We start from the raw sequence: 57671 nt of genomic DNA, 5'->3' as shown, positions 1-57671 counted from the left end.
CCCTGGCTGACGCCCGTCGCGTGGTGCGATGCCTCCTGCGTGCCCTGCGCCGCCGCCGCCGCCGCGCGGCCGATCTCCTGCGTCGCCTCCGCCTGCTGCGATGCCGCTTCCGCCACCTGCGCCGTGTTGCGGTTCAGGGCCTCGATCGTGCCGGCGATGGCGCGCACCACCTCCACCGTCCGCCCCGTCTCCGTCTGCATCGCCGCGATCTGCGCGCCGATCTCCTCCGTCGCCTTCGCCGTCTGCGCCGCCAGCGCCTTCACCTCCTGCGCCACCACCGCGAAGCCCTTGCCCGCATCGCCCGCCCGCGCTGCCTCGATCGTGGCATTGAGCGCCAGCAGGTTCGTCTGCCCCGCGATGTCGCCGATCAGCTTCACCACGTCGCCGATCCGCGATGCCGCTTCCGACAGCCCGCGCACCGTTACATCCGTCCGCTCCGCCGCCGCCGTCGCTTCCTGCGCGGTCGCGGCGCTGACCTGCACCTGGCGCATCACCTCGCTGATCGAGGCCGAGAGCTCCTCCGTCGCCGCCGCCACGCTGCCGACGCTGCCGGATGCCTCCGCCGAGGATCGCGCCACCGCGCTCGCGCGCTGCGTCCCATCCGCCGCCGTCGCCGCCATGCTCGTTGCCGTCGCGTCCAGCTCCGTCGCCGCGGAGGCCACGCTCCGCAGCACATCCGCCGTCTCGGCCTCGAACTCCTCCAGCAGCGTGTCGATGCGCTGGGCGCGTTCCAGCTGTGCCGCCTGCTCGGCTTTCTGCGCGGCTTCCAGCGCCTCCCGCTCCAGCGACGCCAGCCGCAGCTGGTCCACCGCCCGCGCCATCTCCCCCAGTTCGTCCGGCCGGTCCCGCGCCGGCACCGCCAGGGTCAGCTCACCCTCGCCAATCCGCCGCACCGTGCCCGTCAACTGGCCAAGCGGCGCCACCATGCCCCGCAGCAGCAGCAGCAGCGCCGCCGCCATCACCGCGCCCGTCACGACCATCCCGGCGATCGAGATCGCCAGCTGCATCCGGGCAGACGCATCATCCGCCGTCGCGCGTTCCACCGCTTCGTCCAGCGCCGCGTCCCGCATGCCAAGCAGCTGCGCCAGGGTCTGGATGGTGTAGCGGGAATAGGTCGCGGCATCCTGCGGCCAGGGCGTTTCCGCCGTGGCCGGCTGCAGGCGCAGGCGCGCCACCCGCATGAAGCTGCGCCAATAGGGATCGGCTTCCTGCCCGAACAGGCGCTTCAGCTCCGCCTGCGCGCGCACCAGGCGCGGCGCCCCGGAGGCTTCCACCAGCCGCTCGATATTCGCCATCGCGTCCGTCAGCCGGCCGCTCAGCTCCACCAAGCCTTCCAGGGCTTCCGCCTGGATCGGCGCGCCGCCAACCCAGGGGGAGACGCCGAGGGCCCGCCGCCCCGCCACTTCCCGCAGCGTCATGGCATGCAGCGCCACCTCGATGAAGGGCGCCACCGCCGGCGCGGTGGTGGTGATGACCCGTGCCGCATCGCCGCCGACCGCGTTCAGCCGGGTGCTGAGGTCGGTCCGCTTGGCCAGCACATCCGCCAGCAGGGCGGGATCGCGCGCCGGCACCGGCTGCGCGGCCGCCGCCGTCACCCGGCGCATCAGATCCTCCAGCGTGGCGGTGGCCTCCCGCACCACCGCGGCGTCGGTGCCCGCGGCCGCCATGCTGCGCGAAGCGGCCGCCAGCCCCTGCATCGCGGCTTCGTGCGTCTGGCGAATCCCGGCCAGGTCCGGCGTCGGCGCGCGCAGCGCCACGGTCAGGTTGCCGGTCTGCACCGCGAAGCTGGATTGCGCCCGGCCGATATCGCTGAACACCTGCGTCGCCCGGATGGCGCGTTCGGCCCGGGCGGAGTCCTGCCAGGCGTCGCTGGCGAACCAGGCCGACAGCGCCAGCCCGGGTGCGGCGATGGCGATGAACCCGAGCAGGAAACGGGATTGGATGCGCATCTTGGACCTTGCACCGAGGAATTCCGGCGCAGGATAGAACGGGCAACCTTGCGGCTCGCTTAACCAGCCGCCGGATACCGGGCCGGGCCGGAGCCCGGCATCACGCCGCGCGGATGGCGCCCAGGAACTGGTCCACGCGCCCGCGCAGCCCTTCCGCCTGGCGCGCCAGATCGGCCGATGCGGCGCGCCCATGCGCCGCCCCGGCAACGCCCCGAAACCCCCGGTGATTTGGCCGACGCGGCACCGCGGGGCTATGGGTGCCCGGCAGACCGGATGACGGATGACCATGACCACCCTCCCCCCCATCGCCCTGTTCGACATGAAGGCCCAGCAGGCCCTGATCCGGGCGGAGATCGACCGCCGCCTGGCCTCGGTCCTCGACAGCGGCCGCTTCATCAACGGGCCGGAGGTGCAGGAGCTGGAGCAGAGGCTGGCCGAATTCGCGGGCTGCGCCCATGCCGTTGGCGTCTCCTCCGGCACCGATGCGCTGCAGATCGCCATGATGGGGGCGGGCATCGGCCGCGGCGACGCCGTCTTCCTGCCCGCCTTCACTTACACGGCGACGGCGGAGGTTCCCCTCGTGCTCGGTGCCACGCCCATCTTCGTGGACGTCCATCCCGGCACCTACAACATCGACATCGATGACCTGAAGCGCCGCATCGCGCTGGTGGAAAGCCAGGGCCGCCTGCGCCCCGCCGCCATCGTTGGCGTGGACCTCTTCGGCCTGCCGGCGGATTGGCCGGCGATCGAGGCGCTGTGCGCGGAGAAGGGGATGTTCGCCCTCGATGACGCCGCCCAGGCCTTCGGCGCGGGGCTGCATGGCAAGCGGCTCGGCCGCTGGGGGCATGCCGCGGCGCTCAGCTTCTATCCCACCAAGACGCTGGGCTGCTACGGCGATGGCGGCGCGCTGCTGACCGATGACGCGGACCGCGCGGAGCTGTGGCGCAGCCTGCGTACGCACGGAGAGGGCAAGACCCGCTACGAGGTGGAGCGCACCGGCATGAACGGCCGGCTCGATACCATGCAGGCCGCGATCCTGCTGCCGAAGCTGGGGCTGCTGGAGGCCGAACTGGCGTCCCGCACCCGCACCGCCACCGCCTACAACCAGGGCCTGGCCGGCAAGGTGCAGACCCCCGTCACCACGGAAGGGGCGGACCACGCCTGGGGCCTCTATTCCATCCTGCTGGAGGATGAGGCCGCCCGCGCGCGGGTCCAGGATGCCTGCAAGGCCGCCGGCGTGCCGACCGCCATCTACTATCCGAAGTCGCTGCACCGGCAGCCCGCCTACGCGCAGGCCCATGCCGAGGGCATCAGCAACGCGCCGGAACTGCCGGTGGCCGAAATGCTCTGCCGGCGCATCATGTCGCTGCCGATGCATCCCTACCTGACGGAGGCGGAGGTCGCGCGCGTGGTCGCCGCCGTTAGCGGCGCGGTCTGATATCCGCCGTTGGCGGCGCGGTCTGATATCCGCCGTTGGCGGCGCGGTCTGATATCCGCCGTTGGCGGCGCGGTCTGAACCTTCCCAGCGCCAAAATCTTTATTGAGGCTTGAACCGGCACGCCGCGTTGCTGTTGCATGACGGGACCAACTGACGCGGAGGCCACCGATGCGCCGCAGGTCCCTGATTGCCGCCGCAGGCGCGGCCACGCTCAGTCGCATCGGCCCCGCTTGGGCGGATGAACCAGTCGATGTCGCCCTCGTCCTCGCCGTCGATGTCAGCCGCTCGGTCGATGAGGATGAGGCCCGGCTGCAACGCGAAGGCTACCGCGCCGCCATCACCGACCCCAAGGTGGTGGAAGCCATCCGCGGCGGCATGCTGGGCTCCGTCGCCCTCTGCTACATCGAATGGGCCGGCATCGAATACCAGCGCACCGTCATCCCCTGGACCCGCATCGGCAGCCAGGCCGATGCCGATGGCTGGGCCGGCACGCTGGAACGGGCCCCGCGCGCCTCCCTCTCCTGGACCTCCGTCTCCGGCGCCATCGAGGCATCGCGCCGCGCCATCGGCGAATGCCCGCACGAGGCGACGCGCAAGGTCATCGACGTCTCCGGCGACGGGGTGAACAATTCCGGCCCGCCGGCGGAGGTGGCCCGCGACCGCGCCGTGGCGGACGGCATCACCATCAACGGCCTGCCCATCCTGAACGACCGCCCGACCTTCGGCCGCGCACCGCCCGTGCCACTCGACATCTACTACAGGGACAGCGTCATCGGCGGGCAGGGCGCCTTCATGATCGCGGCCGAGGATTTCGAGGCCTTCGGGAACGCGGTGCGACGCAAGCTGATCCGGGAGATCGCGGGACTGCCGGGACCGCCAATGAACTATGCCTGACCGTGGGGAAGGCGTTGCCTTCCCCACACCCCATCCACCAGGGCCGAACCGGCCCTGGACCGTCTCGAGTCAGCGTTCGATTTCTTCCAGGCTCAGGCCGAAGGCCGCGACGCCCTCGCTCAACAAATCGCCCAGATTGTCGATGCCCAGCAAGTAGTCGGCGGCATCGCGGCCATCATTGCGTTCCGCGGCCAGGCCCACCGCCTCATCCCACTCGGCCGCCTCGTAATCGCCGCGGCCGACCCAGCACAGCCCGATCAGCGCCGCCTGCTCGTCATCGTTCAGCTCGGTGATGTAGGCGCGGAGCGTATCCTCCGTGACATCATCCGGGCCGGCCACGTCGGTGTCGTCGCCACCATCATCGGCCGCCGCACCCAACTCCGCCTCCTCATCCCCCTGCACGGCCCGGGCCTGGTCCACGATGGTCGCGACCTTTTCCAGGCTGATGCCCAGATCGATCTCGTCGTCGGATGCTGCCGCCATGGAATTCCCCTCCTGCCTGGGCGCCCATTACAAAGCAGCGCGACGTCACAGTTCCAGACGGGGGGCAAAAAAATACGTCCGCAACGCCTCGGCGCATCCCCGCGTTGCGCCCCGACAAGCCCCGGAAACCCCACGGGCAAGCGGAGGTCCCGCCATGCGCGCCTGGCCGATCCTTGTCCTGACCCTGGCATCAGCCTTGCCCGCCGCGGCGGAGACCCTGCCGATGGAGCCCCTGCCGGAGATCGCGCAGATGCGCGGCCCCGGCTTCGGCTGCGCCGCCCCCTTCCTGTTGCACGCCGCGGAGGAGGCACCCCGCCAGGTGGCGGTGGGGGAACCCCCGCCGCTGCGCCGCGCGATGCTCACCTGCCTGGCCACCCCGGGAAACCCGAAGCGGCCCCTGCACCGGACGTGACCGGCTACCCGTTCACCCAATCCGGCGCCATGCCGGGATTCACGTAGCGCCGGTCCTTCGGCAGCGCGGCGATCGCCGCCAGGTCATCGGCATCCAGCCTGACATCCAACGCCGCCATGTTCTCCGCCTGCCGCGCCGGGCTGGCCGCCTTCGGCACGGCGGAGACGCCCGGCATGGTCATCAGCCAGGCCAGCGCCACCTGCGCCGCCGTCACGCCATGCTTGCGCCCGATGGCCTGCAGCACGGGGTCGGACGGCGCATTGCCCTTGCCCAGCGGGGAATAGCTGGTCAGCACCATGCCATTCGCCGCGCAGATCGCGCGAAGCCGGGACTGGTCCAGCAGCGCATGGTGTTCCACCTGCAGGCAGGCGAGGCCCACACCCTCATCGATCGCCCGCTGCAACAGCCTGGGCGGGAAGTTGGACACGCCGATCGCCTTGGCCCGCCCCTCCGCCCGGATCGCCGCGAGCGCGCGCATCGCATCCGGCAGGTCGAGCTCCGGCGAGGGCCAGTGGATCAGGAACAGATCGACATAGGGCGTGGCCAGGCGCTGGAGGCTGGCATCGAAGGCGCGGCGGATCGCATCGCCCTTCGGCTTGTCGTTCCAGACCTTGGTGGTCAGGAAGATGTCGCCCCGCGCCACACCGGATTGCGCGATGCCGGCGCCGACCGCTTCCTCATTCCCGTACATCTCGGCCGTGTCGATGTGGCGGTAGCCCATGCCGATGGCGGAGATCACGGCCGCCGTGCAGTCATCCCCCTTCATCGGCCAGGTGCCGAGGCCGAGGCGCGGCATGCGCAGATGCGCCGTCTCCAGGATTTCCATGGGCTCGCTTCCCTCTACCGCTTCGACAGATCGACCACGCCGCAGAGCCCGGCTTCCGTCCCGAAGGCGAGGTGCGTCCCCGCGGCATTCCAGGCCAGGGTGGAAACGGCGCTGCCCTTCGGCGGCGCCACCGGCACCACCTTGCCGCTGGCCACTTCCGCCATCAGCACCAGCCCATCCCCGAAGCCGGCCGCCACCACCTCATGCTGCGGATGGCAGGCGACGGCGCTGCAAAGCACCTCGTCGCCGCCGGCGAGTTCGGTCGGCGCCTTGCCCATCGGCCCGCCACCGAAGAAGGGCCAGAGCACCACGCTTTCCGCCCCGCTCGTCGCCAGCCAGCGGCCGCGGGAGGAGAAGTGGATGCTCCGCGTCTTTCCGGGATAGCCGGACATGCGCATGTGCTGCCCATCCGCCAGGCGCCAGCCATGCAGCGCCGGTTCCTGCATCGCGGTCACGACATGGGTGCCATCCGGGCTGAACAGGATGCCGTGATGGCTGCCCTTCCATTCCAGGACCTTGGGCTTGTCCTCCTTGGACGCCACGAACCACAGCGACGCGCCGCCGTAATGGCTGGCGGCGATCCGCTTGCCCTTGGCGTCGATCGCGATGCCGCCGACCGTCGTCGGATGCGCCAGCGCCTTCAGCTTCTGCCCCGCGCCATCCAGCACATGCACGGTCTTGCCGACGGAGGCCGCGCGCACGCCACCCTCATGCGCCGCGACGTGATCGACCCATTTGGACCCGAAGCTCGCGACCTCGTTCACCGTGCCATCAGGCAGCACCTGCACCAGCCTGCCGTCATCGCCGCCGGAGAGCACGCCGGCGCGGCAATCCGCGACGGCGGAGAGCACGGCGCCGTCATGCGCCTCCACCCGCTGCCATTCGCCGTCCTGGGCGCCGACCGGCATGACATGCACGGTGCCATCGGCCAGCGCGAAGGACAGGCTCCGCCCTTCCCGCCCGAACACAGCCGCCACGGCCCAGGCGCCGAGTTCGCGCGCCAGGCCACGGCTGGCCAGCAGGAAATCGGCTTCGGTCACTTCGGCCATCGGTCAGTCCCGCAGATGATGCCGCCCGCCTTCGTCGCGCGGGCGGCGCCTGTCAACCCAAGGTCAAGGCAGCTCAGGCCGGCACCTGGCACGCCTCGAAGCCGCGCCGCAGCTGCGGGCGGTTCAGGTTGCGGCCGATGAAGACGATCTTCGACTTCCGTTCATCGCCATCCTTCACCGGGCCGATATAGTCGCCATCCGCGATCATGTGCACGGCCTGGAAGGCGAAGCGCCGGTCGTCATTGGCGTAGTAGAGGATGCCCTTGGTCCGCAGCAGGTCCTGGCCCTTGGACTGCAGCAATTCCCCGATCCATACGTTGAACTTCTCGGCGTCGATCGGGCGCGAGACCTGGAAGGACATCGAGTTCACCTCGCTGTCATGCTCATGGGTGTCCTCGCCGGAGAGGAATTCCGGCTCCCGCTCCAGGATCCGCGCCAGGTTGAAGGCGTCCCGCCCCACCACGCTGTCGATCGGCACGTCGGACTTCGTGCTGCGGCGGATCTCGGCATAGGGGTTGATGCCGCGGATCAGGCGCTCGACCTCCGTCGCCTCGTCCTCGCTCACCAGATCCATCTTGTTCAGCACGATGATGTCGGCGAAGGCGATCTGTTCCTGCGCCTCCGTGCTGTCCTTCAGCCGCGCGGGCAGGTGCTTGGCGTCCACCACGGTGACGATGGCGTCGAGCTTGGTGGCGCGCTTCACATCCTCATCCGCGAAGAAGGTCTGCGCGACGGGGGCGGGGTCGGCGAGCCCGGTCGTCTCCACGATGATGCCGTCGAACTTCCCTCGGCGCTTCATCAGCCCGCCGATGATGCGGATCAGGTCGCCGCGCACGGTGCAGCAGATGCAGCCATTGTTCATCTCGAACACTTCCTCGTCCGCATCGACGACGAGGTCGTTGTCCACGCCGAGTTCCCCGAACTCGTTGATCACCACCGCGTATTTCTTGCCGTGGTTCTCGCTCAGGATGCGGTTCAGCAGCGTGGTCTTGCCGGCGCCGAGGTAGCCGGTCAGCACGGTGACGGGCACAGGGGGGGGAACGGGGGCGGTGGTATCGGTGGCGCTCATGGATCGGGGGCCTCTCGGGGCAGTCAGTCGGGGTTGCGCCGTTATATGGGGATGCGGGACTGATTCCAGGCCCCAGGGCCCGCCAGGGCCCGGGGCCAAATGTCCAAGGGCCCTACAGCGGCGTCCCGCCGGCCCGCCTGGCCCGGTTGGCCAAGGCGCGGGTGATGACGGCAGTCAGGTCGGCGGCCGAGACGGGCTTCACCAGGAAGGCATCCATCCCCGCGGCCTCCGCCAGGGTGCGCACATCCTCCCCCCCCTGTGCCGTCACGGCGATCACGGGCAGGCGGCCTGCGGGGCCGGACAGGGCGCGCAGCCGCCGCGTCGCCTCCAGCCCATCCACATCGGGCATCTGCAGATCCATCAGCACGGCGGCATAGGGGCGGGACTGCACCAGGGTCAGCGCGGTCGCCGCATCGCCCGCTTCCTCATGCCCCCAGCCCGCGCGGTCCAGCACATGGCCGAGCAGCCGGCGGTTCACCGGCACGTCATCCACCACCAGCACCGGCGGTCCCGGCCGACGGGACGGGCTGGGGGGTGCGGGGGCGGGGGCGGCTTGTTCGGGCGGCACCACCTCCTCATCCGCCACCCGCGGCAGCGGCAGGGTCACGGTGAAGAGGCTGCCGCGCCCCGGCGCGCTGGTGACGGCGATGCCACCCCCCATCCGCGCCGCCAGATCCCGGCAGATGGAAAGCCCCAGCCCCGTTCCCTGTTCGCTGCGCTGGAAACGGTCGAACAGCGTCGCCATCCGGTCGGTGGCGATGCCCGCCCCGGTATCGCTGACCGAGAGTTGCAGCAGCCCCGCCGCCGTCTCCCGCGCCTCGATCCGCACCTCCCCACCCTCGGTGAAGCGGATGGCGTTGGCGGCCAAATTGGTCAGGATCTGGCGGATGCGCGCTGCATCGCCCCGCCAGGCCGGGTGCGTGCCCGTGGCGATGGCGACGGCCAGGCGGTTGCCATGCGCCGCCGCCCGGGCGCGGAGCAGCGCCACCACCTGGTCCATCGTCTCATCGATCCGGAAGGGATCGCTGGCCAGCGGCGCCTTCACCTCGCCCGGCACCTCGATCAGGTCCCGCAGCAGCAGCATCAGGTCTGATGCCGCCTGCCGCGCCGCCTGCGTATCCGCCCGCGCGGCGCGGGACAGGCCCGTGCCCCCCAGCACCAGGTCGAGCAGGCCGAGCACCCCGCCCAGCGGCGTCCGGATCTCATGCGCCGCGGTCGCCAGCATGTCGGCGTGCAGCTTGGCGGCGTGCTGTTCCGTCTCCGCCTTCGCCGCCGCGGCCCGGGAAGCGGCCTCCGTCTCCGCCCGCGCCACCTCGCCCCGCCACAGCACCGCCGCGACCAGCGCGACGCCCGCCAGGATGATGACGAGCGTCAGCAGAGGCCACTGCGCGCGCTCCGCCGGCAGATGGGACAGCACCGCCGCCCCCAGCACCCCGGCCAGCGCCAGGATGACGAGCAGCAGCGGCGCCAGGCGGCGGGGGCGTGTCAGGCTGGCACGGCCCGGATGGCGTCGGCCAGCGTGCCGAACAGCCGGTCGATATGCGGCTTTTCCACGATCAGCGGCGGCGAGAGTGCGACGATGTCGCCCGTCACGCGCGTCAGCACGCCCTTGTCGAAGCAGGTCTTGAAGACGTCCATGGCGCGCGCCGTCGGCTTGCCCGCCCGCGGCGCCAGTTCGATCCCCGCCACCAGGCCCATGTTGCGCACATCGATCACGCCGGGGACATCGCGCATGGAATGCGCCGCATCCTCGAAATAGGGCTCCATGGCGCGGGCCCGGCCGGGCAAATCCTCCGCCCGGTGCAGTTCCAGCGTCGCGATGGCGGCGGCGGCGGCCAGCGGATGGCCGGAATAGGTGTAGCCGTGGAACAGCTCGATCCCCGCCGGCACGCCGTTGACGATGGTGTCATAGACCTGGTTGCTGGTGGCGACCGCGCCCATCGGCACCGCGGCGTTGGTCAGCCCCTTCGCCATGGTCATGATGTCGGGCGTGACGCCCAGGCGTTCCGCGCCGAAATTCGCGCCGATGCGGCCGAAGCCGGTGATGACCTCATCGAAGATCAGCAGGATGCCGTGCTTCGTGCAAAGTTCCCGCAGCTTCTGCAGGTAGCCCTTCGGCGGTACCAGCACACCGGTGGACCCCGCCAGCGGTTCCACCATCACGGCCGCGATGGTGTCGCCATGCAGCGCCACCAGGTTTTCGAGCACCTCGGCCAGGTTCGCCCCGTTCTCCGGCTGGCCCTTGGCGAAAAGATTGCCCGGCACGCCATGGGTGTGCGGCAGGTGGTCCACATAGGGAAGCTGCGCGCCGAACTGCTTGCGGTTGCCGCCGATGCCGCCCACCGACATGCCGCCGAAGCCGACGCCGTGATAGCCGCGTTCCCGCCCGACCAGGCGCACCCGCTGGCTGTCGCCGCGCGCCTTGTGCCAGGCGAGCGCGATCTTCAGCGCGGTATCCGCGGCCTCCGACCCCGAATTCACGAAGAAGACGCGGTCCATCCCCTCCGGTGTCATCTCCGCCACGCGGGCGGCGGCTTCGAAGGCGATGGGGTGGCCCATCTGGAAGGTCGGCGCGAAATCCATGATCGCGGCCTGCTTCTGGATCGCTTCCACGATCTCCCGCCGCCCATGGCCGGCGTTGCAGCACCAGAGGCCGGCGGTGCCGTCCAGGATCTCCCGCCCCTCCGGCGTGAAGTAGGACATGCCTTCCGCCCGCGCCAACATGCGCGGCTTGTCCTTGAAGGACTTGTTGTCGGTATATGGCATCCAGAACGCGTCGAGGTTGTTCGGACGCGGGACGCTGATCTCGTTCATGGGGCGACGATCCTTCTGCGCGGCCACCAAAGCAAGCCGCCGATTGCGCTGCAAGGTCAACCGATGGACGGAACAAGATGCGCGCCTTACAGCAATGGCATGCGCCTGCTCGTCCTTGATGGTTCGCTGGCCCGCTGTTCCGCCGCCCTGCTGGTGGATGGCGCGCTGGCCGCCCATGCCTTCCACGCCGGCGCCCGCGGCCAGCCCACCGCCCTGCCGCCCCTGGCCGAGCAGGTGCTGGCGGGCGCCCGCCCCGATGCCGTCGCGGTGGTCGTCGGCCCCGGCGGCTTCACGGGGCTGCGCACCGCCATCGCGCTCGCCGAGGGCATCGCGCTGGCAACCGGGGCGCGCCTGGTCGGCGTCACGACCGGGGAGGCCCTGGCCGCTGCCCTGCCCGAGACGATCCGCGACACGCGCGCCGTCTGGGCCGCCATCGACACGAAGCGCGGCCGCTTCCTGCTGGAACGGCTGGAGGCCGGCGCCTGGCACGCCGCGACGCCGCCCGAGCCGATGGCGGAGCGCGACATCCCCGCGCCGAAGGGGCCGGTCGCGCTGGTCGGAGACGCCGCGCCCCTGGCCGCCGCCCGGCTGCTGGCGCGCGGCTTCGACGCGACGCTGACCGACAGCCGCCTGCCCGACGCCGCCGCCGCCGGCCTGGTCGCACTGCGCCGCCTGGCGGGCGATATCCCCTGGCGGGACGCGTTTCCCCTGTATGTCGAGCCCCCCGCCGTCCGCCCGCCGACCCTGAGATGACCCCCGCCGAAGCGCCGGAAGCCGCCCGCCTGCACGCCCTGGCCTTCCCCACTGCCGAGGCATGGGGCCCCGACGCCATCCGCCTGATGCTGGAGATGCCCGGCGCCTTCGGCGTGCTGCGCCCCGGCGCCGGCTTCATCCTGGCCCGCGTCGCGGCGGATGAGGCGGAAATCCTGACCCTCGCCGTGGTGCCGGAGGCCCGCCGGCAGGGCCTGGGCGGCGCCCTGCTGGCGGAGGCGATGGCCGGCGCGGTGGCGCGCGGGGCGGGGGCGATGTTTCTGGAAGTCAGCGACCGCAACGCGGCGGCGCGGGCGCTGTATGCGGCGGCGGGCTTCGCGGAGGTGGGGCGGCGGAAGCGCTACTATGGGGATGGGGCGGATGCGCTGGTATTGAGGCGGGGGCTGGAGCCGGGCTCGCGCGCCTGAGCCCCCTCACTTCCGCCTGACGAACACCTCCAGCACCCCCTCCCCCGCCTCCCGCATCCCCAGCACCCCATGCCCCTGCTCCGCCGCCGTGCGCGGCACGTTGCGGCGGGGCTCGTCCCCCTTCATCCGCACCAGCAGCACCTGGCCCGGCTGCATCCGGTCCAGCGCCAGGCGCGTGCGCACGAAGGTCATCGGGCAAGTCTCGGCAGTGATATCCAGGGCCACATCGTGACTCTGTTCTTGCAGTCCGGGGTGATTCATCACGAAACGGCCTTCCTGAACACCAAACGTCATTGCGAAACGGCGATTCACGGCAATATGGTGGTCCTGGCGCGTCGCGGCACCGGGCATGGCGCCCGTCCGCCGGGGAAATGATCGGGCATCAGCCGCCCGACGACGCGGGCAGGACACGATTCATGGCCGATACATTGGCGTATCCTGGGGCGAACCCCGATCTGCTCGGCCTGACGGCGGAAATCGTCTCGGCCCATGTCTCCAACAACTCCGTCGCCGTGGCGGATCTGCCAAGCCTGATCCAGGACGTCTACCGCACCCTCGCCGCCATCGGGCAGCCGGCGGCGGAGGCGCCTGAACGTCCCCAGCCCGCCGTGCCGGTCAAGAAGTCGATCACCCCGGAATACCTGATCTGCCTGGAGGACGGGAAGAAGCTCAAGATGCTGAAGCGGCATCTCAAGACCTCGTTCAACCTGACGCCAGACCAGTATCGCGAGAGGTGGAACCTGCCCTCGGACTATCCGATGGTGGCGCCCAACTACACCAAGCACCGATCCTCCCTCGCCAAGCGCATCGGCCTCGGCACCAAGCCGCGCGGCCGCATCCCCGGGCGCGGCCGCGCCACGCCGGCGCGGGAAGGCTGACCAGCCCCCGGGTGGTGGCCCCGCGCGGCAGGCGCTATTGATGCGCCCGCCCCGGCCGGGCTGACCCCCGGCCGCCCGCAGGACACCACGCCCCCCGCATGCAGAGCCACGATCGCCACGCCGAGACATCCCGCCCCGATCCCTCCCGGATCGAGCGTCTCTGCGTGGAACGCGGCCTGAAGATGACCGGGCAGCGCCGCCTCATCGCCCGCGTGCTGAGCGAGGCGGAGGACCATCCGGATGTCGAGGAACTCTACCGCCGCGCCGCCGCGCTCGATGACCGCATCTCCGTCGCCACGGTCTATCGCACCGTCCGGCTGCTGGAGGAGAAGGGCATCCTGGAACGCCGCGATTTCGGCGGCGGCCGCGCCCGCTACGACCCGACCGACCGCGGCCACCACCACCACCTGATCGACGTGGATACCGGCCGCGTCATCGAATTCGAGGATGCGGAGTTCGAGAAGGTGGCCCGCGCCATCGCCGAACGCCTCGGCTTCAGCCTGGTCGGCCAGCGGCTGGAACTCTTCGGCCGCAAGGGCGCCCCCGCCCCCGCCCCCCGTGGCCGCACCAAGCCCAAGGCCTGAAGCCCCATGAGTGTAGACGGCCCCCTGCCCGAGGATGCCCCCCTCCCGTCGGAACCCCCCCGCGCAGCCCCGCGGGCCGAGGGGTTCGAGGAGCTGCGCGCCGGCAATCTTGGCCTGCGCATCGCGGAGACGGCGGCGGAGATCGATGCCGCCCAGGCGCTGCGCTTCCAGGTCTTCTATGAGGAGATGGGCGCCAAGGCCGATGCCGCGACCATCGCCGCGCGCCGGGACCGCGATGGATTCGACGCGGTGGCGGACCATCTGCTGGTGCTGGACCATGACCTCGGCAACGGGCCGGAAGCGGTCATCGGCACCTACCGCCTGATCCGCCGCGCCGCCGCCGACCGGCTCGGCCGCTTCTATTCCGCCAGCGAATACGACATCGGCCCGCTGCTGGCCTTCCCGGGTGAGGTGCTGGAACTCGGCCGGTCCTGCGTCGCCGGCCCCTATCGCACGCGGGGCACGCTGCAATTGCTGTGGCGCGGCATCGCCGCCTTCGTCTTCCGCCACAAGATCGACCTGATGTTCGGCTGCGCCTCCCTGCCGGGGACGGACCAGGATGCCCTGGCGGCGCAGCTTTCCTACCTCCATGCCAACCACCTGGCGCCGCCCGCGCTGCGGCCCCGCGCCGTGCCCGACCGCTTCGTGGCGATGGACCGGATCCCGCCGGGCGGCCTCGACATGCGCGCCGCCATGGTGGCGCTGCCGCCTCTGGTGAAGGGCTATCTCCGGCTCGGCGGCTTCGTGGGGGATGGCGCGGTGATCGACCACCAGTTCAACACCACGGATGTCTGCATCGTGGTGAAGACGGACCTCATCACCGACAAGTATTACCGGCACTACGAACGCACCGCCGGCGGCTGATCACTTCCGCAGCACGAAGACGCCCACCACCAGCGTCACGCCCGCCAGCACCAGATAGGGCACCAGGTAGCCCCCGGTCAGCCCGATCAGGCCCCCGAAGATGGAAGGGCCGAAGACGGATCCCAGCGGCGTGATCACCATGAAGACGCCCATCGCCGCGCCGATCTGCGCCCGCGGCGCGGCCGTGGCCGCCGCCCCCTGTGCCACCCCCGCGAAGCCCGCAATGGTCATGCCGAGGCCCAGCGCCGCCGCCGCCGCGGCCGGCGCCCCCAGCCCCGCCCCCAGCGCGAGGCCCACGAAGCCGAGGCAGGAGGCGAAGGCGATGATGCGCAGCACCCGCGGCCCATCCCCCCGCCAGACCCGGTCCGCCAGCAGCCCCCACAGGATGCGCGCGATGGCGGAGACGACATGCGTCGCGCCGAAGATCAGCGCCGCCACCGCCGGGGACAGCCCCGCCGGCCCCACCAGGTACAGGACCAGATAGGCGTAGAAGGCCCCCTGCGCGGTGTTCAGCAGGAAGGTCGTCAGGCAGACCCGCATCAGCGCCCGGTTCCGCAGCACCGTGAGCAGCCCCACCACCACCGGCCCCCGCGCCACCGCGGGCGCCCCGCCCCCCGGCGTCACCACCGCCAGCACCGCCGCCAGCGCCGCCGCTACCGCGACCGCCCCGGCCGAGACTCGCCAGGCATCCGGCCCCGCCAGCCCCGCGATGATGGCCGCGATCAGCCCGCCCGCCGGCACGCCGGCCTGCTTCACGCTCATCATCGTGGACCGCCAATCCGGCGGGAACCAGGTGACGACGCCGACGCTCGTCGCCGGGTTCACCAGGGAATAGGCGATGCCCGCCAGGATCAGCAGCGACGCCGCCATGGTGCCCCCGGCGGAGACCGCGAAGAACCCCGCGCTGATGCTCACCCCGGCCATGGAGAGGGCGAGCGCGGCCCGGACGCCGATCCGGTCCACCAGCCACCCACCCGGCAGCGCCACCAGCGGCTGCGCGCCGTAATAGGCCGCGACCAGCAGCCCGAAACTGGCCGTATCCAGGCCGAGGTCCCGCTGGATGGCAGGCGCGAAGGCCATCACGCCCATGATGTTGATGGTGCCGACGCAATGCGCCGCGAACAGGAGGAAGAGGCGGACTCCCCCCGAAAGCCTTACCCCCACTGGGCCGCTACCCCAGCGGCGCCGTGCGGAACAGCGTGACGCGCATTCCCCCATGCGGCACGGGCGGGCCCGGGGCCACGAAGGGCAGCCGCGTCTCCCGTGCCAGCGCCGGCTCCGCCGCCACCAGGCCGACGCGCCAGCCGGCGAAGCGGCTCATCAGCACCTGGCCCAGCGCACGGTACAGGGGCCCCAGCGACTTGCGGTCCCCGATCCGGCTGCCATAGGGCGGATTGACGATGATAAGCCCCGGCGCGCCGTCCGGCCGCTGCAAATCGCTGATCGTCCCCTGCGCGAAACGCGTGCCGGCCGAAACGCCGGCGCGTTCGGCATTGGCGATGCTCATCGCGATGGCCCCCGCATCCCGGTCGAAGCCGAGGCAGGCCACGCCCTCCATCCCCGCCCGCGCCACGGCGCGCATCCGCGCCCAGGCCTCGGCGTCGAAGTTTTTCAGATTTTCGAAGGCGAAGTCGCGGGCACGGCCGGGGTTGAGGCGCGCGGCCATCTCGGCGCCCTCGATCACGAAGGTCCCGGCACCGCACATCGGGTCCAGCAGCGTCTCCGTGCCGTCATAGCCGCACTGCATCAGGAACAGCGCGGCCATCGTCTCCCGCATCGGGGCCGGGTTCACCGCCTGCTTGAAGCCACGCTTGTGCAGCAGATCGCCGGAGGTATCGACGCTGAGGGTGCAGAGGTCCTTTTCCATTCGCGCGCGGATCACCACCGGCGCGTCATCGGCCTCCCTCGCCCCCACACTCTCCCGGATCGCGGTCGCGACGCGCTGCGCGACGGCGCCGGAATGCCAGAGCTTGGACGCCGCGCAGGACGCCTCCACCCGGAAGGCCACGTCCTTCCGGAGAAGGCTGTTCCAGTCCACCGCGCGCGCCCGCTCATCCAGCTGCGCGAAATGTACCGCCCGGAACTGGTCGATCCGCGCCAGCACCTTGCTCGCCCCGCGCAGCCAGAGATTGGCGCGCCACACATCGGGCCAGCCGCCCGTGGTGACGACGCCGCCGGGGACCACCTTCGGCTGCCGGAACCCCTTTCTCGAGATCTCGGCGGCCAGCGTCTCCTCCAGCCCCGGTGGGGCCGCCAGGAAGATCTCAAACTTCTCTTCGACGCCGGTCATGGAAGGGTCTTTGTCGGGGACATGTCCCCGGGCTGTAACACCGGGGCGCGGGGGTGGCGATGGCGGCGCGGTGGCCCCCTTGAGCGCAACTTCGCATAAAGATATGTTGATATGGCGTTGGTCCCGCGCGAGCGGGTGAAAAGGGAAGTCCGTGCGGGCGGGGAAACCCCCCAAGTCGGACGCTGCCCCAGCAACTGTCGGCGGGAAGCCGCCGGCCCGATTCCTCCCTTCCCGAGGGAGGGGGGACGCCACTGCGCAAGCGGGAAGGCAGGGCCGGTGGCGAAGGGCGCAAGCCCGGCACCCGCGAGCCAGGAGACCTGCCCGCGCCGTGCACCCCGGAGACAAGGGGGCGCGCCACCCCCACGGCCGGGCTGGGTGCACCGGGCGACGGAGACGTTTGCGATGACCATCGCCGCCAATCTCGGCTACCCGCGTATCGGCCCCCGGCGCGAACTCAAGACCGCGCTGGAGGCCTTCTGGGCCGGCAGAACAGGGGAAGCAGACCTGCACGCCACCGCCGCCGCGCTGCGCGCCGGCGCCCGCGCCCTGCAACAGGGCAGCGGCATCAGCCATGTGCCCTCCGCCGATTTCGCGCTCTATGACCATGTGCTGGAAACCGCCTGCGCCTTCGGCCTGATCCCGCCGGGCTATGGCTGGGGGGGAGAGGGCCCGGCCTCGCTGGCCACCATCTTCGCCCTCGCCCGCGGGGCGCGCGGCAGCGTCGCCGAACGCGCCGCCGGCATCCCCGGCGATGCGGTGGCGCTGGAGATGACCAAGTGGTTCGACACCAACTACCACTACATGGTCCCGCGCCTGTCCGCCGCCACGCGCCCGCGCCTGGTGGACAACCGCTGGGCCCGCGCGCTGCGTGAGGGGATGCAGCACGGCGTCCGCACCCGCCCCGTGCTGCTCGGCCCCGTCTCCCTGCTGCTGCTCTCCAAGGCCGAGGACGGCACGCGGCCGCTGGACCTGCTGCCGGCGCTGCTGCCCGCCTATGCCGATGCGCTGCGTTTCCTGGCCGAGGCCGGCGCCACCTGGGTTCAGATCGATGAGCCCTGCCTGGTGACGGATCTGCCCGCCGGCGCGGCCGGGGCCTATCGCACCGCCTTCCGCGCCCTGGCCGATGCCGCGCCCGGCCTCGACCTGCTGCTGGCGACCTATTTCGAGGGGCTGCGCGACAACCTCCCCCTCGCCGCCTCCCTCCCCGTCGCCGGGCTGCATGTGGATCTGGTGCGCGCGCCGGCGCAGTTGCCGGCGGTGCTGGAGGCATGGAAGCGGGACCGGTGGCTCTCGCTCGGCCTGGTGGATGGGCGGAATGTCTGGCGCACGGATCTCCGCCAGGCGCTCGCGCAGGTGCAGCTGGCGCAGCAGGCGCGCCAGGGGCGGCGGCTGATGGTCGCGCCCTCCTGCTCCCTGCTCCATGTCCCGCACAGCCTGGCGATGGAAACGGCGCTGGACCCCGCGCTGGCACGGCGCCTCGCCTTCGCGAATGAGAAGCTGAAGGAGGTCGCGGCGCTCGCCCGCGCGGCGGATGAGGGGGAGAAGGCGGTCGGCGCCGCCTTCGCCGACAGCGACCGCGCGATCGCCGAGGCCCGCGCCGATGCCAGGCTGCACGACCCCGCCGTCGCCGCGCGCCTGGCCGCCGTGACGCCCGCCATGGAACACCGCGCCAGCCCCTACGCCACCCGCGCGGCGGCGCAGCAGGCACGCCTCAACCTGCCCGACCTGCCCGTGACCGCGATCGGGTCCTGGCCGCAGACAACGGAGGTCCGCAACCTGCGCGCCCGTCTCGCCCGCGGCGAGATCGACCAGGCGACCCATGACGAGGCGATGGAGGCCCTGACCCGCGACGCGGTGCGCTGGCAGGAGGAGATCGGCGTGGACGTGCCCGTCCATGGCGAGTTCGAGCGCAACGACATGGTGAAGTACTTCGCCGAACAGCTCGGCGGCTATGCCTTCACGAAGCATGGCTGGGTGCAGAGCTATGGCAGCCGCTGCGTGGCGCCGCCGATCATCTGGGCGGATGTCACGCGCCCCGCGCCGATGACGGTGCGCTGGTCCGCCTTCGCGCAATCCCTGACCGCGAAGCCGATGAAGGGGATGCTGACGGGGCCAGTGACGATGCTCCAATGGTCCTTCCCCCGCACCGACATCGCGCGGGACGTGGTGTGCCGGCAGATCGCGCTGGCGCTGCGCGACGAGGTCGCGGAGCTGGAGGCCGCCGGCATCCCCATCATCCAGGTCGATGAGCCCGCCTTCCGGGAGGGCCTGCCGCTGCGCCAGGCCGACCGCGCGGACTACCTGCGCTGGGCCGTGGCCTGCTTCCGCCTCTCCGCCAGCGCGGTGCGGGACGAGACGCAGATCCACACCCACATGTGCTACAGCGAGTTCAACGACATCATCGACAGCATCGCCGCGATGGATGCCGACGTGATCTCGATCGAGACCGCGCGCAGCGACATGGACCTGCTGGAGGCCTTCGCCGCCTTCGACTACCCGAACGCCATCGGCCCGGGGGTCTGGGACATCCATTCGCCCCGCGTGCCCGCGCCGGAGGAGATGGCGCGCCTCGCCCAGCGCGCGGCGCAACGCATCCCGCGCGGCCGGCTCTGGCTCAACCCGGATTGCGGCTGCAAGACGCGGGGCTGGGCGGAGGTGAAGCCAGCGATGGAGAACCTGGTCGCGGCCGCGCGGATGCTGCGGGCGGAAGCGGTGTAGGCCGCTTCCACTTCCGCACCATGGCCTGCCGCCCTACCGTCCCCCCAACGCTCGGGGGGCAGGCGATGGCGGCGGGATTCGGCAGGCGGGTGGCGATGCGGGCGGTGGCGGGCGGCAGCCTGCTGACGCTCCGCTTCGCCCTGCCGGCATCGGCCCAGGCTGATACGGCATCCGGCGGCGCGCTGAACGCCTTCCTCCGTATCGACGCCGACGGCATCACCACCATCCAGGTCCCGCACCTCGAGATGGGGCAGGGCGTGGCGACATCCCTGCCCATGCTGGTGGCGGAGGAGCTGGATGCCGAGTGGCAGAAGGTCCGCTTCGCCCTGGCCCCGGCCGGGGAGGCCTTCAAGCGTCCCGGCGGCAAGCGGCAGATGACGGGCGCCGCGCTCAGCATCACCGAACGCTTCCTGCCGATGCGCCAGGCCGGGGCCGCGGCGCGGGACATGCTGCTGCGCGCCGCCGCCGCGCGCTGGGGCGTGGCCCCGGCGGAATGCAGCACCGAACCGGGCGCGGTCCTCCACCCCGCCAGCGGCCGCCGCCTGCCCTATGGCGATCTGGCGGCGGAGGCAGGACGCCTGACGCCACCCGCCGATCCGCCGCTGAAAAATTCGGCTGACTTCCGGCTGATCGGCCGGTCGATGCGCAGCCTTGATGCCGCGATCAAGGTGAATGGCAGCGCCATCTACGGCATGGATCTCCGCCTGCCCGGCATGCTTTGCGCCGCGGTGAAGCGCAGCCCCGCCCATGGCGGCCGCGCCGTGCCGCCGCCCGGGCCATTGCCGCCGGGCGTGCACGCCATCCTCCCCATTCCGAACGGCATCGCCGTGGTGGCGGATCGGCACTGGACGGCGAAGCGGGCGCTGGCCGCGATCGACATCGCCTGGGAAGGCGGCGCGGTCTTCGATGATGCGGGGCTGGAACGCACGCTGCGCGCGGGGCTCGATCGGCCAGGCGTGGAGATGCGGCAGGACGGCGACGCCAGCGCGCATGAAGGCGCCACCGTCACCGCCGATTTCTACGCCCCCCTGCTGCACCACGCCTGCATGGAGGTGCCCAACTGCACCGCCCGCATCGCCGATGGCCATTGCGAGGTCTGGATCGGCACCCAGGAACAAACCTATGCCCGCACCCTGGCGGCGGAGGTCGCGGGGCTGCCGGAGGATCGCGTCACCATCCACACCATGCTGGCCGGCGGCGGCTTCGGCCGGCGCTACGAACGCGACGAGATCGTGCAGGCCGTAACGCTGGCCAAGGCGCTCGGCCGCCCCGTGCAGGTGCTCTGGTCGCGGGAGGAGGATTTTGGCCAGGGCTACTACCGCCCCGCCGCCGCCACGCGGCTGTCGGCGAAGCTTGATGCCCAGGGCTATCCGGTGGCGCTGTTGGCGCGGACCTGCACCGCATCGCTGTTGCAGCGGGCCTTTCCGCAGTTCTTCCATAACGGCAAGGACGGCACCTCCACCTACGGGCTGAAGGAGATCGCCTATGCGATCCCCAACCTCCGCGTGGAGTTCGTGCTGGCGGAGGCGCCGCGCCCCGTCGGCTTCATGCGGGCCGTCAGCTACCAGAACAATGTCGCGGCGGTCGAATTGTTCATCGACGGTCTCGCCCGGCGCGCGGGCCGCGATCCCGTCGCCTATCGCCGCCATCTGCTGCGCGACCAGCCCCGGCTGCTGGCGGTGCTGGATCGTGTCGTGGCGATGAGCGGCTGGGGCGGCGCCGTGCCGGAGGGCCGGGCGCGGGGCGTGGCCGTGCATGAATGCGATGGCGCGCATGTCGCGCAGGTGGCGGAGGTTTCGCGCGGCCCGCAGGGTATCGTGGTGCATCGCGTCTGGGCCGCGGTGGATTGCGGCCGGATCATCCATCCCGACCATGCGCGCGCGCAGATGGAGGGGGCGATCATCTTCGGCCTGTCGAATGCGTTGCGGGAGGTGATCACGGTGCGTGGGGGCGCCGTGGTGGAGACGAATTTCGACGCCTATCCGCTGCTGCGCCTGGCCGATGCCCCGGCGATCGAGGTGGCGCTGATCGACAGCGGCGAGCATCCTGTCGGCCTGGGCGAGGCTGGCGTCCCGGGTGTTGGTGCCGCCGTCGCCACTGCCTTGGTATCGCTGACAGGCGTCGTGCCAGTGCGGATGCCCCTGGCCTGAAGACGGTCCAGGGGGGTCTCCCCCCTGGCATGGGGGGTGTGGGGGGAACAGCGTTCCCCCCGCTCTACCTTCCCCGGAAGTCCGGCTTCCGCTTCTCCCGGAACGCCGCCTGTCCTTCCTTGAGGTCTTCGCTCTCCGCGCATTCCCGCCCCAGCGCCGCGATGCGTGTGGCATCGCGCAGAGCCGGGTCGCCGCTGATCTGGTCGATGGTGATTTTCGCCGCGCGCATGGATAGTGGCGCGTTGCGGGCGATGATCCGCGCGTAGTCCATCACCGTGTCTTCGAGCTCGGCCGCCGGCACCACGCGGTTCAGCAGCCCGCGCGCGAAGGCGATGTCGGCCGGGTAGTTGGTGCCGGTGAACAGCATCTCCTTCGCGAAGCCCGGCCCGACGAGCGCCGTCAGCCGTTCCAGGCTCCAGGTCGCATAGGCGATGCCGAGTTTCGCGGCGGGCACGCCGAAGACGCTATCCTCCGACGCCACGCGGAGATCGGCGCGGAGTGCCAGGGCAAGCCCGCCGCCGATGCAGTGCCCCTGGATCATCGCGACCAGCGGTTTTTCCAGTGTATCGAGCACGGCGCGCGCGGCGCTGGCGCGGGCGGCATATTCCGCCGCCCGGCCTTCCGCGCGCATGCGCTCCATCTCCCCGATATCGGCGCCCGCGGCGAAGGATTTTTCACCCGTACCGCTCATCACCACCAGGCGCACGGACTCGTCGTTGATGAAGTCCGTGACGGCGGCTGCCATCGCATCCCACATCGCCAGCGTGATGGCGTTGCGCTTGGCCGCGTTGTTCAGCGTGATCCAGCCGATGCCATCGGCCTTCCGCGCCAGCACCAGATCGGTCGGCAGGGCGATGTCCGTCACACCACGCCCTTCTCGCGGAGCGCCGCGATGGCGGCCTCGTCATAGCCGAGGGAGGCCAGGACCTCCGCCGTGTGCTGCCCGTGGCTCGGCGTCGGCAGGCGGATGCCTTCCTCGACGCCGGCCATGTTGATGGCCGTGCCCACCATGTGCTGTTCGCCGAGGCGCGGATGGGTGACGGGCTGCGCCATGCGCAGATGCTGCACCTGCGGATCGGCGAAGACCTGGTCCACCGTGTTGATGGGCCCGCAGGGAATCCCCGCTTCCTCCAGCAGCGATATCCAGTGCGCGGAAGGCTGCGTGGCGGTGACGCCGGCGATGGCCGCGTTGATCGCGGCGCGGTCCTTCGACCGTCCGTCCATCGTCTGCCAGTCCGGCCGCTGCAGCCATTCCGGCTTGCCCACCACCTCGCAGAACCGGATCCAGTGGCGGGCGGAGGATGCGGCGATGGTGATGGGGCGATCCGTCGTCGGGAAGACGCCGGTCGGGATGCCCGTCGGATGGTCGTTCCCCGCCTGGCCCGGCACCTCGCCGGCCATCAGCCAGCGGGATGCCTGGAAGTCGAGCATGAAGATCATCGCTTCCAGCAGGCTGGTCTGCACCCATTTCCCGCGGCCCGTCGCCTCCCGCTCATACAGCGCCATCATGATGCCGAGGGCGAGGAGATTGCCCGCGGTCAGGTCCGCGATGGGAATACCCACGCGCACCGGCCCCTGCCCCGGCAGGCCCGTGATGGACATCAGCCCGCCCATGCCCTGCACGATCTGGTCGAGCCCCGCCCGCGCGGCATAGGGCCCGTCCTGCCCGAAGCCGGAGATGGAGCCGTAGACGATGCGCGGGTTCAGCGCGCTCAGCGTCTCGTAATCCACCTTCAACTTGTACTTGACCGGCGCACGCATGTTCTCGACCACCACATCGGCCTCGGCGGCCAGGCGGCGGAAGATCGCCTGGCCTTCCTCCGTCTTCAGGTCGAGCGTCATGCAGCGCTTGTTGCGGTGCAGGTTCTGGTGGTCGAAGCCATCCTGCTTGCCGGTGATCTCGCCCGCCGCCGAACCGGGCGGCTCGATCCGCAGCACATCGGCACCCCAGTCGCCGAGGTGCCGCACGCAGGTCGGGCCGGCCCGCGCCAGCGTCAGGTCCAGCACCTTGATGCGCGACAGCGGCAGGGTTGCACCGATCATGACTCTATCGTCCTCATTCCTGCAGGCTCATGGCGCCGAGCACGGCGCGGAAGCGCGCCTCCCTCTGCCGCATCCCGGCCAGCGCCGTGGCGCCATCCAGATCCACGGGCGTGAGTTCGGCGGCCAGCAGGCGTTCGCGCAGCGTGCTGCCGTATTTCTCCATCACCGCGCGATGCGCGGCCAGCAGCCGCGCCGTCACGGCCGGCGGTAGCCCGCGCGGCCCCGCCACGGTGTTGGTGAAGCCGAGTTCCACGTCATGCCCCAGCTCCCGCATCGTGGGCACCTGCGGCGCGAAGGCCAGGCGCTGCGGCGCGGAGGTCGCGAGCACGCGGACGCGGCTGGCATCGCTGCTGCCGCCGAGCGACCCGGTGATGCCGATATCCACCTGCCGACCCAGCAGCGCGACATTTGCCTCCGCCGTGGAGCGATAGGGAATATGCGCGACATCGACGCCCAGCGCCCGCCACAGCATCGTGCCGCCGAAATGCGCCAGGCTGGCGATGCCGTAGCTGGCATAGGTCAGCTTGCCCGGATCGCGCCGCGCCGCTTCCGCCACATCGGCCAGGGAGTGGTAGGGCGATGCCGCATTCACCGCGACAAACAGCGATCCGACACCGTAGGAGAACAGCATGGTGAAGCTGTCCAGCGTATAGCCCGTGTCATTGCGCGTCAGCGGCACGGTGACGAAGGAGGAATCGCTCGCCACCAGCAGCGTGTAGCCATCCGGCGCCGCCTGCGCGACGGCGCGTGTGCCGATGGCCGAAGCGCCGCCCGCGCGGTTCTGGATCACCACGGGCTGGCCGAGGAACTCACTCCAGAGCGGCGCCAGCATGCGCGAGGAAAGATCGAGCGTCCCGCCCGGGGAGGTCGGTACGATGAGCTGGATCGGCCTGACGGGATAATCCTGCGCCGCCACGGGACGCGGCGCGACGAAGGCCGCCAGCAACGCGACCAGGGGCGCGATGAGGCGCGCCGCGGAAAGGGCCATGAACATTCTCCCGGGCCCGCGGCGCGATCAGCGCGCCATGGGCCGGGGAAGACGACCGGATGCGGGTGGGCGTGTCAATCGGAGGCGAGGGCCGCAACGCGGCCAACGCCATCAGGCATCAAATCTCCGCCGCGCCGGCCTCCGCCGCGAAGGCCTTCACGATGGACAGCAACCGGCGGCGGGATTGCGGGTGGCGCATGGCGACGAAGGCGGAGACGAGTTCCGCCGTCTCCCGCTCATCCGGCCCCGGATGGGGTGGCGTGGCGATGGCATCCTCCCCCTGCACGCCGGCCAGCAGCAATTCGGTGTCCACGCCCAGCATTCGCGCCAGGGTGGGCAGCATGCGGGCGGGCAGGCGGGTCTTGCCCGTCTCGTATTTCTGCACCTGCTGGTAGGTGACGCCGAGTGCCTGGGCGATATCGGCCTGCGACAGGCCGCGCAGGCGGCGCAGCTGGCGGACGCGGACGCCAAGGCGGGCGTCGGAGGTATCGGCGGCCCGGCTGCTGATTGGCCGCTCATCCGGGCGCTCATCGAGAACCTGGGCATGCATGTCGGGCATTCCTGCTGCTCCCGCGGTCAGATCGCGACGCCGAAGGCGGCCACGGGGTTGCCGATGCCGGGGCGGGCGCCGCTGGACGGGGCCTCCACCCGGTAGCCCACGCCCCAGACGGTGCGGATGATGTCATCAGCGCCGGCCTCGGCCAGCTTGCGGCGCAGGCGGCAGACGAAGACGCGCAGCACGCCGGGGGCGGCATCGCCCTCCCCCTCCCGCAGCGCGTCGCAGATGCGTTCCTTGCCCAGCACGCCGCCGCGCGCACCCATCAGCATGTCCAGCACGCGCAGCTCGCAGGGCGTGACCTCCACCGGCTGGCCGGCAACGCTCAGCAGCCCGCTGTCGCGATCGATGCTGACATTGCCGCAGCGGATGCCCGCCACCTTGCGGGTGGGCGCGCGGCGGCGGATCGCCTCGATCCGCGCCATCAGCGTGGCAGCGGGGGCGGTACGGGGCATCACGGCATCGGCGCCGAGGTTGAAGGCCTCCGCCTCCGTCCCCGGCGATGCCTGGGCCAGCATCAGCAGGGGTAGCTTGTGGCCGGCATCGCGGAAGCGGCGCAGCAGCTGGAAGCCCATCCCGGCCAGGTCGCCGGTATCGATCACGACGCCATCGATGCCGTCATCCAGCGCCTGTTCCGCCTGGGCGATGCCGCCCGGGGTGGTCACGCGCGTCCCGACATGCGCCGCCGCCAGCTTTTCCGCGATTCGGTTGGTCCCGTTCGCCGCATCGGCAATGATGAGAACCTGCATGATCCTGCCCCGTTCCTGCCACCCACACCGCTCAACTCACGGGCGAGTGATCATTCTCTAGCGCCAGGAATGTCGCGGCGCCTGTCGGGCTTCGTCATGAATTCTCGTCGGCGGGGAACCTTTCCGGGGCTGCGGGGCGCCGGATGCCTGGAGGGGCCTCTCAGCCTTCCGCCAGCACCAGCGCGGTCGCCGCGGGCGCGGTAAGGGGGCGGCCCAGCAGGTAGCCCTGCGCGGCCTCGCAGCCGGCCTGGCGCACAACCTGAAGCTGACCATCCGTCTCGATCCCCTCCGCCACCACGGTCAGGCCCAGCGCATGGATGGTGGAGACGAGGCCCGTCAGCAGCCGGCGTTCCCGCGTATCCGTCACCACGCGCATCACCAGCGCGCGGTCGAGCTTGACGGTATCCACCGACAGGCTGCCCAGCACGCCGAGGGAGGAATAGCCCGCGCCGAAATCATCCAGCGCCACGCGGATGCCGAGCGCGCGGATCGCCTCCACCACCTCGCCCGCCTTGGGGCCGAGGGCGACGGTCTCCGTCACCTCCGCCACCAGCGCCTTGGCCGGCAGGTTCTCGGCCTCCAGCGCCGCCTTGAACAGGCCGGCGACATCGGCCTCCGCGATCTGGCGGCCGGAGAGGTTGACGGTGATGTAGAGGTTCCGCGTGGTCCCGGCCCCCCACTGGGCGGCCTGCGCCGCCGCGACGCGCAGCGCCCAGGCGCCGAGGTCGAGGATGACGCGCCCCTCCTCCGCGATGGCGATGAACTCGCCAGGCGAGATGAAGCCGAGCGTCGGGTGCCGCCAGCGCATCAGCGCCTCGAACCCCAGCAGGCGGCGATCGGCGATGTTGAAGATCGGCTGGTAGTAGATGGCGGTTTCCTGCCGCGCGACGGCATGGGGCAGGTCCCGCACCACGGTCAGGCGGCGTTCGGCGGCTTCCTGCATGGCGGGGGTGAACAGTACGCAGCGGCTGCCGCCTTCGCGCCGCGCCACGCTGCCGGCCACCAGCGCGGCATCGTCCAGCGCCACGCGGTCCGCCGTGGCGCGATGGGCCACGCCGATGCTGGCGGTCAGGTTCAGCGCGCCGGTGGGCTGGGGGACCGGTTCCTCGATCGCGGCGCGGATGCGTTCCGCCACCGCCAGCGCTTCCGCCTGGCTGGCGCAGTCGGCGGAGGCGACGGCGAATTCGTCGCTGCCGATGCGGGCGACGACCCATTCGGGCCCCGCCGCCTGGCGCAGCCGCGCGCCGATGGTCTGGAGGATGGCATCGCCCGCCGCGCTGCCACCGGCCTCGTTCAGCGCGGCGAAGCCATCGAGGTCGAGCGCGATCACCGCCATCCCGCTGCCGTCGCGCGCAGCATCCACCGTCATCTCGGCCAGGCGGGCGCTGAAGGCGGCGCGGTTGGGCAGGCCGGTCAGCGGGTCCCGCGCCCGTGCTTCCTCCCGCTCCGCCTCCGCCGCGGCCAGGCGGCGGCTTTCCTGCACGCGGTTGCGCGCTTCCTGCCGCTTGGTCGCGGCGCGGGCGCGCGCGGCGGCCACCACGGCGATCATCTCATCCAGCGTGAAGGGCTTGCGGACGAAGTCGAAGGCACCGGCGCGCACCGCGGCCACCGCATCCTCGATCGTTGCATGGCCGGTCATGACCACCGTCTCGATCGCGTCCGTCTCCGGCCGGTTCATCACCAGGCGGCGGACGAGTGACAACCCATCCTCCCCGGGCATGCGGATGTCGGTGACGACCACGCCGATATCGATGGTTTCCGCCAGCGCGGCCTGGGCGGTGACGGCTGACGTGGCGATCTTGACCGCCATGCCGGCCTCTTCCAGCCCAAGGGCCAGTTCCTCCGCGATCCAGACCTCGTCATCCACGACGAGGACGACCAGCCTGGCCTCCTCGGCCGGCGTCCCGTCACCGGGTGCCCCATCACCGGGCGCGGGCTGGGTCTCGTTGGCGAACATGCCTGATCATCCTTGGCAATCTGTCTTCGGCAACCAGCGACCGACGCTGGGGAACCGGGCGGGGCGGCGCCAGACAAGCAGGATGATATTAGCAACTGCTGAAGCACCCACCACCGTAGAGAAACCAGGATAAGGAAACTTCTTCTGTCGACTTTGGTGTAGTGAACCCGGCTACGCGCGGCGCCGCATCCGGTCCGACGCCGGTCGCCGCGGTCAATCCTGCGACGGGTTCCGCCGGCTGTCCGGCACCGACATCCCCGCCCGCCGCGCACGTGCCAGGTCCAGCCCCTGGTCCACCGCGCGTGCCAGATCATCCCAGGCGAAGGGCTTGTTCAGCACCGCCAGCGCGCCGGCCATCAGCGCCGCCTGCTTCTCGGCGGTGGAGGCATGGCCGCTCATCATCACGATTTCCGGGGTGGCGCCGGCGCGCGCAGGGTCGCGCAGCCGGCGGATCAGGCCGAGCCCATCCATCCCCGGCATCCGCAGGTCCGTCACGACGACGGCGATGCTGCCGCCATCGCGGTCCAGCAGCGCGATCACCTGTTCGGCGGAATCGGCCACCAAGGTCTGGAACCCATCGGCGGCGAGGCCTTCGGCGATCTCCCGCGCGATGTCGGGTTCGTCGTCAACCACCACCACCATGGCGCAATCGGTGGATGACACGGTGCCAATGTCCATTACCAGGTCTCGCGGGACCCCCTGCGGGTCCTGTGCCGAAGGGGGCGGTTCCGTGGTGCGGGGCACCCCGCAGCGCTGTTCACGCCGCCCGCCTTCATGGCCGCAGGATATTGGCGGAAGAGAGGGCTTTGAGTTTGTCGAGAAGTGTCGGATTTTCTGGCCTGCTGTCCCGAAGATACCCAGAGCGCTCGGATTCGGGGCATGATCGGTACGATGCAGGCTGCGGATCGGGAGCTTTGGTGTTGTCAATGTCGTCAGGCACGGAACTAGGCGCCGAGGAGGCGGGCCCGGCGCCCAACGTCCTGATCGTCGAGGACGACGAGGCGCTGGCCGAGGAAATGGCCCTCACCCTGTCCGACTACGGGATGCGCCCCACAACGGCCGCCACCTGGGAAGCCGCCATCGCGGCGGTGGAGGCATCGCCACCCGACCTGGTCGTGCTGGACCAGCGGCTTGGCCGCGTGGACACGCTGCCGCGAATCGGGACGCTGCGCAGCCTGACCGACGCGCCCGTCCTGATCCTGACCGGCAACCGGGCGGAGACGGACCGCATCGTGGCGCTGGAGATCGGCGCCGACGACTTCCTGCTGAAGCCCATCTCCGGCCGCGAACTGGTGGCCCGCATCCGCGCCCATCTCCGCCGCCTCCAGCAGACCCGCCCGCCGGAGAGGGAGAAGGAACGGGAGAAGGAGGCGGAGCAGGCCCTGCCCGCCAACTGGACCCTGCTGACGGTGGAGCGGGAACTGCGCCGCGCCGATGGCTCCGTCGTGCCGCTGACCGGCGCGGAATTCGACCTGCTGGCCGTCCTCGCCGAAGCCCCCGGCCACCCGGTGGACCGGGAGACACTGACCAAGCGCGTGCTGCGCCGGCCCTGGCGGCCGGATGACCGCGCGCTGGACAATCTGGTCATGCATCTCCGCCGCAAGCTCGGCCCCGGCGGCGAACGCGCCATCACCGCCATCCGCAGCCAGGGCTACGTCTTCACGGGATTCCCGCGGGGATAACGCCGGTGAGCGAAGGAGGCAGCCCGGCTTCCAGGCCTGGCGCCCACACCAGCCCGGCACCGCGGCGCCAGGGCCCGGCGCGGCCGTCGCTGGCCGGTCCCGCCGCAGGCCAGGGGCTGCCCGCTAGGCACCCCGGCACGCGTGGCCGCCGCCACACTCCGGCAACACAAGCGCGCCAAGGTGCCGCCGACTGCACCGCACCAGGCCTTCCCACACCCCCATCATGCCCCTTGCGATCCGTCCCATGAATGCGCTCGCCCTGCCCGCGCGCGGTACGCCACGGCGCTGGCTGGCCTGGATCGCCGCGCTCGCCATCGCCGGCACCCTGCTCTTCGCCGGGGAAGCGCTGATCGCCCGCCTGTCGCGGGACGCGACGGACAGCGCGCGGGTGGAGGCGGAGGCCGCCGCCGACGTCGTCCACCAGGTGCTGCTGCGCCGCCTGGAAGCGGTGGAGGTGCTGCACCGCCTGACGCAGTCCTGGCTCGTGCTGCGGGAATCCGGCAACGACCAGGGCCGCTCCGCGATCGAGACCGAGCTGGCGAGCACCGTGAATGCCGGCCAGTTCGGCTTCATCCAGGTCGCCATCATCGGCCGCGACGGGTGGATGCTCTGGTCCTCCATCCCCGGCTCCGGCGCGCCGGTCTATCTGGGGGACCGGGAGCATTTCCAGGTCCATGCCAGCGGCCTGCGCGGCCTGTTCATCAGCATCCCGCTGGTCGGCCGCGTCAGCCAGCGATGGACGGTGCAGCTGACCCGCCCGCTGCTGGGCCCGGATGGCGCCTTCTCCGGCGTCGCCGTCGTCTCCATGGACCTGCACGATTTGTCCGATGCGCTGGCGGAAATCCAGTTCCGCCCGCAGGACAGCGCGATGATCCTGCGCGGCACGCTGCGCGCCGCCCATAGCCGCCTGCCCGGCACCGCCATCGGCACGGAACTGCCGGCGGATGACCCGCTGCGGCGGGCCCAGCCGGACCAGATGACGGGCTCCACCCTCCGCAACACGCCGGAAGGGCGGCCCAGCATCACCGCCTGGCGCCGCGTGGCCGGCACCCCGCTGACCGTCGCCTACATCCAGGACTATGCCGCCAGCCAGGCCGGCGTCGCCAACCTGGCGCTGCTGGTGCGGCTGACCGCGGGCGCCGGCGGCGCCATGACGCTGATGCTGGTCTGGCTCGGCCTGTCGCTGCGCGCCCGCGCCGCTTCCCGCCGGGCCGCGGAAACGGCGGATATCGAACGGTCCCTGGCCCAGACCGCCAGCATGACCTATGCGCGCCGCATCGCCGGCCTGCCCGGCCTCATCTATGGCGGCGATGTCAGGCCGGATGGCAGCTTCACCCTGACCCATGCCAGCGAAAGCGCCGAACGCGTCATCGGCTGGACCGCCGCCCACCTCATCGACATGCCCGACCCGCATGACCTGATGGAACCGGAGGAAGCCGCCCGCCAGGCGGATTTCTACGCCGCCGTGGCCCAGCACGGGGAGGGGCAGCGCGAATTCCGCATCCGGCGCGCCGATGGCCTGTGGATCTGGGTGCGCGATTCCGCCCGGGTGGTGGACCGCCGCGCCGACGGGTCGGCCGAGATGGTCGGCTACATCGCCGACATCTCCGACGAACGCGCCATCCAGGCCAAGCTGCAGAATGCCGGCCGCCTGAGCACGCTGGGCGAGATGGCGACCGGCCTGGCGCATGAACTCAACCAGCCCCTCGCCGTCATGTCGCTCGCCGCCGACAACGCCTCCCGCGCCCTGCAGCGCCGCGGCGCGGCCGCCCTGCCGGACATCCAGGAAAGACTGTCGCGCATCGGCCAGCAGGCCCAGCGCGCCCGCGACATCGTGGACCATCTGCGCGTCTTCGGCCGGTCGGATGAGGGTGAGCCGGAACCGCTGGCCCTGGACCAGGCGGTGGAGGGCGCCTCCGTCCTCACCAATGGCGCGCTGCATGCCGCGGGCATCGACCTGACGATCGACCTGCCGGCCGAGCTGCCGCCGGTGATGGCCCGGCTGGTGCCGCTGGAACAGGCCATCGTGAACCTGCTGATGAACGCCCGCGACGCGATCGAGGAGCACCGCAGCGATCGCGATGCGCAAGGCTGGATCCGCATCGCCGCCGCGGTCGAAGGGCCGATGGTCGCCATGACCATCGCCGACAGCGGCGGCGGCATCCCCGCCAGCCACATCGACCGGCTGTTCGAGCCCTTCTTCACCACCAAGGCGCCCGGCAAGGGCACGGGGCTCGGCCTGCCGCTGGTCCATGCCGCCATGAAGGCCTTCGGCGGTTCCATCACCGCCACCAATGGGCCCGACGGCGCGGTGATGACGCTGACCTTCCCGATCGCCGGCACGGCGATTGCCGACAAGGCGTCGGGCACGACATTCGACTGACGCGCGCCTGACATCTCGGAACGTCGTGCCAGACATTTCCTGACAGAGTCACCCAAACACGTAAACGAGAACTGGCGGCGTAGACCAAGCATTAAGAAAGCCGACTCGATCCGGGGACCCCCTCCAGCGACACTGATCTCGTTACGGAACAAGGGCGGACGAACATCGTTCGCTGCCGGGCGAAGATCGCGAGGGATACCGACATGCGCATTCTTGTTGTCGCTTCCACCCTGCCGGCGGGTCAGAGGCTGAAGGTTGCCCTGGGTCATGAAGGCCTGATGGTGGACACCGTCGCACTGGATGATGATCCCGGCGCCGTCGCCGCCCAGACCGGCCCCTACGACGCCATCCTGATCGAGGCCGCCGGCCTCAGCCACGCCGTCATCGCCGGCATCCGCGCCGTCGCGCGGCAGCGGCTCGGCGTTCCCGTCGTCGTCCTGGTCGCTTCCGCGACGCCGGAGAGCGAGGCGGAGGCCCTGGATGCCGGCGCCGACGATGTGCTGATGGCGCCGATGGCGATCACCACCCTCGTCGTCCGCCTGCGCGCCCTGCAGCGCCGCATGCTCGGCCACCTCTCCGCCTGGATCACCATCGGCAACACCACGCTGGACCAGGCGAATCTGGCGCTGACCGTCGATGGCCACGATGTGCGCATCACCCGCCGCGAATTCGATGTGCTGGAGATGCTGTTCCTGCGCCGCGGCAGCCTGGTGACGAAGGCCGATTTCCTGCAGCGCCTCTACGGGTCGGATGAAGGCCCGGACAGCCGCACCCTCGACGTCTTCATCTGCAAGGTGCGCCGCAAGCTGGCCGCCGCCGGCGCCGCGGAATTCATCCGCACCGCCTGGGGCCGCGGCTACATGGCGGAGGAGCCGCCGCTGGCCGCCATCGCCGCCGCCCGCTCGCGCTTCGCCGATGGCCATCTGCGCCGCCCGAACCGCCTGACCAGCCCGGCCAAGGCGTGGGCGGAGGCCGCCTGACGGCGGCGGGGGCCGAAGCCGCCTGATGGCACCTTCTGGCGATTGACCGCGAAGACCGAGGCCCAGCCGGATGGCAACATCCGGCCGGGCTTCGTCGTTCCGGGCGTCGACACTACGTTTTCCCTGGTCTTTTCCGATACTTGCGGCCGGTTTCTGAACCTTCCCGACCGAACCCGACGCGCATTTTGCGCCGCAATGCGGCAACGATGCGCCAAGCTCGTCGTGCCCCAGGAAGGGAGCCATGGACGACGCGAAGGAGTCTCTTGGCCATCACCGAAGCGTCCTGCACGCCCCCAGCACCCGCGCGAACCGCGCGGCTTGGCTCCGTGGTTCCCGGACGGCGCGCCTTGCTCACCCTCGGCCTCGGCGCCGCGGCAAGCCTGACCCTGCGCCCCCTGACCGTCGCCGCCCCGGCGGCCAATCCCGGCATCCTGCATCTGCCGCCCGCGCCGCCGCTCGCCTCCAGCGCCGACAGCCGCGACATCGCGGAATGGCGCCAGTTCCGCGACCGCTTCGTGACCCGCGACGGCCGCGTGATCGACACCGGCAATGGCGGCGTCTCCCATTCCGAAGGCCAGGGCTTCGCGATGCTGCTGGCCGAATGGTGCGGCGACCGCGTCAGCTTCGAACGCATCCTGGGCTGGACGCGCAGCAACCTCGCCCGGCCGCGCGACAATCTCTTCGCCTGGTCATGGCGGCCGCACCAGACGGTTGCCGTGCCGGACAACAACAACGCGACGGATGGCGACATCGCCATCGCCTGGGCGCTGCAGCGCGCCGCCGCGCGCTGGTCCGTGCCGGCCTGGGAAGATCTGGCCACCGCCATCACGCAGGACATCGTGAAGCTCTGCACGCGCGACATCGCCGGGCGCACGGTGTTGCTGCCCGGCGCCTATGGCTTCACGCGCCCCAATGCCTGCGTGGTCAATCCGTCCTACTACAACCTGCCCGCCATCCGTTCCCTCGCCGCCCTGCTGCCGGGGACGGAGATGCGGCGGCTGGAAGCCGATGGCCGCCACATCCTGGCCGCCGGCCGCTTCGGCGCCTGGCGCCTGCCGCCGGACTGGCTGCATATCGATGCCACGACCGGGCGCATGACCCCCGCCACGGGCTGGCCGCCCCGCTTCTCCTGGGATGCCATCCGCGTGCCGCTCTACCTCGCCTGGGCCGGGCTGCATGAGGCGGAGTCGCTGCGCGCCGCGGCGACCTTCTGGGAAGCCGCGCGGCCGGACACGCTGCCGGCCTGGACGGATTTGCACACCGGCGCGCTGTCCCCCTATCCCGGGCATGAAGGCGTTCGCGCCGTCGCCGCGCTGACGCTCGCCACACGCCAAGGGGGCGGGCTGGTGGGCGGCGGGGTGGTCCGCCCGGAATTTCCCCAGGTCGCCACGGCGACGGACTACTATGCGGCGGCCCTGATCATGCTGGCGCGCATGGCGTCCATGGAAGCGGGGCGCGGCGCGGCGGCGGGCTGGGTACCCGCCGAAGGCGCCGCCTGACCGGGTGGCGGATCGTTTCCACGCCGGCCCGGATCGGGCTATGGTCAGTCATGGGACTTCGCTTCGGCCTTCGCGGCAACGGCCCCGGTACCAGCAGTAGCAGTAGCAGCGGCGGCGTGCCGCGTACCGCGCTGGTCGTCCTTGCCCTGCTGGTCGCGCTGCCCGCCTGGCTGCTGGCCGAGGCGGTCATCGACCGCGCGGAAAGGCTCAGCGCGCAGGACGCCTATCTCCGCGCCAGTGCCGCCGCCGCCGCCGTCGGCCATGTCGCCTCCCATGTCGTGGACGATGCCAGCTTCGCCACCGTGCTGGCGCGCCGCTGGCTGGCGCTTCACCGCAGCAGCGACGCCAGCGCGCGGTGGGAGACGGAGCAGATGATGCGCGCCATCATCAGCGAAGCCGCGGCGGGACGGACGACGCTGACCAGCATCGTCATCGCCGGCCCGGCCGGGGAGACGGTCTGGCATTCGGACCCGGAGATGAGCCCCTTCTCCGTCGCCGACCGACCCTATTTCATGGAGGCCGCCTCCGGCATCCAGGGCCTGCGCGTCAGCGCCCCCTTCGCCGGCCGCGCCACCGCCCAGCCCCTTTTCGCCGCCGTCGCGCGGCTGGAGGATGAGGCCGGGCGCTTCGCCGGCATCGTCATCGCCTCCATCAGCCCGCGCGACGTCTCCTCCCGCCTCGCGCAGATGACGCCGCGGACGAATGATGTCGTCGCCATCCTGCGGCAGGACGGCGAATTGCTGGCGCGCAGCCACGATGTCGCCTCCCTCCTCGGCCTCATGATCCCGCTGCCGGCCGACGCGATGGCATCCCTGCGGCGCGAAGGCGGAGGCACCTTCCGCCAGCCCAACCAGGTCAGCGGCCGGGACCAGTTCATGGCCGTGCAGGCGGTGGACAACACCAACCTTATCGCCTTCGCCGCGGTGGATGCGGAAGCCGAGATGGAGGCGATGCCGCTGCTGCGCGGCGCGGCGCGCGTCGCGGTGCTGGCGCTGGCTGTCGGCGTGCTGCTGGCGCTGTTCTTCGGCCGCGCCGCGCGCCGCAACATGGCGCTGGCCGACATGGCCGCGGTGCTGCGGCAGGGGCGCGAACAGGTGGAAAGGCTGCATGCCGCGCTGCCGGTCGGCCTCTTCCTGCTCGATGTCTCGGCGGATGGCACGGCACGGCTCCTGTATCGCGCCGGCGGCGCGCAGGACCCGCCGGTGGAAGCGCTGCGCACCGCGCTGCTGGCCGCGCTGGCTTCCGGCACCGCCGGCTTCGAATGGGTCGCGCCTTCCGCCTTCGCCCCGCGCCCCATCCTCGTCACCAGGCTCCATCGCCTGTCGCTCCGCGCCGATGGCGGGGGGGAGGTCGTGGGCTACAGCCGCGACGTGTCGAAGGAACGGGAGGCCGCGGCGCAGGTCGAAACCGCGCGGCGGGAGTTGGACCGCACGCTGGAAGCGGCGCCGATCGTCGTCTTCCGCGTGACCATCGCGCCCAATGGTCGCGGCACCAAGACCTACATCAGCCGCTCCATCGAACGCATGACCGGCTGGCCCTACGAAAAGGTCAACGCCACCGGCGGGCTGCGGGCGATCTTCGATCCGCCCCAGGCCGGCTACCCGGGTGATCCATCGCTTCTCGCCGGCGCCGATGAATGGTCGAAGGACCTCCGGCTGCGCTGCGCCGATGGCCGTCTGCTGGCGGTGAAGGTCACGCTGACGGTCATCGCCCGCCTGCCCGACGGCAGCGCGGACGCGGTCGGCTACATCGCCGACGTCACCGCCGAACGCGCCGCCGATGCCCGCGCCATCGCCGCCGCGCGCCTGGCCTCGCTGGGGGAGATGTCGGCAGGCCTGGCGCATGAACTGAAGCAGCCGCTCCAGGCCATCGCGCTGGCCGCCAACAATGCCCGCACCGCCATGCGGCGCGATCGCGTGGATGTCGCGGAACAGCGGCTGGACCGCATCGCCGGCTACACCCAGCGCGCCGCGGCCCTGATCGAGCATCTGCGCCGCTTCGCCCGTGGCGTGGACGAACACGCCCCCCCGCAGCCCGTGCCGCTGGCCGAAGCGGTGGAAGGCGCCATGGCTCTGACCGGCGGCACGCTGCGCGAAGCGGGGATCGAGGTCCGCTGCACGCTCGGCGACCCGCCGCCCATCATCATGGGCCACCTGGTCGCGCTGGAACAGGTGCTGGCCAACCTGCTGGCCAATGCGGGGGATGTGCTGTCCGCCCTGCCGCCGGAAGCGCCGCGCTGGATCAGCATCGCCGCGACCCCGGCGGCGGATGGCTTCACCGAATTGCGCGTGGCCGACAGCGGGGGCGGCCTGCCCGACCAGGTGCTGGACCGGATGTTCGAACCCTTCGTCACCACCAAGGGCCCCGATCGCGGCACCGGGCTCGGCCTGTCCATCTGCCACGGGCTGGTGGTGGCAATGGGCGGGCGCATCGCGGCGGCGAACGGGCCGGACGGCGCCGTCTTCACCATCCACCTGCCGGACGCGCCCGCGGCGCCGGAGGCCGATCCCGCCACCGCCACCAATGCCGCTGAAGGCGGCACCTCCACCTATGCCGCTGAAGGCGGCACCTCCACCTATGCCGCTGAAGGCGGCAACGGTTAATCCAGGGGTCACATCCCCGGCGTCTCCTCCCTCGGTCGGAATGCCGCCCTGGCGGCCTTTCGAATCGGAAGACCCAGACAGGCCGGGAACATCCTGGCGGAGGACGAAGCGGTGGCCGGGATGGAAGCCTGCAAGGCAGAGGGATCGCCGTCATGAGCCTGGAATCCGCGCTGCTGCGGGCCACGGCCGGCATCCGCGTCACCTCCCGCCAGATGGAGGCCACATCCCAGAACGTCGCGAATGCGGGGGTGGAGGGCTACACGCGCAAGGCCGTCCGCGGCGAGCAATCGGATGCCGGCGTCCGCAGTTCCACCCCCCAGCGGGACGTCGACCGCTCGCTGCGCAGCGAAGCCCGTGGCGCGCGCGGTGAAGCCGCCGCCGCGGCGCTGCGCGCTGGCGTGCTGGGCCCGCTGGCGGAGTTGGAAGGCGCGCCCGCCGACGGCGCCAGCATCGGCGGCCAGATCGGGTCGCTGCGCGACCGGCTGACGGAACTGCGCGCGAACCCGAACGACACCGCCGCGCAGGCAGAAGCCCTGGGCGTCGCCCAGAACGTGGCGACGCAGCTGAACGACCTGTCCGGCGCCGTGACCCGCGCCAGGCAATCGGTGCAGGACGGCATCCGCGCCGATGTCGATACCGCCAATAGCCTGCTCCGCAACGTCGCGGCGCTCGACAAGCAGGCGCGCGGCATGCGCAGCGCCGGCCTCGATGACAGCGGCCTGATGGATCGTCGCGACACCGCGATCGGCCAGCTCTCCGAACTCATCGGCGTGACGCCGGCGGAAGGCCAGCGGGGCGAATTGACGCTGATCCTGCAGGGCGGCGCCGTGCTGCCGCTGGATGACACGGGCAGCCCCCTCGGCATCGCCGATACCGTCGTCGCCCCCGGTTCCTATTACGGCGCCCCCGCCGGCACCCTGCCGGGGCTGACGCTGAACGGCGTGCCGCTGTCCGACGTGCCCCGCGGCGGCCGTATCGGTGCCGGGCTGGAATTGCGGGACGAGACGCTGCCGCGGATGACGGCGGAACTCGACACGCTGGCCGCCACCCTGGCCGGGCGCCTGCGCGACCAGGGCCTGACGCTGTTCACCGACAGCGACGGCGCCGCGCCCCCCGCTTCCGACAGCGACCAATCCGTCGGCTTCGCCCAGCGCGTGATGGTGAACCCCGCGGTGAAGGCGGCGCCCGCGCTGCTGCGCGACGGCACGGCCGACGTGCCCGCCTTCCCGCCGAACCCGAACGGCCAGGCCGGCTACACGAAGCTGCTGGACCGCGTGCTGGACTTCGCCTTCGGCAACCAGCGCGAAGCGGGGGTGCCGCATACGGCCATTCCGGGCACCGGCCTCGGCCCCGGTGGCAAGCTCGCCTCCTCCTTCTCCCCGCCCCGCGCGCTGCTGGACTACGCGGCGGCGCTGACCGCGTCGCATGCCAAGGAAGCGGGCGACGCGACGGCGGAGGAAACCACCACCGCCACCCTCTCCACCCAGATCAACGCCCTGGTGCAGAGGCGCGAAGGTGTCGACGTGGATGCCGAGATGGCCTCGATGGTGACGCTGCAGAATGCCTATACCGCCAATGCGCGCGTGATCTCCGCCATCCAGTCGATGTGGGACGCGCTCATGGGCATGGTGCGCTGAGGGAATCATGGCCATGACCATTTCCGGCTTCGCCGCCGTGGACCGCGTCTCCGAAGCTGCCAGCCAGCTGCGCGCCAGGCTCGCGGACCAGACGCGGCAGACCTCCGGCGGCCAGCGCGCCGCCACCTATGCGGGGCTTGGGGCCGATGCGCGCCGCGCGATCGACCTGCGATCGGAAGTCGCGCGCCACGAATCCCTCGCCCGCGCCGCGGAACGAGGGGAGGCGCGCGCCGCCGTCACGCAATCCGCGCTGTCGCGCATCTCCAGCATCACCACCGACATGGTCGCCACCGCCACCGCGCTGCTGAGTGGCGGCGCCACGCAGGTCAGCGCCGCCGCCATCGGCGCGCGGTCCGCGCTGCGGGAAGTGACCGGCATGATCAACGAACGCTTCCAGGGGGAGAGCCTGTTCGGCGGCGCCGACCTGGATGGCACGCCCATCCCCGGCCGGGTGGAGGACGGCAACCTCTTCGCCGCCATCAAGGACGCGATGAAGGGCATGCCACCCGGCGGCGGCACCGCGCTGCGCGGCACGATGCGCGACCTCGGCGCCAGCAACGACCCCGCCATCACGCCCTTCTCCGCCTATGCCACCGCCGCCGCGACGGGGGAGATCGAGGACAGCCCGGCCTCCGTCCCGGTCAGCGAGGGTGGCGCGGTGGAGATCGGGCTCTATCCCAACCGCAATGCCGGCGCGACGCCGTCCAAGGACGCGGACAGCACCGGATCCTGGGCGCGGGACCTGATCTACAGCCTGTCGGTCATCGCCAATCTCGACCAGCTCGGCACCACCGGCGGCGCGGATTACCAGCAGATCGTCACCGGCGCGCTCGGCGCGCTGCGCGCCGGCCTCTCGGGCGTGAGCGACGAGGCAGCGGGGCTCGGCACCGCGGAGCAGCGGCTGTCGGATTCCCGTGTGCGCCACAACGATCTGGCGACGCAGCTGGAGGGCCAGCTCTCCGAGGTCGAGGGCGTGGACCTGGCGGAGGCGATCAGCCGCGCCCAGGCCACCCAGACGCAGCTGGAGGCCAGCTACCGGTCGCTGGCCATGCTGTCCAACCTGTCGCTGACCAAGTTCCTGGGCTGACGCCAGGCCACATCGCGGGCTGAGGAAGCCGCGCCATCCCGCAGGGGGTGGCGCGGTTTTTCGTTGTCTGGACTGGAGAGTTGGGGAAGGCGCTGCCTTCCCCAAACCCCATCCGCCAGGGGCGAGCGGGCCCCTGTACCCCAGGCCTGAATGAACGGGGATCGAAGGGGCCGCTGCCCCTTCGCCGGGGGGTGCGGGGGGACAGCGTCCCCCTGCGTACAACACCGGGTGCGGGGGGACAGCGTCCCCCTGCGCTCAACCACCGTCGCTCAGAACAGCCGTCGGTTCCCGATCCCGCCCAGCCCGACCTCCGCCACCACATGCGGCGCCCGCGTGGCGGCCAGTTGCACAGGCGCGGCACCCGATGCCGGGTTGGCCGCCGGGGCCGGCAGATTCTGCCCACGTCCCGCCACCGGGATCGGCGCGGCGCGGTAGGCATCCAGCGCCCCGCGCGCGGGCGGCGCGGCCGCCTGCATCCCCAGGCCGCCCGGCGCCGCCGGTGCGGCCGGCGCAGCCGCCAGGCTGGGCTGGGGGGCCGGCTCCGGCGTCGGCGAACGGCGCTCATTCGCCAGCATCGTCGCCAGGCGCGCGCGATAGCGTTCCGCGAATTCAGGCGTCTGCGAATGGTAATGCCCCGCCGCCACCGTCCAATCCCCCGCGCGCTGCTGCAGATTCGTCAGGAAGCGCGCGGCGTAGCGGGCATTCGCCTGCGGGTCGAAGGCTTCCTCGAGGCTGGCAAAGGCATTCGGGTGGTGGCGCAGGTTGATCTGCATGCAGCCCACATCGATGGACCGCATGCCGGAAGCCTGCAGCGCGCGCACCGCCTCGATCGCCGCCTCCCGCGATGGGAAGAAACTGCCGCGTCCTTCCGCGTTGATCACCCAGGGCCAGGGGTCGAAGCTGCCGGTCTGCGGATCGCGCCGCCCGCTTTCCACGCGGCCGATGCCCAGCAGCAGGCGGTCGGGAATGGCGAACTCGGCCTCCGCCGCCGTGATCGCGGCGCGGCACAGCGCGACCTGCGCGCGCGCGGGCGCGCCGGCAAGAAACAGGGACAGCAGCAGAAGGGAAGCAGGGATGCGGATCATGCCCCCCGCATCGCAACGCCCATGCCAGCACCGCTACCATTTCTGAACCGCGGCGATCATCGGCCCGCATCCAGTCACAGGGGCGGGTGCGGCGGCGGGCCGGGGCGGCGCCCGCCCCATTGTTCACACCGCAGAAATCGACGGCGCGCACATGGGCAATCCTGAAGCCCAGAAGGGGTAGCCCTGCCCATGTTGCGCGTTGCCACCGCCGCCCCCCCGCCGCTGCCGATCGCGGCATCGCGGCTGCGTGCGTTGCGCGGCGATTTCGGCGCGATGCTCGGCTGCTGTGAATCAGGCGGCGGCGTGATGGCCAGCACCGGCCCGCAGGGCGCGGCCGGGCTGCTGGCGATCCAGGGCGATGGCGATCCACCGCCGCGCCGCCGCCGACCTTCCCCCCAGGATGCGGCCAGGCAGGGGATCGCGCTGCTGCGCGACATGCAGCGCCGCCTGCTGGCCGATGAACCACCGGCGATGGAGGTGCTGGAAGCCGCCGCGGCGGAAGCCGAATCCCTCGCCGCCGAAGGCGCAGAGGCACATCGCGTCTGCGCGCCCGTGGCACTCCGCCTGCGCATCGAGATCGCCAAGCGCCTGCCGCCTGACCACACCGCCAGCGGGCTATCGCCCGACCTTCCCACCAGCAGCCACGCGTAAGGCGCGGTGGACATGTCCTTCTTCAGCGTCGTCCCGGCGCCGCCCACATCCCCTGCGAAAAACGCGAGGCAAAGACCGATGAGAATCCTGCTCGGCGTCACGGCTGACGATCACGCGCCGTTGCGCCGGGCCCTGGCGGGTTCCGGGCGCTTCGTCGAACAGGCGGATGATTTCGACGGCATCGGCGCCACGACGGCGGAAAGCGGCCCCTTCGATGCCGTTGTCCTCAGCGTCGATGATCTGTCGCGGGAAGCGCTGCCGGTGCTGCGGGACATCCGCCGCCACGGCGTGCAGGCGCCCATCCTGGTCATCGCCGGGCCGATGACGCCGGCGGAGGAAGCGGCCGCGCTGAACCATGGCGCCGATGACCTGGTGGCGCGCCCGGTGGCCAGCCCCGTCGTCGTCGCGCGCGTGCAGGCGATGGTGCGGCGCACCGCCGCGCATGCGCCCTCCCTCCTCCTCTGCGGCAATGTCGCGCTGGACCGGGACCGGCAATCCGTCACCGTCGATGGCCGCCCCGTCAACATCACGGGCCGGGAGTTCGAGGTGCTGGAGACGCTGCTGCTCCGCCGCTCCGCCCTGCTGAGCAAGGAACGCTTCATGAGCCGCCTCTACGGCGATGAGGAAGGGCCCGACCAGCGCATCATCGATGTCTTCGTCTGCAAGCTGCGGCGCAAGCTGGCGGCGGCCGGCGCAGCGGAAATCGTCCGCACCGTCTGGGGCCTGGGCTATGTGGCGGAAGACCCCGGCCCCGCCGCCGTCGCCGCCGCGCGGGACCGCTTCGCCGCCGGCCAGCCCCGCATGCGCCGCGCCCACCTGGTGCCCGCCGCCGGCTTCGGCCTGGCCGGCGCCTGACCGCGGCAAGGGCAGGAGAAACCCCGATGCCGAAGCCCGGTGGCAAGGGCAACATCGCCCCGATCGTGATCAAGCGGATCGAGGAAGGCGAACACGCCCACCACGGCGGCGCGTGGAAGATCGCCTATGCCGACTTCGTCACGGCGATGATGGCCTTCTTCCTGCTGATGTGGCTGGTGAATGCGACGACGGAAGCGCAGCGCCGCGGCATCGCCGATTACTTCGCGCAGCCCAACGACCTGGCGCGCGGGCCCAGCGGCTCGGGCCAGCCCTTCGGCGGCCGAAGCCTCTACAGCGATGGTCCCCTCATCGCCGACGCGCCGCTGGTACCGCGGCTGCAGACCGCACAACCCGGCCTGGATTCGGAGGAGGAGGAGGAAGGCCCGGAGATCCGCCTGCCCCGCCCCTCCGCCCGCCAGCAGACGCCGCCCGCCCAGTCCGTGCCGGAAGGCGACGCCATGGCGGATGCCGCCCGCCGATCGGGGGAGCTGGAAGCCGCGCTGCGCGGCGCCGGCAATGTCGCACGCCAGGGCGCGGATGCCGCCGCACGCCAGGGCGCGGATGCCGCCATGCGCCAGGGCGCGGATGCCGCCATGCGCCAGGGCGCGGATGCCGCCATGCGCGGCGGCTCCGTGGACAATGAGGCGCTGCGCCGCGCCGCGGAAGCCGCGCGCCAGGAATTGCTGACCCGCGCAGCGGAGGAAATCCGCCAGGCCGTCCGCAACGACCCCGCCTTGGCCTCGCTCGGCCGCCAATTGATCGTGGAGGAAGTGCCGGAAGGCCTGCGCATCCAGCTGGTGGATGCCGAAGGCCAGCCGGTCTTTGAAACCGGCCGCGCCGCGCCCAATGAACGCGGCCGCGCGCTGCTGCTGCGCGTGGCGCAGGTGCTCGCCCGCCTGCCCCATCCCATCGAGGTCACGGGCCACACCGATGCCGCACCCTTCCGCAGCGGCGGCGAACGGTCGAACTGGGACCTTTCCGCCGAACGCGCCAATGCCACGCGACGCCTGCTGGTGGATGCCGGCATCACGGACCGCCGCATGCGCAGCGTGACCGGCCGCGCCGAACGCGACCTCCTCGTCCCCGCCAACCCGCTTGATGCCGCGAACCGACGGGTCGCGGTGCTGATGCTGCTGCCAGCCCAAGGAGTGACTGCGCCATGATCCTGATCGGTGGCCTCGCCATCCTGCTGGCCTGCGTCTTCGGCGGCTACATGGTCGCGGGTGGCCAGATGGGGCCGATCCTGCACGCCCTCCCCTTCGAGATGCTCATCATCGGCGGCGCCGCCGTCGGCAGCTTCCTCATGTCCAACTCGATGTCGGACGTGAAGCACACGATGGGCGGCATCGGGAAGGCGATCAAGGGCAGCAAGTACAAGACGCAGGACTACCTCGACCTCGGCGTGCTGCTGCACAAGCTGCTGAAGGTGGCGCAATCCAAGGGCGCCGCGGGGCTGGAGCCGCATATCGAGAAGCCGGCCGAAAGCGCCATCTTCCAGGCCTATCCTCGTATCATGGCCGACCACCACGCCACGCATCTGATCTGTGACTACCTGCGCATGGTCGGCATGAACGCCGACGATCCGCACCAGATCGAGGACATCATGGCGAGCGAGCTGAAGAAGGTGCGGAACGAGGAACTGCACGCCGCCCATGCGCTGCAGAACATGGCGGACGCCCTGCCCGCGCTCGGCATCGTCGCCGCCGTGCTCGGCGTCATCAAGACCATGGGCTCCATCGACAAGCCACCGGCGGTGCTGGGCGCGATGATCGGATCGGCGTTGGTCGGCACCTTCCTCGGCGTGCTGCTCGCCTACGGCCTGGTCGGCCCCATCGCGGTCCGCCTGAAGGGCGTGGTGGAGGAGGATGCGCGGTTCCTGGAGGTGATCCGCGCCGTGCTGGTCGCGCATCTGCATGGCAACGCGCCGCAGGTCGCGATCGAGGTCGGCCGCAAGACCATCCCCTCCGGCCTCATGCCCAATTTCGCCGCGATGGAGACCGCGCTGCAGGAGGCGAAGTAGCGCCCCCTTCCCTGGATCACGCTCCCCGTCGATGATGCGCCCTTGATCGGCGGGGGGAATGACGGGCATGGCTGGGATGGCGGAGGAAGCCTGGGCGCTGGGCTTCGGCGATATGTCGGTCGAGGACGGTTTCGCACTGCGGGAGAGCACGGATTGGCGCCACTTCCCCGCCAGTGACCCCGCCCGCTACGCGCCCCTGCTCTCCATCGCGGACCTCGATGCCTTCCTGGCGACGGATGCCGCGCGGCGGCCCCGCATCTCCATGGCCGATGGCAACCGCCAGGGCGGCGCGGCGGTGCCGGAGGATGAGTATGCCACCGCCGATGGCGCGGCCGACCTGCCCCGCCTGTTCCACGCCTTCGACCGCGGGGCGACGCTCGTCATCTCCCAGTTTCATGAATTGCACCCGGCGCTGGGGCGCTTCTGCCGGGGGCTGGAACAGGTCTTCCTGCATGCGGTGCAGGCCAACATCTACCTGACGCCCCCCGGCGCCCAGGGCTTCCGCATGCATTACGACACGCATGACGTGCTGGTCCTGCAGGTGCAGGGGGAGAAGCACTGGCGCATCTGGCCGGGCCAGCCCTTCCCCGCGCCGACGCGCCGCACCCCCTGGGTCGGCGGCGTGGAACCGCTGGCCGATGCGGTGGAGATCACCATGCGGCCGGGCGATGCGCTCTATGTGCCCCGTGGCGTGCTGCACGATGCCGCGGCGCAGGACGGCACAGCGCCGTCGCTGCATGTGACGGTGGGGTTCATGGAACCCTCCTTCGCCAGCGTGCTGCGCATGGCGGTGGATCTGCTGGAGGAAGCGGAGCCCGCGCTGCGCGCCGCCTTCCCCACCTGGCGCCTGGCGGATGGCCCCGGCGCGCTGGCGCCCCTCGCCCAGCCCCTGGCGGCCATGCTCGCGCAGCCCGCCTCCCTCGAACGCACCGCCCTCGCGCTGCTGGACCGCCTGGCGATGGACCGCGCGCCCATGCTGGGCCGCGGCCTGTTCCCGCGGATGCCGGATGGCGCCACGCGGCTGCGCCTGGCGGGCGGGCTGCTGCACGCCCTGATCCCGGATGAGGAAACCGGCGGCGCCTGGCTGCGCTGGGCCGGGGACCCGCTGGCCCTGTCGCCGGCGGAGGCCGGATGGATCGGCGCCCTGGCCGAAGGCGCCACGCCCGACGCCTTGGGCGAGGATGCGCTGGCCTTCTGCCACCGCCTCACGCGGCTGGGATTGCTGGAGGAGGATCGCGACTGATGCGCCTCGCCGGGATCAACCCGCGCGCCGCAGCCCTTCCTGTTCCATGAAGGTCGGGTCGTTGAAGTCGAACAGCTTGTTGTCGAGCCTGACGCCCGTCTCGACCTCATAGAGCGTCACCCGCGTCTCCCGCCCCTGCGCGTCCAGCACCACCCATTGGCGGAGTTCCATCGGCTGTTCCTGGAAGGCCAGGGTCAGCCTTCCCTCCTGCGGCGCGCCGGTGCGGTGCAGGCCGACGCGGAGGAACCCGCCCGAGCGTTCCGTCCCCACCACCGTGATGTCGCCGGACAGCCGTATCTCCGACCGCAGCAGCAGGCCGAGCGGGGTGGAGGATGCCGGCACCGTGCTGGGCTGCCGCAAATCCCGATCATACATCATCACCTGGCCGCCGGAGGCCACCAGCAGCATCGGCTCCGGCGGGTTGTAGTCGAAGCGCATGCGGCCGGGCCGGCTGATCAGCGCCGTGCCCTCCGCCGAGGCGCCGTTCTGTGCCACCTGCAGGAACCGCGCCTTGAGCGTGCGCAACCCGTTGAGATACGCTTCCACCCGCGCCAGCGCCGCGCGGTCGATGGCGGGCGCAGGGGCCGGGGGCGGCGCGGCGGGCCGGGATTGCTGCGCCAGCGCGGGGGCGCTGAACAGGGCGGCGGCGGCGATCAGGGTGCGTCGTTGCATCGCTGGCAGATGGCCCATCCGCGGCCCTGCGGAAAGTCCCCGCGGAATTTACCCGTCGTCAATCCTCGGTGCGCTTTTATGGGCCTACGCGATCCGGGCCAGAACGGCCGGCACCACCCGAGGAACGGGATCCCACTTCCCGATCCCGGTCACGGAGCTTCCCATGCCCTTCGATTTCGCTCCCGCCTCCCTCGCCGCCCACACCCTGCTGCCGATCGATGCCGGCACCATCCATGGCGTGCCGCGTCACGAACTGGTGGCCCATGCCATGGAACAGCTGGCGCCGGGCCTGCGTGGCCAGGTGGCGGAGATCGAGCTGACCGCCGGCGGCCAGTTCTTCCACATGGGCATGGTGTTCGACCAGGTCGCCTGGCGCGCCGTCTGGCGCCGCCCCGGCCTGCCCGTCGCCTCCGGCAGCTTCCCGGTGTGGAACGGCGCCCCCGTTTGACGCGACCCCTTCCGCGCGTCGGTTTGACGCGACCCGCGCAACGCCCCTAGCGTCCCCCGCCCGCGACCAGCGGGAATCAGGGAGACGCCTTCATGTTCGATGCCCCGCAGACGCGCGACGCGCGCATCGCCGGCGCCGCCGCCCTGCTGGCGGATATCCGCCGCGGCCGGCGCGAGAAGCCGGAAGGCCTCCCCCCCGAACTCCGCCCGATCGACCAGGCGGAAGCGGAAGCCGTGCAGGTCGCGACCTATGCCGCGCTCGGCTGGTCCATCGCCGGCTGGAAGGTGGGCCGCGCCAACGCCCATGTCTTCGCCGCCCCCCTGCCCGACGCCGCCGTCGCGCCCGTCTCCGACAAGCCGCTCCGCCTGCCGCTGCACAGCGGGATGGAGTTGGAAGTCGCACTCCGCCTGACCCGCGCGCTGACGGCCGCCGACCTCGCCACCCTCACCCCCGCCGCCATGCCGGATATCGCGGAGATGGTGATGCTCTTCGAACTGGTCGAAACCCGCTACGCGCCCGGTGCGAAGCCCTCGGACCTCGAGAAGATCGCCGATGTCGTCTCCAACGGCAGTTGCGTCGTCGGCTCCTCCGTCGGTGCCTGGACCTGGCCGGATGTCGAGAACGCCGCCATGCGCCTGACCGTCGATGGCATCGAGGTCGCGAAGCACGAAGGCACCCACCGCGCCATGCCGATCGCCCAGCTGGTCGAGGCCTGGCGCGACCGCTGCCTGGCCATCGGCCATGAACCCCGGCTGGGGGAGGTCATCACCCTCGGCAGCCTCACCGGCCTGCTGCCCGTCCCCGCCGCGGGGGGCGTGCTGCATGGCGAATTCGTGGGCCGCGGCACGCTGACCATCACCGTCGGGCCGCTCGGCGCGTGAAACGGCGGCTGGCGCGCTAACCGCCCGTCAAGCCTCCCCGGGCTATGCCCCTCGGCCGGCAACAAGCCGGCCGAGCGGGAGAAGCCCATGAATCGCACCGACCAGCAGGATCGAACGACCCCGGCCGCCGGCTGACCGCGGGCGCACACCATGGCTCCCGCCCTCACGGCGATCCGCTGCGTCTTCCTTGTCGCCCTGCATCACGGGCTGCGCCTGCGGCCGGACCAGCTGCCGGCCGTGGCGCCGGGCGACATGCTCGCCCCCGTCCTGCGCGCGCTGCGCGATGCGGGGCTGAAGGCGCGCGCGCTGCGGGGCTGCGGCTGGGACAAGGCCGCCGCCCTCGGCACCGCCTATCCCGCCTTGCTGATCAAGCGCGACGGGTCCTGGTGCGTCCTCGTGCAGATGGTGCCGGGGCCGGAGGGCACGGGCATGGCCGCGGTGCTCGACCCCGCCGCCGAACATCTCGGCGTCCAGCTGGTCCCCCCCGATCGCTTCATGGCGGAATGGGGCGGAACGCTGCTGATGGTGAAGCGCGTGCATGCGCTGACGGAGGAGAACCAGCCCTTCGGCTTCCGCTGGTTCCTGCCGGAGATCATCCGCCACCGGCGCCTTTTCGCCGGCGTGGCCGTCGCCGCCATCGTCGCCAACCTCATCAGCTTCGCGACGCCGCTGCTGATGCAGGTGCTGATCGACAAGGTCATCACCCACCAGGCCTACCAGACGCTGGTCGCCGTGGTGGCGGTGTTCCTGCTGCTGACGGTCTTCGACAGCGCCTTCAGCTACCTCCGCCAGCAATTGATGCTGCTGGCCAGCAACAGGATCGACGCCAAGCTCAATTCCCGCACCTACCGCCATCTGATGAGCCTGCCGCTGCACTTCTTCGAATCCCATGCCGCGGGGGTGCTGGTGCGGCACATGCAGCAGACCGAAAAGACGCGCCACTTCCTGACGGGGCGGCTGTTCCAGGTGATGCTGGACGCGCTGCTGCTGCCGGTGCTGCTGGTGTTCCTGGCGCTCTACAGCGGGGTGCTGACGGCCGTGGTGCTCGGCTTCTCCCTTGCCATCGCCGCCGTCATCGGGGCGCTGGTGCCGGCCTTCCGACGGCGGCTCGATGCGCTCTATCAGCAGGAAGGCGCGCGCCAGGCCTATCTGGTGGAAACGCTGCACAACATGCGCGCGGTGAAGTCCCTGGTGCTGGAACCCGCGCGGCAGAAGGCCTGGGATGACCGCATCGCCGGCGCCGCCCGCCAGCACGAAGCCGTGGGCCGCATCTCGGCCGCCGGCAACGTCATCACCTCCACGCTGGAGAAGCTGATGCAGATCGGCGTGCTCGCCATCGGCGCGCTGCTGGTCTTCGACGGGTCGCTCACCATCGGCGCGCTGGTCGCCTTCACCATGCTGTCCAACCGCGTCACCGGGCCGCTGGTGCAGATCGTGGCGCTGATCAACGAATACCAGGAAGCCGCGCTGTCCATTTCGATGCTCGGCACGGTGATGAACACGCCGCCCGAGCGTGGCGCGCATGACCGCACCGCCCGCCCCACCATCACCGGTGCCCTGCGGTTCGAGAATGTGGTCTTCCGCTACCCCGGCGCCGCCACCGCGGCGCTGGACCGCGTGACCTTCGCGATCGGCGAAGGCCAGGCCATCGGCGTCGTCGGCCGGTCCGGTTCCGGCAAGACCACCGTCACGCGGCTGATCCAGGCGATCCACGCGCCGCAGGACGGTCTCATCCAGCTCGACGGCATCGATATCCGGCACATAGACCTCGACCACCTCCGCCGCTCCGTCGGCATCGTTTTGCAGGACAATTTGCTGTTCCGCGGCACCATCCGGGACAACATCGCCGCCGCCCGGCCCGACGCCACCCTCGATGAGATCATCGAGGTCGCGCGCCTGGCCGGTGCCGAGGAATTCATCCAGCGCCTGCCGCTCTCCTACGACACGATGGTGGAGGAAGGCGCCTCCAACTTCTCCGGCGGCCAGCGCCAGCGCATCGCCATCGCCCGCGCTTTGCTGACCCGCCCCCGGCTGCTGATCTTCGACGAGGCGACCAGCGCGCTCGATCCGGACAGCGAGGCGATCATCCAGCGCAATTTGGCGGAGATCGGCCGCGGCCGCACCATGATCATCGTCTCCCACCGGCTGTCGTCGCTGGTGCAGGCGGATGCGATCCTGGTGCTGGACCAGGGAAGGCTCATCGACTGCGCGCCGCACGCCGTGCTGCTCGAACGCTGCGACATCTACAGGCACCTATGGCAGCAGCAGACACAGCACCTGCGCTAGCCCCCACCCCGGCACCCGCACCGGCACAGGCACCGGTCGCCCTCGCGCGCATCGGCAGCAGCCGGCGCGTGCGGGGAAAACCGCCGCGCCTGGCGCCGGAAGCGATCGAGTTCCAGGACGAGCTGGATCGGCTGATGGAGGAGCCGACGCCGCCCTCGCTGCGCTTCTGGCCCTGGGTGCTGGCCGCGCTGCTCGGGGGCCTGGTCACCCTGGCCAGCGTGGCGGAGGTGGATGTGGTGGTCACCGGCAGCGGGCGGCTGGCCGCGGATGCGCCGCCGCTGGTGGTGCAGCCGATGGAACGCGCCATCATCCAGGAAATCCGCGTCCGCCCCGGCCAGGTGGTAGTGCAGGGGCAGATCCTGGCGCTGATGGACCCGACCTTCGCCGAGGCCGACCGCATCAGCCTGGTGGCGCAGCGCCGCAGCCTGGCCGCGCAGATGGATCGGGTGGATGCGGAACTCGCGGGCGCCCCCGCCCCCATGCCGCTGACAGCGGATGGCACGCTGCAATCCCTGCTGCTGGCGCAACGCGCCGCGCTGTTCGCCGCGCGCATGGCGGGCTACGCCGCCGATATCCGCGCGCTCGAATCCTCCATCGCCGCGCTGCGCGATGGCGACGCCATCCGGGCCGAGCAGACCGCCATCGCGGCGGAGGTCGAATCCATGCGCGGCCGCCTGCTGGCCAGCCAGGTCGGCTCCCGCCTCAATGCCCTCGCCGCCCGGTCGGATCGCCTGCGCGCGGAACAGGACCAGCGCCAGGCCCGCCACCGCGCCGATGAACTGGCGGGCGTGCTGGCCGCCAAGCAGGCGGAACGCGACGCCTTCCGTGACGATTGGCGCCGCCAGCTGCTGGAGGAACTGGTCCGCCTGCGCGGCGAATTGCAGCGGACGGAGGACCAGTTGTCGAAGGCGGAGCGCCTGGCGGCGATGAGCGTCCTGGTCGCGCCGGAGGATGGCGTGGTGCTGGACATCGCCCGCCGCTCCGCCGGTTCCGTGCTGAGGGAGGCCGAGGCGCTGGTCACGCTGGTGCCGCTGCGCGCGCCGCTGGTGGCGGAGATCACGCTGCGCTCCAGCGACATCGGCCGGCTGCGCGGCGATGATCCCACGGTGGTGAAGGTGGATGCCTTCCCCTTCCAGCGCCACGGCGCGCTGCAGGGCCGCCTGCAAAGCCTGGCCCCCGATTCCCTGCCGCGGGAGGGCGAGGCACCGGGCCCGCCCGTCCACCGCGCCCGCATCACCTTCGACACGCCCAGCCTTCCCGGTGCGCCGCCGGGCGCGCGCCTCATCCCCGGCATGACCATCTCGGCGGAGGTCCAGGTCGGCACGCGCCGCGTCATCGCCTTCTTCATCGAACCGCTGCTGCGCGGCTTCCGGGAAAGCATCCGGGAACCGTGAACCCCTTCCTCCAGAATGGAGAATCCCCCGTGTCCGACGAAGACGGCTTCATCTACGGGTCCGATGCCAACCCGGACCTGCTGGCCCGCATCCCCCGCGATGCCGCGACGATCCTCGATGTCGGCTGCGGCGCCGGCGCGCTGGGGGCCGCCTTCCGCCGCATCAATCCGCGCACGCGCGTCATCGGCATCGAACCCGACCCCGCCCTGGCCGCCCGCGCCCGCCGTCATGTGGATGAGGTGCTGTCGCTGGACATCGAGGCAACGCGCCCGCCGCTGGAAGACGGTTCGCTGGACGCGATGATCTTCGGCGACGTGCTGGAACATCTCCGCGACCCCTGGGCGGTGCTGAAGCGCGATGCATCGCTGCTGTCGGACCAGGGCGTGCTGCTGGTCTGCATCCCCAATCTGGAACACTGGTCCTTCGCCGCACGGCTGCTCGCCGGCGCCTGGAACTACGAGGATCACGGCCTCTATGACCGCACGCATCTCCGCTGGTTCACGCCGCGCATGATGCAGCAGGCGCTGTCCGATGCCGGTCTGGTGCCGATCGAGGTCGCGCCCCGCATCTTCCTGCCCGAACAGGCGGAAGCCTTCGCCGCCGCCATGGCGCCGGCCCTCGCCGCGCTCGGCATCGACCAGGCGGGATGGCTGGATCGCAGCCGGCCGCTCCAATATGTCTGGCGCGCCACGCGCCGCGCGCCGCGCACCATGATCGTCGGCGCGCGCACGCTCGCCGATCCCGTCGCCGCGATGGCGGAAGTCCGCGTGCTACAGCCGATGCGGGACATCGCGACGGCACCGGGCATCGGCACCATCGCCTCCGCCGACCTGCCCATGCCGCCGGGTGGGGTGGAGATCGATCGGGTGATGATCCTGCAACGGCTGTTCCTGCGGCCGGGCACCGATTCGCTCGGCTACATCCACGGCCTGCGCGGCAGCGGCGCCGTCATCGTGCAGGAATTCGACGATGATCCCGAACGCTGGCCGGACATCGCCGCGGCGGATGACATGACCTTCCGCGCCGTCCACGCCGTGCAGACCTCCACCCCCCACCTGGCGCGGCTGCTGCGGCAGTGGAACCCGGAGGTGGAGGTATTCCCCAACAGCATCGAGACACTGCCCATCCCCCGCAACTTCCGTGACCCCGGCCAGCTCACGATCTTCTTCGGCGCGCTCAACCGCGAAGCCGATGTCGCGCCCTTCCTGCCCGTGCTGGACCAGGCGATGGCGGAAGCCGGTGGACGCCTGCGGATCGAGGTGGTGCACGACCGCGCCAGCTTCGACGCGCTGGCCACGCCCCACAAGCGCTTCACGCCAGCCTGCGACTACGCCACCTATCGCGGCATCATGGCGGGCTGCGAGATCGCCTTCCTGCCGCTGGCACCCACGCGCTTCAACAGCATGAAGTCCGACATCAAGGCGGTGGAGGCCGCGTCGCACCGCCTCTGCTGCCTGGCCAGCCCGACGGTCTACGAGGACAGCATCCGGGATGGGGAGACCGGCGTGATCCTGCCCGACCCCGCCGCGTTGCTGGCGGCGCTGCGCGGCTTCATCGCCAATCCCGATGCCGCGCGGGCCATGGCGGAGGCGGCGCATGGATGGGTGCGGGATGAACGGATGGCGGCGTACCAGATGCGACGGCGGATCGACTGGTACCGGTCGCTGTGCGATCGGCGCGTGGTACTGGATGCGGCGCTGGAAGCGCGGCTTGCGATGTTGGCGCGGGCGGCTTGAAGGGGGAGCGCTGCTCCTCCTTCACCCCCTCGCCAAGGACCAGTGGGCCCTTGGAACCCTTGTATTGACGATGGTCCAGGGGGCTCTGCCCCCTGGCGGATGGGGTCCGGGGAAGGCAGCGCCTTCCCCGAAATTCACCGGCGCCGCATCACCCCGCGCAGGCTCGCCTCCAGCCGCGCCGTGAAGGTCGCCGTATCCCCCAGCGTCCGCATCCACGCATCCCCTGCCAGCGCCGCCTTAGCCCGCGCCTGCATCGCTGGCTGCGTCGCCAGCGCCACTGCCCGCGCGATGTAGTCCGCGCGGCTGGTCACGATCCCCTCCGGCAGCCCGATCGCCGCCAGCAGGCTGCCCGCCATGCGCGATGCGAAGGCCTGGCCGGATTGCGTCAGAATCGGCAACCCCATGCGCAACGCATCGGACGCGACCGTGCCGGCATTGTAGGGCGTGGTGTCGAGGAACAGATCCCCCAGCGCCAGCCGCGCGCGATACCGCGCGGGATCGACGCGAGCCGCGAAGACCAGCCGATCCTGCCCGATGCCCGCTTCCGCCGCGCGCGCCAGCAGGTTGCGCCGCCCTGGCGCATTGTCATCCACCAGCCACAGCACGCTGCGCGGCACCTGGCGGAGGATCTCCATCCAGGCGCCGAACATCTCCTCCGTGATCTTGTAGTAGTGGGAGAAGTTGCAGAAGACGAAGGCATCTTCCGGCAGCCCTTCCTCCGCGCGCGATACCGCCGGCAGCGCGATCGGCTGCGCATCATTCGCCTGGTAGAGGCCCGGCAGCGCCAGCGGCGCGGGCGCGTAGAGGCCAGCGGTCTCCGACGGGATGGTGCGCCCGTCGCAGATCAGCCAATCCAGCTCCGGCACCGGCACCGGCCCGATATAGCCGAGCCAGGTCGCCATCACCGGCGCCGGCTTCCAGCGCAGCGCGCCGAGCCTGGCGCCGCGCGTCAATCCATTAAGGTCGATCAGGATATCGATCTCATCCGCCCGGATCCGCCGCGCCACATCCTCCTCCGACAGCGCGCCGACGGGGACGTGATGGTCCAGCGCGGCGATGACGCGCGCGCGGATGTCGCTGCCATCCTCGGGGGAGGAGCAGTAGCCGAAGACCTCGAACTGCTTGCGGTCATGCCGTTCCAGCACCTCCGCGATCAGGAAGCTCATGGCATGGCGGCAGAAATCGGAGGAGAGGTAGCCCAGCCGGATGCGCCCGTGCCGGTAGCCCTGTGCGGGCGCGAGGCGTTCCGGCGCCGCCGGCACCTTGCGCGCCACCCATCCCGCCGCGATGCGATTCTGCAAGGCCACGTCATCGAACAGCGCGAGCGCGCCGAGCGGCCCGGCATTCAGGCACAGCTCCTCCAGCCCCAGGCCGGGGATGTCCGGCTCCAGGATCGGCCAGGCACAGATGCGCTGGCGGAGATGCGTGAAGTGCTGCAGCACGTCGGGCTGGTGCGGGTCGATCAGCAGGCTGGACCGCAGTGCCGCCACCGCTTCCTCCAGCGCGCCGCGCAGTTCCAGCAGCCGGCCGCGATGGTTCAGCAGGGCGATGCGCGAATCATCGGGCTGCAGCGCCTGTCCCCAGGCCGCCAGCGCCGCTTCCCCCTGGCCGCTGGCTTCCAGCGCCAGGCCCAGATTGACGGCCGCCTGGTGCAGGTCCGGCTTCAGCAGCAACGCGTTGCGATAGGCGGTGATGGCGTTGCCGTGGTCGCCCGCCTGCGCGAATTCGACGCCGAGGTTGAACCACGCAGCGAAGCCCTGCGGCGCGCCGGCATTGGCCCCGATCCAGGCGCGATAGCCCGCGATGGCGATGTCCCGCCGCCCCCGCGCCACCGCCGCCTCCGCCCGCGGCAGCAGCGTTTCCAGGCCGAGCCCGGCGAAGCGCGGATCGTCAACCATGGCGCCGGAATCAGCGAAGAAGTCATCGAGCCAGGTGGGATGGATGCTGTCGAGCATGGCGTCACGCTGCCTCCGCCTGGGTGGCCGTGCGGGGCCACAGTCGCTGATCCGCGCCGAGCGGGCTGAAGGCGTCCCGACGCGCCAGCGCATCCCGCCACCGCGCCGCCAGCGCCGCCGCATCCGCCGGCGCCGCGCCATCCAGCGGGAAGGCCGCGCCGATCTCAAGGTACTCGGCCAGGTTCGCCAGGTCCGGCCGCGGCAGCCGGCCGCCGGTCGCATCACGCCACATCCCGCGGAACAGCCCTTCCAGCGCCCGCACCAGCGCTTCCGTGTCGAACAGCACCGATGTCATCCGCCCCGCCAGCAACCGAGCGCGGGCCTCCGCCAGCGGTGCGGGGTTGGCGGCCAGCGTGATGGCGCGCCGCGCGTAATCGTCCCAGTCCCGGCAGAGGAAGTCGCCAATCCCCGCCGCCTTCACCAGGCTGCCGCAGACGCGCGACGCGAAGCTCTGCCCCGGCACGGTCAGGATCGGCGTGCCCATCCACAGGCAGTCGGATGCCGTGGTGTGCGCGCCATAGGGCCAGGTATCCAGGAACAAATCCGCCGCGCCGTAGCGCGCCACGTGGTCCGCATTGCGCAGCGGCGGCGCGAAGATGAGCCGCGCGGGATCGATCCCGGCCACTGTCGCATGGCCACGCAGCGCGGCCTCGGCCTCCGCCCCCCCCTGGATCAGCCACAGCACGCTGCCCGGCGTGGCGCGCAGGATGGCCATCCAGCGATCGAAGACGAATTGCGTGATCTTCTGCATCCCGTTGAAGCAGCAGAAGACGAAGGCGTCCTCCGGCAGGCCGAGCGCGCCGCGCGGCGGCGTCGCGTTGACCAGGCGATGGCGATCATTCGGCTGGTAGCAGGGCAGGCGCCGCACCGCCTCGGAACAGCTATGCTCCCGCCCCGGCGGGATGATCATGTCATCGGCGATGATGTAGTGGTGGAAGGGGCTGCCCATGGTGCCGGCGAAGCCCAGCCAGTTGACGATCACCGGCGCCGGCCGCCGCGCCAGCAGCCCCAGCCTGCCGCCGCGCGTATGCCCGTTGAGGTCGACCAGGATGTCGATCCCATCATCGCGCATCAGGCGCAGCGCGGCGTCGTCATCCATCGCGATGATGTCGCGCCAATGCTCGACGGATGCGCGGATACGCGCCTTCGTCGCATCCTCCCGCGCCATGCCGCAATCATAGACGAAGATTTCGAAGGCTTCTCGGTCATGGTGGCGGAACAGGTCGGCCGTCAGGTGCCCCACCGCGTGGTCCCGCAGGTCGGAGGACAGGTAGCCGATCCGCCGGCGACCGGCCCGCTGGAACTGCGCCGCGAAATCCGCTGTCACATGGAAATCCGGCGGCATCGGCGCCTCGCGCCGCGTGCAGGCGGCCGCATGGGCCAGCAGCAGCATCGCGTCCTCCGTCATGTTCGCCAGCGTCAGCGGCGCCGCATCCCGCAGCAGCGCGGCCTTCGTCATGCCGGCCGGCGGTTCCAGCAACGGCCAGGCGCAGCGTCTCTGGCGGAGGCTCAGCCAGCGTTGCAGCACGTCGCGCTGCGTGGGATCGATCTCCAGCAGCTGGCGCAGCCCATCTTCCGCCTGCGCGAAGGCGCCGAGGTCCTCCTGCAGCCGGGCCATCTGCTTCATCGCGCCGGCGCGGTTGGCGATGCCGTCGCGCGTCACCGCCTGCAGGGCGTTGGCGACGTAGTGCCAATGCTCCAGCGCCTGCACCACCTCTCCCCGGCGTTCATGCGCCAGGCCGATGCTGATGAAGGGTGGCAGGAAGCCCGGGTTGCGCTGCGCGGCCAGGCGATGGGCTTCCGCCGCCTCCTCATGCAGCCCTTCCCGTTCCAGCAGGACGGCCAGGTTGAAGGCAGCGGCGTAGAGAAGCGGATCGTCGCCCCGCGCGGCGATCCAGCCCCGATAGGCCGTGATGGCATGAGCCGGCGGCATGGACTGCGCGGCGGCGATGAGGTCGGCGATCCTGGCCTGATGCATGCTCCGTTCCTGGCGCAGTGCTGAGGGTCCTCCGCTACGCTGCCAGGGCTGAACAAGCGGTTACCGCCCATCCGGATCGACGTCGCATCGGCTTTCACGATGCGGAAACCCATCGGCCGTTAGGGTGCCCTCGAGCCGGGAAGACAAGATGTCACCCCCGCGTCGGCGCCTGTGATCCGTCCTTCAGGGACGGACGGTGCTGGCTTCGCGAATGCGATCCTCCAAAGCGGAGCGGGCCGATGTCGATTCTTGTTGGTTTCACGACGACCCAGATTCAGGGTCTTACCACCACGACCATCGGTGTTCTCTCCACCACGGATATGCGCGCGCTGGCCTCCACCCAGCTGGCCGCGCTGACGACGACGCAGGTCGCGGTCCTCAGCAGCACGCAACTCGCGGCGCTGACCAGCACGCAGGTTTCGGCACTCGAGACGACGGACCTCGCGGTCCTGGCAACCACGCAGCTGCGCGGCTTCGGATCGGCGCAGCTGGTCGGGCTCACCACCACGCAGCTCGGCGCGTTGACCACCACGCAGCTGGAGGGTCTCACCTCCACCCAGGCGGGTGCGCTGACGACGACGCAGGTCGCGTCGCTGACGACGACGCAGCTGGGTGGGCTGGGCTCCACCCAGATCGCCGGCCTTACCTCCGGCCAGGTCGCGTCGCTGACCACCACCCAGATCGGCGCCCTGACGACGACGCAGATC

The 57671-nt window shown here is 71.2% G+C and carries 49 protein-coding genes and 1 riboswitch (1 of these 50 running past the window's edge); of the genes, 28 read left to right on the top strand and 21 right to left on the bottom strand.

The features are described from left to right. Positions 1–1949, bottom strand: the 5' portion of a protein-coding gene (locus ACTIE5_RS10735) for a methyl-accepting chemotaxis protein (protein ID WP_439549694.1). Its footprint begins 121 nt before the window's first position; only the first 1949 of its 2070 coding nucleotides appear in the window; the start codon lies at positions 1947–1949; its stop codon lies off the left edge, out of view. A 280-nt stretch (positions 1950–2229) separates the two neighbouring features. Here ACTIE5_RS10735 and ACTIE5_RS10730 point away from each other — a divergent pair, with 280 nt between their 5' ends. Both ACTIE5_RS10730 and ACTIE5_RS10725 read left to right on the top strand, forming a co-directional pair. Beyond that, the gene (locus ACTIE5_RS10730; protein WP_439549693.1) at positions 2230–3387 is read left to right on the top strand and encodes a DegT/DnrJ/EryC1/StrS family aminotransferase; all 1158 of its coding nucleotides are present in this window, start codon (positions 2230–2232) and stop codon (positions 3385–3387) included. A 168-nt stretch (positions 3388–3555) separates the two neighbouring features. Further along, a complete protein-coding gene (locus tag ACTIE5_RS10725; protein ID WP_439549692.1) occupies positions 3556–4281 on the top strand; it encodes a DUF1194 domain-containing protein in 726 nt (241 codons plus the stop codon). Between the two features lie 69 nt (positions 4282–4350). Here ACTIE5_RS10725 and ACTIE5_RS10720 read toward each other — a convergent pair whose 3' ends face one another. Then, positions 4351–4764, bottom strand: a complete 414-nt coding sequence (locus ACTIE5_RS10720) for a DUF3775 domain-containing protein (RefSeq protein ID WP_439549691.1) — start codon at positions 4762–4764, stop codon at positions 4351–4353. Between the two features lie 154 nt (positions 4765–4918). Here ACTIE5_RS10720 and ACTIE5_RS10715 point away from each other — a divergent pair, with 154 nt between their 5' ends. Beyond that, positions 4919–5176, top strand: coding sequence for a hypothetical protein (locus ACTIE5_RS10715; RefSeq protein WP_439549690.1), 258 nt, complete (start codon positions 4919–4921; stop codon positions 5174–5176). 4 nt (positions 5177–5180) lie between these two features. Here the strand turns inward: ACTIE5_RS10715 and ACTIE5_RS10710 are convergent, their stop codons facing one another. The 5 genes from ACTIE5_RS10710 to ACTIE5_RS10690 all read right to left on the bottom strand — a co-directional run bounded on the left by ACTIE5_RS10710 (position 5181) and on the right by ACTIE5_RS10690 (position 10934). Continuing rightward, complete coding sequence (locus ACTIE5_RS10710) at positions 5181–6002, bottom strand: aldo/keto reductase (RefSeq protein ID WP_439549689.1); 822 nt, start codon at positions 6000–6002, stop codon at positions 5181–5183. A gap of 14 nt (positions 6003–6016) precedes the next feature. After that, a complete protein-coding gene (locus ACTIE5_RS10705) occupies positions 6017–7051 on the bottom strand; it encodes a WD40 repeat domain-containing protein (RefSeq protein ID WP_439549688.1) in 1035 nt (344 codons plus the stop codon). A gap of 73 nt (positions 7052–7124) precedes the next feature. After that, on the bottom strand, positions 7125–8120 hold the full coding sequence (locus ACTIE5_RS10700; RefSeq protein ID WP_439549687.1) for a CobW family GTP-binding protein: 996 nt from the start codon (positions 8118–8120) through the stop codon (positions 7125–7127). 112 nt (positions 8121–8232) lie between these two features. Then, positions 8233–9537, bottom strand: coding sequence for an ATP-binding protein (locus ACTIE5_RS10695; protein ID WP_439549686.1), 1305 nt, complete (start codon positions 9535–9537; stop codon positions 8233–8235). Between the two features lie 68 nt (positions 9538–9605). Next, entirely contained in the window at positions 9606–10934 is a 1329-nt protein-coding gene (locus tag ACTIE5_RS10690; protein WP_439549685.1) for an aspartate aminotransferase family protein, read from the bottom strand. A gap of 99 nt (positions 10935–11033) precedes the next feature. Here ACTIE5_RS10690 and tsaB point away from each other — a divergent pair, with 99 nt between their 5' ends. Both tsaB and ACTIE5_RS10680 read left to right on the top strand, forming a co-directional pair. Beyond that, the gene (tsaB, locus tag ACTIE5_RS10685) at positions 11034–11687 is read left to right on the top strand and encodes a tRNA (adenosine(37)-N6)-threonylcarbamoyltransferase complex dimerization subunit type 1 TsaB (RefSeq protein WP_439549684.1); all 654 of its coding nucleotides are present in this window, start codon (positions 11034–11036) and stop codon (positions 11685–11687) included. Continuing rightward, a complete protein-coding gene (locus tag ACTIE5_RS10680) occupies positions 11684–12112 on the top strand; it encodes a GNAT family N-acetyltransferase (RefSeq protein WP_439549683.1) in 429 nt (142 codons plus the stop codon). The genes tsaB and ACTIE5_RS10680 overlap by 4 nt, the downstream gene beginning before the upstream one ends. A 6-nt stretch (positions 12113–12118) precedes the next feature. On the opposite strand, the gene ACTIE5_RS10675 is transcribed toward ACTIE5_RS10680, so the two are convergent. Further along, a complete protein-coding gene (locus ACTIE5_RS10675; protein ID WP_439549759.1) occupies positions 12119–12373 on the bottom strand; it encodes a sulfurtransferase TusA family protein in 255 nt (84 codons plus the stop codon). A gap of 155 nt (positions 12374–12528) precedes the next feature. Between ACTIE5_RS10675 and ACTIE5_RS10670 the strand changes: the two genes are divergently transcribed. From ACTIE5_RS10670 to ACTIE5_RS10660, 3 genes are all read left to right on the top strand, one after another. Continuing rightward, complete coding sequence (locus ACTIE5_RS10670) at positions 12529–12990, top strand: MucR family transcriptional regulator (RefSeq protein WP_439549682.1); 462 nt, start codon at positions 12529–12531, stop codon at positions 12988–12990. 98 nt (positions 12991–13088) lie between these two features. Next, positions 13089–13574, top strand: a complete 486-nt coding sequence (locus ACTIE5_RS10665; RefSeq protein ID WP_439549681.1) for a Fur family transcriptional regulator — start codon at positions 13089–13091, stop codon at positions 13572–13574. A 6-nt stretch (positions 13575–13580) separates the two neighbouring features. After that, a complete protein-coding gene (locus ACTIE5_RS10660) occupies positions 13581–14438 on the top strand; it encodes a GNAT family N-acetyltransferase (protein WP_439549680.1) in 858 nt (285 codons plus the stop codon). Here the strand turns inward: ACTIE5_RS10660 and ACTIE5_RS10655 are convergent, their stop codons facing one another. Both ACTIE5_RS10655 and ACTIE5_RS10650 read right to left on the bottom strand, forming a co-directional pair. After that, the gene (locus ACTIE5_RS10655) at positions 14439–15602 is read right to left on the bottom strand and encodes an MFS transporter (protein ID WP_439549679.1); all 1164 of its coding nucleotides are present in this window, start codon (positions 15600–15602) and stop codon (positions 14439–14441) included. Positions 15603–15609: 7 nt separating this feature from the next. Next, positions 15610–16728, bottom strand: a complete 1119-nt coding sequence (locus ACTIE5_RS10650; protein WP_439549678.1) for a THUMP domain-containing class I SAM-dependent RNA methyltransferase — start codon at positions 16726–16728, stop codon at positions 15610–15612. Between the two features lie 101 nt (positions 16729–16829). Further along, positions 16830–17067, top strand: a riboswitch (cobalamin riboswitch). A 63-nt stretch (positions 17068–17130) separates the two neighbouring features. Here ACTIE5_RS10650 and metE point away from each other — a divergent pair. Beyond that, entirely contained in the window at positions 17131–19446 is a 2316-nt protein-coding gene (metE, locus tag ACTIE5_RS10645; protein WP_439549677.1) for a 5-methyltetrahydropteroyltriglutamate--homocysteine S-methyltransferase, read from the top strand. A 65-nt stretch (positions 19447–19511) separates the two neighbouring features. Continuing rightward, positions 19512–21596: a molybdopterin cofactor-binding domain-containing protein gene (locus tag ACTIE5_RS10640; RefSeq protein WP_439549676.1), complete on the top strand. Its 2085-nt coding sequence runs from the start codon at positions 19512–19514 to the stop codon at positions 21594–21596. 64 nt (positions 21597–21660) lie between these two features. Here ACTIE5_RS10640 and ACTIE5_RS10635 read toward each other — a convergent pair whose 3' ends face one another. From ACTIE5_RS10635 to ACTIE5_RS10605, 7 genes are all read right to left on the bottom strand, one after another. Beyond that, entirely contained in the window at positions 21661–22461 is an 801-nt protein-coding gene (locus tag ACTIE5_RS10635) for an enoyl-CoA hydratase (RefSeq protein WP_439549675.1), read from the bottom strand. Continuing rightward, positions 22458–23639: a CaiB/BaiF CoA transferase family protein gene (locus ACTIE5_RS10630; protein ID WP_439549674.1), complete on the bottom strand. Its 1182-nt coding sequence runs from the start codon at positions 23637–23639 to the stop codon at positions 22458–22460. Before ACTIE5_RS10630 ends, ACTIE5_RS10635 begins: the two co-directional genes overlap by 4 nt. A gap of 13 nt (positions 23640–23652) precedes the next feature. Then, positions 23653–24627: a Bug family tripartite tricarboxylate transporter substrate binding protein gene (locus tag ACTIE5_RS10625; RefSeq protein ID WP_439549673.1), complete on the bottom strand. Its 975-nt coding sequence runs from the start codon at positions 24625–24627 to the stop codon at positions 23653–23655. A 118-nt stretch (positions 24628–24745) separates the two neighbouring features. Continuing rightward, positions 24746–25186: a helix-turn-helix domain-containing protein gene (locus ACTIE5_RS10620; RefSeq protein ID WP_439549672.1), complete on the bottom strand. Its 441-nt coding sequence runs from the start codon at positions 25184–25186 to the stop codon at positions 24746–24748. A 17-nt stretch (positions 25187–25203) separates the two neighbouring features. Continuing rightward, on the bottom strand, positions 25204–25932 hold the full coding sequence (locus ACTIE5_RS10615) for a response regulator transcription factor (protein WP_439549671.1): 729 nt from the start codon (positions 25930–25932) through the stop codon (positions 25204–25206). Positions 25933–26092: 160 nt separating this feature from the next. Then, the gene (locus ACTIE5_RS10610; RefSeq protein WP_439549670.1) at positions 26093–27889 is read right to left on the bottom strand and encodes a putative bifunctional diguanylate cyclase/phosphodiesterase; all 1797 of its coding nucleotides are present in this window, start codon (positions 27887–27889) and stop codon (positions 26093–26095) included. A 213-nt stretch (positions 27890–28102) separates the two neighbouring features. Continuing rightward, positions 28103–28552 carry a response regulator gene (locus ACTIE5_RS10605; RefSeq protein WP_439549669.1) on the bottom strand — a complete coding sequence of 150 codons (450 nt, stop codon included), beginning with the start codon at positions 28550–28552 and terminating at the stop codon, positions 28103–28105. Positions 28553–28815: 263 nt separating this feature from the next. Here ACTIE5_RS10605 and ACTIE5_RS10600 point away from each other — a divergent pair, with 263 nt between their 5' ends. From ACTIE5_RS10600 to ACTIE5_RS10570, 7 genes are all read left to right on the top strand, one after another. Next, positions 28816–29571, top strand: a complete 756-nt coding sequence (locus tag ACTIE5_RS10600; protein ID WP_439549758.1) for a response regulator transcription factor — start codon at positions 28816–28818, stop codon at positions 29569–29571. Positions 29572–29815: 244 nt separating this feature from the next. Then, positions 29816–31954, top strand: coding sequence for an ATP-binding protein (locus ACTIE5_RS10595; RefSeq protein ID WP_439549668.1), 2139 nt, complete (start codon positions 29816–29818; stop codon positions 31952–31954). 203 nt (positions 31955–32157) lie between these two features. Further along, the gene (locus ACTIE5_RS10590; RefSeq protein ID WP_439549667.1) at positions 32158–32934 is read left to right on the top strand and encodes a winged helix-turn-helix domain-containing protein; all 777 of its coding nucleotides are present in this window, start codon (positions 32158–32160) and stop codon (positions 32932–32934) included. Positions 32935–33281: 347 nt separating this feature from the next. Next, on the top strand, positions 33282–34433 hold the full coding sequence (locus ACTIE5_RS10585) for a glycosyl hydrolase family 8 (RefSeq protein WP_439549666.1): 1152 nt from the start codon (positions 33282–33284) through the stop codon (positions 34431–34433). Positions 34434–34549: 116 nt separating this feature from the next. Next, the gene (locus tag ACTIE5_RS10580; protein ID WP_439549665.1) at positions 34550–37036 is read left to right on the top strand and encodes an ATP-binding protein; all 2487 of its coding nucleotides are present in this window, start codon (positions 34550–34552) and stop codon (positions 37034–37036) included. A 152-nt stretch (positions 37037–37188) separates the two neighbouring features. After that, the gene (locus ACTIE5_RS10575; RefSeq protein ID WP_439549664.1) at positions 37189–38673 is read left to right on the top strand and encodes a flagellar hook-associated protein FlgK; all 1485 of its coding nucleotides are present in this window, start codon (positions 37189–37191) and stop codon (positions 38671–38673) included. Positions 38674–38686: 13 nt separating this feature from the next. Next, positions 38687–39760 (top strand): flagellin, encoded by a 1074-nt coding sequence (locus ACTIE5_RS10570; protein ID WP_439549663.1) that lies wholly within the window; start codon positions 38687–38689, stop codon positions 39758–39760. 269 nt (positions 39761–40029) lie between these two features. On the opposite strand, the gene ACTIE5_RS10565 is transcribed toward ACTIE5_RS10570, so the two are convergent. Next, positions 40030–40845, bottom strand: a complete 816-nt coding sequence (locus ACTIE5_RS10565) for a lytic transglycosylase domain-containing protein (RefSeq protein WP_439549662.1) — start codon at positions 40843–40845, stop codon at positions 40030–40032. Positions 40846–41034: 189 nt separating this feature from the next. Here ACTIE5_RS10565 and ACTIE5_RS10560 point away from each other — a divergent pair, with 189 nt between their 5' ends. From ACTIE5_RS10560 to ACTIE5_RS10540, 5 genes are all read left to right on the top strand, one after another. After that, positions 41035–41496: a hypothetical protein gene (locus ACTIE5_RS10560; RefSeq protein WP_439549661.1), complete on the top strand. Its 462-nt coding sequence runs from the start codon at positions 41035–41037 to the stop codon at positions 41494–41496. Positions 41497–41574: 78 nt separating this feature from the next. Next, positions 41575–42351 carry a response regulator transcription factor gene (locus ACTIE5_RS10555; RefSeq protein WP_439549660.1) on the top strand — a complete coding sequence of 259 codons (777 nt, stop codon included), beginning with the start codon at positions 41575–41577 and terminating at the stop codon, positions 42349–42351. Positions 42352–42377: 26 nt separating this feature from the next. Continuing rightward, complete coding sequence (locus ACTIE5_RS10550; RefSeq protein ID WP_439549659.1) at positions 42378–43514, top strand: flagellar motor protein MotB; 1137 nt, start codon at positions 42378–42380, stop codon at positions 43512–43514. Further along, complete coding sequence (gene motA / locus ACTIE5_RS10545) at positions 43511–44371, top strand: flagellar motor stator protein MotA (protein WP_439549658.1); 861 nt, start codon at positions 43511–43513, stop codon at positions 44369–44371. The genes ACTIE5_RS10550 and motA overlap by 4 nt, the downstream gene beginning before the upstream one ends. A gap of 67 nt (positions 44372–44438) precedes the next feature. Next, positions 44439–45614, top strand: coding sequence for a cupin domain-containing protein (locus ACTIE5_RS10540; protein ID WP_439549657.1), 1176 nt, complete (start codon positions 44439–44441; stop codon positions 45612–45614). Between the two features lie 15 nt (positions 45615–45629). Here the strand turns inward: ACTIE5_RS10540 and ACTIE5_RS10535 are convergent, their stop codons facing one another. Continuing rightward, positions 45630–46286 (bottom strand): LolA family protein, encoded by a 657-nt coding sequence (locus ACTIE5_RS10535; RefSeq protein ID WP_439549656.1) that lies wholly within the window; start codon positions 46284–46286, stop codon positions 45630–45632. Positions 46287–46449: 163 nt separating this feature from the next. On the opposite strand from ACTIE5_RS10535, the gene ACTIE5_RS10530 reads away from it, so the two are divergent. From ACTIE5_RS10530 to ACTIE5_RS10510, 5 genes are all read left to right on the top strand, one after another. Beyond that, positions 46450–46734 carry a hypothetical protein gene (locus ACTIE5_RS10530; protein WP_439549655.1) on the top strand — a complete coding sequence of 95 codons (285 nt, stop codon included), beginning with the start codon at positions 46450–46452 and terminating at the stop codon, positions 46732–46734. A 92-nt stretch (positions 46735–46826) separates the two neighbouring features. Beyond that, positions 46827–47615 (top strand): hypothetical protein, encoded by a 789-nt coding sequence (locus ACTIE5_RS10525; RefSeq protein ID WP_439549654.1) that lies wholly within the window; start codon positions 46827–46829, stop codon positions 47613–47615. Positions 47616–47765: 150 nt separating this feature from the next. After that, on the top strand, positions 47766–49901 hold the full coding sequence (locus ACTIE5_RS10520) for a peptidase domain-containing ABC transporter (protein WP_439549653.1): 2136 nt from the start codon (positions 47766–47768) through the stop codon (positions 49899–49901). A 68-nt stretch (positions 49902–49969) separates the two neighbouring features. Continuing rightward, positions 49970–51295 (top strand): HlyD family type I secretion periplasmic adaptor subunit, encoded by a 1326-nt coding sequence (locus ACTIE5_RS10515; protein WP_439549652.1) that lies wholly within the window; start codon positions 49970–49972, stop codon positions 51293–51295. A gap of 29 nt (positions 51296–51324) precedes the next feature. Continuing rightward, on the top strand, positions 51325–53031 hold the full coding sequence (locus ACTIE5_RS10510) for a methyltransferase domain-containing protein (protein WP_439549651.1): 1707 nt from the start codon (positions 51325–51327) through the stop codon (positions 53029–53031). Positions 53032–53165: 134 nt separating this feature from the next. On the opposite strand, the gene ACTIE5_RS10505 is transcribed toward ACTIE5_RS10510, so the two are convergent. Together ACTIE5_RS10505 and ACTIE5_RS10500 are read right to left on the bottom strand one after the other, a co-directional pair. After that, positions 53166–54986, bottom strand: a complete 1821-nt coding sequence (locus ACTIE5_RS10505; protein WP_439549650.1) for an O-linked N-acetylglucosamine transferase family protein — start codon at positions 54984–54986, stop codon at positions 53166–53168. Positions 54987–54990: 4 nt separating this feature from the next. Continuing rightward, complete coding sequence (locus tag ACTIE5_RS10500) at positions 54991–56964, bottom strand: O-linked N-acetylglucosamine transferase family protein (RefSeq protein WP_439549649.1); 1974 nt, start codon at positions 56962–56964, stop codon at positions 54991–54993. Between the two features lie 239 nt (positions 56965–57203). Between ACTIE5_RS10500 and ACTIE5_RS10495 the strand changes: the two genes are divergently transcribed. Next, positions 57204–57671 (top strand): hypothetical protein (locus ACTIE5_RS10495; RefSeq protein WP_439549648.1); only part of this gene is annotated, 468 nt, incomplete at its 3' end.

Source organism: Falsiroseomonas sp. (genome assembly GCF_051859025.1).
Classification (GTDB): Bacteria; Pseudomonadota; Alphaproteobacteria; order Acetobacterales; family Acetobacteraceae; genus Falsiroseomonas.
The sequence above is the reverse complement of the archived record's forward strand: the minus strand, read 5'-3'. Positions and strand labels throughout refer to the sequence as shown.

Coding starts and splice junctions, on each gene's coding strand:
- ACTIE5_RS10535 (WP_439549656.1), bottom strand. CDS start 46,286: ATGCAACGACGCACCCTGATCGCCGCCGCCGCCCTGTTCAGCGCCCCC.
- ACTIE5_RS10595 (WP_439549668.1), top strand. CDS start 29,816: ATGAATGCGCTCGCCCTGCCCGCGCGCGGTACGCCACGGCGCTGGCTG.
- ACTIE5_RS10705 (WP_439549688.1), bottom strand. CDS start 7,051: ATGGCCGAAGTGACCGAAGCCGATTTCCTGCTGGCCAGCCGTGGCCTG.
- ACTIE5_RS10715 (WP_439549690.1), top strand. CDS start 4,919: ATGCGCGCCTGGCCGATCCTTGTCCTGACCCTGGCATCAGCCTTGCCC.
- tsaB (WP_439549684.1), top strand. CDS start 11,034: ATGCGCCTGCTCGTCCTTGATGGTTCGCTGGCCCGCTGTTCCGCCGCC.
- ACTIE5_RS10575 (WP_439549664.1), top strand. CDS start 37,189: ATGAGCCTGGAATCCGCGCTGCTGCGGGCCACGGCCGGCATCCGCGTC.
- ACTIE5_RS10590 (WP_439549667.1), top strand. CDS start 32,158: ATGCGCATTCTTGTTGTCGCTTCCACCCTGCCGGCGGGTCAGAGGCTG.
- ACTIE5_RS10620 (WP_439549672.1), bottom strand. CDS start 25,186: ATGCCCGACATGCATGCCCAGGTTCTCGATGAGCGCCCGGATGAGCGG.
- ACTIE5_RS10600 (WP_439549758.1), top strand. CDS start 28,816: ATGTCGTCAGGCACGGAACTAGGCGCCGAGGAGGCGGGCCCGGCGCCC.
- ACTIE5_RS10520 (WP_439549653.1), top strand. CDS start 47,766: ATGGCTCCCGCCCTCACGGCGATCCGCTGCGTCTTCCTTGTCGCCCTG.
- ACTIE5_RS10675 (WP_439549759.1), bottom strand. CDS start 12,373: ATGAATCACCCCGGACTGCAAGAACAGAGTCACGATGTGGCCCTGGAT.
- ACTIE5_RS10660 (WP_439549680.1), top strand. CDS start 13,581: ATGAGTGTAGACGGCCCCCTGCCCGAGGATGCCCCCCTCCCGTCGGAA.
- ACTIE5_RS10610 (WP_439549670.1), bottom strand. CDS start 27,889: ATGTTCGCCAACGAGACCCAGCCCGCGCCCGGTGATGGGGCACCCGGT.
- metE (WP_439549677.1), top strand. CDS start 17,131: ATGACCATCGCCGCCAATCTCGGCTACCCGCGTATCGGCCCCCGGCGC.
- ACTIE5_RS10570 (WP_439549663.1), top strand. CDS start 38,687: ATGACCATTTCCGGCTTCGCCGCCGTGGACCGCGTCTCCGAAGCTGCC.
- ACTIE5_RS10720 (WP_439549691.1), bottom strand. CDS start 4,764: ATGGCGGCAGCATCCGACGACGAGATCGATCTGGGCATCAGCCTGGAA.
- ACTIE5_RS10565 (WP_439549662.1), bottom strand. CDS start 40,845: ATGATCCGCATCCCTGCTTCCCTTCTGCTGCTGTCCCTGTTTCTTGCC.
- ACTIE5_RS10530 (WP_439549655.1), top strand. CDS start 46,450: ATGCCCTTCGATTTCGCTCCCGCCTCCCTCGCCGCCCACACCCTGCTG.
- ACTIE5_RS10710 (WP_439549689.1), bottom strand. CDS start 6,002: ATGGAAATCCTGGAGACGGCGCATCTGCGCATGCCGCGCCTCGGCCTC.
- ACTIE5_RS10540 (WP_439549657.1), top strand. CDS start 44,439: ATGGCTGGGATGGCGGAGGAAGCCTGGGCGCTGGGCTTCGGCGATATG.
- ACTIE5_RS10505 (WP_439549650.1), bottom strand. CDS start 54,986: ATGCTCGACAGCATCCATCCCACCTGGCTCGATGACTTCTTCGCTGAT.
- motA (WP_439549658.1), top strand. CDS start 43,511: ATGATCCTGATCGGTGGCCTCGCCATCCTGCTGGCCTGCGTCTTCGGC.
- ACTIE5_RS10630 (WP_439549674.1), bottom strand. CDS start 23,639: ATGATCGGTGCAACCCTGCCGCTGTCGCGCATCAAGGTGCTGGACCTG.
- ACTIE5_RS10550 (WP_439549659.1), top strand. CDS start 42,378: ATGCCGAAGCCCGGTGGCAAGGGCAACATCGCCCCGATCGTGATCAAG.
- ACTIE5_RS10680 (WP_439549683.1), top strand. CDS start 11,684: ATGACCCCCGCCGAAGCGCCGGAAGCCGCCCGCCTGCACGCCCTGGCC.
- ACTIE5_RS10725 (WP_439549692.1), top strand. CDS start 3,556: ATGCGCCGCAGGTCCCTGATTGCCGCCGCAGGCGCGGCCACGCTCAGT.
- ACTIE5_RS10500 (WP_439549649.1), bottom strand. CDS start 56,964: ATGCATCAGGCCAGGATCGCCGACCTCATCGCCGCCGCGCAGTCCATG.
- ACTIE5_RS10690 (WP_439549685.1), bottom strand. CDS start 10,934: ATGAACGAGATCAGCGTCCCGCGTCCGAACAACCTCGACGCGTTCTGG.
- ACTIE5_RS10555 (WP_439549660.1), top strand. CDS start 41,575: ATGAGAATCCTGCTCGGCGTCACGGCTGACGATCACGCGCCGTTGCGC.
- ACTIE5_RS10560 (WP_439549661.1), top strand. CDS start 41,035: ATGTTGCGCGTTGCCACCGCCGCCCCCCCGCCGCTGCCGATCGCGGCA.
- ACTIE5_RS10665 (WP_439549681.1), top strand. CDS start 13,089: ATGCAGAGCCACGATCGCCACGCCGAGACATCCCGCCCCGATCCCTCC.
- ACTIE5_RS10625 (WP_439549673.1), bottom strand. CDS start 24,627: ATGGCCCTTTCCGCGGCGCGCCTCATCGCGCCCCTGGTCGCGTTGCTG.
- ACTIE5_RS10730 (WP_439549693.1), top strand. CDS start 2,230: ATGACCATGACCACCCTCCCCCCCATCGCCCTGTTCGACATGAAGGCC.
- ACTIE5_RS10640 (WP_439549676.1), top strand. CDS start 19,512: ATGGCGGCGGGATTCGGCAGGCGGGTGGCGATGCGGGCGGTGGCGGGC.
- ACTIE5_RS10650 (WP_439549678.1), bottom strand. CDS start 16,728: ATGACCGGCGTCGAAGAGAAGTTTGAGATCTTCCTGGCGGCCCCACCG.
- ACTIE5_RS10670 (WP_439549682.1), top strand. CDS start 12,529: ATGGCCGATACATTGGCGTATCCTGGGGCGAACCCCGATCTGCTCGGC.
- ACTIE5_RS10615 (WP_439549671.1), bottom strand. CDS start 25,932: ATGCAGGTTCTCATCATTGCCGATGCGGCGAACGGGACCAACCGAATC.
- ACTIE5_RS10525 (WP_439549654.1), top strand. CDS start 46,827: ATGTTCGATGCCCCGCAGACGCGCGACGCGCGCATCGCCGGCGCCGCC.
- ACTIE5_RS10700 (WP_439549687.1), bottom strand. CDS start 8,120: ATGAGCGCCACCGATACCACCGCCCCCGTTCCCCCCCCTGTGCCCGTC.